The sequence below is a fragment of the Acidisoma sp. 7E03 genome (assembly GCF_054665075.1).
This window is the reverse complement of the sequence record NZ_BAAFHE010000003.1, coordinates 168,586-225,324: the sequence shown is the minus strand read 5'-3', so window position 1 is coordinate 225,324 and position 56,739 is coordinate 168,586. Positions and strand designations below refer to the sequence as shown.

The window sequence follows — 56,739 nt, the reverse complement described above, 5'->3', positions numbered from 1 at the left end:
AGGTTCCACTGCGGTGCATGCCGAGGATCAGGACGACCCGGTCCTTCCTGCCCGCCATCCCGAGGCTCCCTTCCGTTGCGAATTCGATCTTAAGGCGGTTGCGGCGGCCCGGTCACCTGCTTTGCGGCGCAAGATCGTCTCCGTCTGAGGGCAAGCCAGCGCAGCAATGGTGCCATAAGGCCGTCGTGGAGGCGCGCATTCTTGCCAATCGCATCCAAGCGGCATCCGCCCCTGGCCAGCGTTCGCGCGCTTGGCCACTATCGCGGGCGCTAGTCAGGAGTGAGCCGCATGTCCGCTGGTCCCATCACCGCCGTCGACGAGGCCCGCTATCGCCGTGGCGCAGCCGTTCTGCTGGAGGTTTTGCGCAGCGAAGGGGTGGAATACATCTTCGGCAATCCCGGCACGACGGAGTTGCCCTTGATGGACGCGCTCACCGGCTCGCCGGACATTCAATATGTCTGGGCGCTGCAGGAGGCGAGTGCGGTCGCCATGGCGGATGGCTATGCGCAAGCCGCGCGCCGCCCGGGCTTCCTCAACCTGCATACGGCCGGCGGCCTGGGCAATGGCATGGGCAATCTGCTCAATGCCCAGGTATCGCAGACGCCGCTGGTGGTGACTGCCGGTCAGCAGGATTCGCGCCACACCATCACCGACCCGCTGCTCCTCGGCGATCTCATCCAGATCGCGCGGCCCGCGGTGAAATGGGCGCAGGAGGTGGCGCATGCGGACCAACTGCCCGTGCTCGTGCGGCGCGCCTTTCATGATGCCAATGCGGCACCGGCCGGGCCGGTTTTCCTCTCGCTGCCGATGGACGTGATGGAGGAGATGAGCGCGGTCGAGATCACGGAACCCTCCATGATCGATCGCCATACGGTGGCGGGTTCCCTCGACGATTTGGCGCGGCGGCTTGCTGCCGTCACGCCGGGGCGGCTCCTTGTCATCGCCGGCGACGAGGTCTATTTCAGCGAAGCGGCCGCGGAAGTGGCGAAGATGGCCGAGACGCTAGGCGCCGAAGTCTATGGTTCCTCATGGCCGTCACGTCTGCCCTTCCCCACGGCGCATCCCCTCTGGGCCGGCAACATGCCGAACAAGGGGCGGGAGATCTACGAAAAGCTCACCCAGTATGACGCGATCTTCGCCCTGGGAGGAAAGTCGCTGATCACGATTCTCTATTCCGCAGGGCCGATCATTCCGAAGGGTTGCGCGGTCTACCAGATGTCGACCGACGTGCGTGATCTCGGCCGCACCTATTCGACGGAACTCTCCGTGGTGGGGGACGTGCGGGCCTCGCTCCGTGCGATGCAGCCGCTGCTGGAGGCGGCGACGGCGCCACGCCGCGCGGCCTATGATGCGCTGGTCGCAAAAGCGGCCGAGCATCGCGCAGCACATCGCGCGTCGCTTGCCGCCCGCGCGGCCGCCGAATGGAATGCGCCGAAGATCACGCCGCTGGTTGCAGCCCAGGAAGCCGCGCGCGCCATCGGCCCCGGGATTCACATCGTGGACGAAGCGATCGCCACGGCGCTGCATTTGCGTGGATTCCTCAACAGCCAGAGCCCGAACCAGTATTCCTTTCTGCGCGGCGGCGCGCTGGGCTGGGGCATGCCCGCGGCCGTCGGCTGTTCGCTCGGGCTCGGGCGTGAACCCGTGGTCTCGCTGGTCGGAGACGGCGCGGCCCTCTACAGCCCGCAGGCGATTTGGACGGCGGCGCATGAAAAGCTGCCCGTCACCTTCGTCGTCATGAACAATCGCGAATACAACATCCTGAAGAATTTCATGAAGGGGCAGAAGGATTATCTCTCCACCCGCAACAACCGCTTCATCGCCATGGATATTGCGGAGCCTGCAGTGGATTACTTGGCGCTCGCCGCCTCCTTCGGGCTACCGGCACGGCGGGTCGAACGGCCTGAGGACGTCGCCCCCGCCATCGAGGCGGGCATCGCCTCAGGCACCGCGAACCTCGTGGAGATCATGATCGGGATCGAGTGACGAGGGGCCGGACGGGCGGTCATTGGCTGCGGCCCCGGCCTCGGCGCCCTGCCGCATCTTGCGCCTGCTGCTTCCACTCGCGGCCACAATGGTCGCTGGCTTCGCCATCCAGCAGCGCAGCACCGCCGTTGCCTGATCACGCTCTGCCGGCGAGAAGGGCCGCTTTCCCCCCTGCGCCGGGTTGTGGAGATATCCTTTACGGGGTCTCCAGCCGCGCTTCGCCCGAGACGGTGGCCGAAACCGTCTGCTCTTCCGCTTGCGCGCTTGGCAAGGTCTTCGCTTCGGGTGCCGCCGCCGTCATCATGCGCATCATCGGGCGCGGGCCGGGCGGCGCGCCGTCGTCGCCCACCGTCACGCTGCTGAAGCCATGCGCCTGCAGATGCATGAGCGTCGCGACGACTCCCGCCTGAGCCGTCAGCTTGTCGATCGCTTTCGCCATGGCTTGCTCGTAGCTCTTCTCGGCGAGCGCCGGGGAGAGCTGCCAGGAGAGGTCGCCGACTGCGAGACCCGCCTCCTGCAATTGCCCGACGAGCGCCAGCAGGCCTGCCCCGTCATGCGCGCGCAGCGCGATGCCCTGAGACGCATGCCAGAGATCCTTCGGGTCCGTCTGGTGCCAGACCGAGTAGGCCGTGGTGCTGGCCGTGACACCGGGTAGCCCCTTGGCCGTCGCGAGCGCCTTGGCCACCATGTCGTTCACCTGGGCTTGGGCGGCGCCGGCCGAAGACGCGTCCGCCTGAGCCGTCAGCTGCGCCACCAATTCGTCTGGCATGACCGTGACGCTCGCCGTCACCGTGAGCTTCAGCCGGGTGTCTGCCCAGGCGGCGCTGCCGTACGAAAAAAGCCCTGCAAGGAGCAGGGCCGTTCCGAAAAGAGCGCTTCTGGTCTTGGATGCGGTCATCCGTCCCTCCTGATGTCACCCTCGGGACAACAAGCCCGAGGGTGACATCATGGGAGCGGAAGGGCATGGCGCTTTTGTGGCTCAGCCCCTCAGCACCTCGTTTGCCGGGTCGAAGGGGCTGTCGGCGATGACGGTCGCCGTGTGGCGCTGGCCGAGGATGGAAATCTCCACCTCCTGGCCGAGCGTCGCGAGATCGGGCCGCAGCATGCCGAGTGCCAGCGATTTGCCGACGCGCCAGCCATAGCCGCCCGAGGTGGTGCGGCCCACGAGTTCGTCCCCGATATAGATCGGCTCGGAGCCGCGCGCATCCGCATCCGTCACGCCATGCACTTCCATCGTCACGAAGGCGTTCTTCAAGCCCGCTTCCTTCCAGGCGAGCAGCGCATCCCGCCCGTGGAAATCCCCCTTCTTGAGCGAGACGAACCGGTCGAGCCCGGATTCGTAAGCCGAATACTCGATCGACATCTCGCGGGGGATGAGCTTGTAGCTCTTTTCCAGGCGCAGGCTGTCCATCGCCTTGATGCCGAAGGGCTTCAAATCGAACTCCGCGCCGGCTTCGAAGAGCTTGTCGAAGATGTAGTTCTGCATCTCGATCGGGTGATGCAACTCCCAGCCGAGTTCGCCGACATAGTTGACGCGGATGGCGAGGGTGGACGCAGCCCCCACCGAGATCATCTTGCCCGTCAGCCAGGGGAAGGCGGCGTTGGAGAGATCGGTATCGGTCAGCTTCTGCAAGAGTGCGCGGGAGCGGGGGCCTGCCAGCACCAGCACGCCATATTGCGTCGTCACCCGGGCGAGCTTCACGCTGCCGTCGGTGGGTGCCAGCTTCTCCAGATAGTCGTGGTCGTGCCGCTCTAGCGCACCGGCCGAGACGAGGTAGAACTGACTCGGGCCCATCGAGAAGATGGTGAATTCCGAGCGCACGCCGCCGCGCTTGGTGAGCAGGTAGGAGAGCTGAACGCGCCCGACCTTCGGCACCTTGGTGGTCAGAATGCTTTCCAGCCACTGGGCCGCACCCGGACCCGTCACCTCCATCTTGGCGAAGGCCGACATGTCGAGCAGCCCGACTTTCTCATGCACGTGGCGGGCTTCCTGGCCCACGAATGCGAAGGCGTTGGAGCGGCGGAAGCTCCACTTTTCGCGGATGACACCGTTCTTGTCGGCATCCGCGTGATTCTCGTTGAGGAGGACATCCGCCTTGTTGAGGTCGGTCTCGCTCAGGGCGTAGCCTTCCGGCGCGAACCAGCCCGGCCGCTCCCAGCCGTAGACGGTGCCGAAGACGGCACCCTTCGCCGCCATGCGGTCATAACAGGGGCTGCGCTTCAGGCCGCGTGCCGCGCCGCGCTCTTCTTCCGGGTAATGCACCGTGAAGACCTTGGCGTACGCCTCCTCGGTCTTTTCCCGCAGATAGCCGCGGCCGGCATAGGGGCCGAAGCGGCGCGGATCGACGCCCATCATATCGACGGAGGGTTCGCCCTCAACGATCCATTCCGCCAGCTGCCACCCGGCGCCACCGCAGGCGGTGATGCCGAAGCTGTGGCCTTCGTTGAGCCAGAAGTTCTTGAGGTGCCAGGCCGGTCCGACGATGGGGCTGCCGTCCGGCGTATAGGCGATCGCGCCGTTATAGACCTTCTTCACACCCACTTCGCCGAAGGCCGGCACGCGCTCGATGGCGGTTTCGATATAGGGGGCCAGCCGGTCCAGATCCTCCTGGAACAGCTCGTATTCGGATTGGTCGGACGGCCCGTCGACATAGCAGCAGGGGGCGCCGATTTCATAGGGGCCGAGCAGCAGGCCGCCGGCTTCCTCCCGCATGTACCAGGAGCTGTCGCTTTCGCGCAGCACGCCCATCTCAGGCAGGCCTTTCGCGCGGCGCTCCTGCACCAGCGGGTGCGGCTCCGTCACGATATACTGGTGCTCCACGGGGATGACGGGCACGTCGAGGCCCACCATCTCGCCCGTCTTGCGCGCGAAATTGCCGGTGGCCGAGACCACGTGTTCGCAGGTGATGTCGCCCTTGTCGGTGGAGACCACCCATTCGCCGTTCGGCTTTTGGGTGATTCCGGTCACCGTGGTGTAGCGGTAGATCTCGGCGCCGAGGTTGCGCGCGCCGCGCGCCAGCGCCTGGGTCAGGTCAGCCGGCTGCACGTAGCCATCTTCCTTGTGCTGGATGGCGCCGATGATGCCGTGCGTCTCCATCAACGGCCAGATTTCCTTGACCTGCTCGGGCGTCAGAAAATCGACGTTCACGCCGATGGTGCGCGCGATGCCGGCATAATAGCGGTACTCGTCCATCCGGTCCTGCGTGCGGGCCAGGCGGATGTTGGAGACCGTGGAGAGGCCGACGTTGAGACCCGTTTCGGCTTCCAGGCTCTTGTAAAGATTGACGGAATACTTGTGGAGCTGCCCGACGGAATAGCTGAGGTTGAAGAGCGGCAGAAGGCCCGCCGCGTGCCAGGTGGAGCCCGAGGTCAGCTCTCGCCGCTCGATGAGAACGACGTCGCTCCAGCCTTTCCGGGCCAAGTGGTAGAGCGTGCTGACGCCAACGGCGCCCCCTCCGATGACGACAACGCGCGCTTGGGTCTTCATGTGGTACCCTAACTCAAATGAAGAAAAATCGGCCCGAGGATAGGGAGCCGGCCGGCCCTGGCTACAGAAGTTTCTCGCCGCCGGATTTGAAGGATCACGACGGCCCGGGCGCGCTGGGCCGCTCGGGCGCCGCTTCCAGGAAATCCTTGCGTCCCGGCGGCCGAAAGGCCCACCTTCCGTGCAATGATCAACATCCCCACCAACCTATTGCGCGCGCTGATCATGGTCATCGATCTGAAGGGGGTGACCAAGGCCAGCGAAGGGCTCGGCCGGACGCAGCCGACGATCAGCCTGCAAATCAAGAAGCTGCAGGAGATGATCGGGGTGACGCTGCTGGAACGGGAGACGGGGGTCGCACAGCTCACCGAGGCGGGGGAAGTCTGTGTGGACTATGCGCGCCGCATTCTCGCTCTGCATGACGAGATGATGAGCAGATTAGCCACGCATGGCGCCGGCAACCGGCTGCGCATCGGCGTTCCCAATGACTATGCCGATCATTTCCTGCCGAAATTCCTCACGCTCGTCGATGCGGACGGGTTGGACGTGCGATTCGAGGTGGTGTCGGACATCTCCCAAAACCTGTTGCGGGACATGCGGAACGGAACGCTCGACATCGTGGTGGCCATGACCGACCAATTGCTGAACGGCGCCGTGATCTCCTGGCCCGAAAGCCTGAGCTGGGTCGGCGCGCCTGGCCGCGTGCCCCCGGCAGGGGGCGATGCCGGGCGACCCTTTCCCCTGGTCGCCGCACCGGAAGGCTGCCTCTACCGCCGCCTCATGCTTTCGGTTCTGCAGCACGAAGGGCAGTCCGCCGACGTCGTCTATACGACCGCGAGTTTGACCGGGATCGAAGCGGCAGTGCGCAGCGGCTTCGGCGTCACCGCGATGGCGACGCGCCTTGTGCCGCCCAGCCTTGTTCCCGTGACGGACCTCCCGCCATTGCCCAGCGTGCAGGTGGGCGTCTATCTGACCCCCCGGGCGCAAGGCCGCCCGGTACGCCGCCTCGCAGCCCTGCTCGGCCAGGTCATGGCCGAGGTTGAGGGCTGAGCCCGCCCAGGCAGGGGCCTAGAGCACGCGATACATTAGCAAAGCCTATGGGGCATTTGACGTTCCTATTGGTGGTCGTCTCGCTCTTTGAGGCAACTGGACGCTCCAACTCAGCCTGGGAGCGCGCGTCCGATGCCAGAAGACCTGAACACCATTGAGTCCCTCCCCCGTCTCAAGCAGATCGAGAACGGCGCCAAGGTAAAAAGGACCTTCTCGCGCGACGAGATGAAGCGTCGTCTGCAGGCGCTGCGCGCCCACATGGCGCAGAACGACGTGGCGGCGGCGATTTTCACGTCCTACCACAACATCAACTACTTCGAAGACTTTCTCTATTGCTACTTCGGGCGGTCCTATGCCCTGGTCGTGACGCAAGATCGGGAAATCACCATTTCTGCCAATATCGACGGCGGCCAGCCCTGGCGCCGAATCGATGGCGAAAACATCGTCTATACCGACTGGCGGCGCGACAACTATGCCCATGCCTTGAGCACGGCTTTGGAACGTGCGGGCGTCACCCAAGGTCGGCTGGGTCTCGAATTCGATCACCTCAGTCTCGACCGTGCCGCGGAAATCGCGGCGGCTCTTCCTGCCTTTCAACAGGTCGACATCGCACGGCCTGCGATGCGCCTGCGGATGATCAAGTCCGCTGAGGAAATCGCGCTCATTCGCGAGGGCGCTCGGATCGCCGATATCGGGGGAGGCGCCTGCGTCGAAGCCCTGCACGAAGGCGTGCCGGAATACGAGGTCGCGCTGCATGCGACGGGCCGCATGGTGCGCGAAATCGCCGCGACATTTCCCCATGTGGAACTCATGGACAGTTGGACCTGGTTCCAGTCGGGCATCAACACCGACGGCGCCCACAATCCAGTCACCTCGCGGAAGGTCGAGCGCGGAGACATCCTGTCGCTCAACTGCTTTCCGATGATCGCCGGCTACTATACCGCACTTGAGCGGACGCTGTTCCTCGATCACGCGAGTGACGAGCAGCTGAAAATCTGGCAAGTCAACTGCGATGTTCACAAACATGGCCTGACACTCATCCGCCCGGGAAATCGTTGCGGTGACATCGCGCGCGAACTCAACGAGATCTACCGCTCGCACGGGCTGCTCGACTATCGCACCTTCGGCTATGGCCATAGCTTCGGCGTGCTGAGCCATTACTACGGTCGTGAAGCGGGGCTCGAACTGCGCGAGGATGTTCAGACCGTGCTGGAGCCCGGCATGGTCGTCTCCATGGAACCGATGCTGATGCTGCCGGAGGGAATGCCCGGCGCCGGAGGCTATCGCGAGCATGACATTCTCGTTTTGACCGAGGATGGGGCGGAGAACATCACGCGTTTTCCCTTCGGACCCGAACACAACATCATCAGTGCTACCTGAAGGACAGGCGAGCGGCGAGGGCCGCACACGAGCTTGGTGCCAACAGGAAAGGCAGCATTGATGACCAGAACGGTGATGATCGGCGAACTCGCTTGGCCGGAGTACGCGCGACAGGTGCAGGAGCAGCGACGGCCTATCCTGATACCGCTGGGCGCGCTCGAGCAACACGGCCCGCATCTCTCGATGAATCCGGATGTTCTCATCCCAACCGCGATTGCCAAGGCTGTCGCCGGGGAGGTGGGTGCGCTTGTCGCACCCCCTCTCGCCTATGGCTACAAATCCCAGCAACGCAGTGGCGGCGGCAACCATCTCATCGGAACCACCAGCCTGGACGGCGCCACCTTGTCGTCCACCGTCAAGGACATCCTGAAGGAGTTCGCGCGGCACGGCGTACGAAACTTCTGCATGATCAACGGCCATTTCGAGAATTCGATATTCGTCACGGAAGGCATCGACCTGGCGTTGCGCGAGTTGCGCTGGGAAGGGCAGACGGACGTGAAAGTCATCCTGCTGTCCTATTGGGATTTCGTCGGTCCCGAGACCCTCGACACCATCTATCCCGATGGATTTCCCGGCTGGGCGGTCGAGCATGGTGGCGTCCTGGAGACATCCATCATGCTGCATCTGCATCCCGATCTGGTTGATATGAGCAGGGCCCCGTCGCATCCACCGGCTTCCATGCCGGCATACGACCATTTTCCCCCGCATCCGGCGTGGACGTGCGCATCAGGCTGCTTGTCCTCCCCCGAGGACGCGACTGCCGCCAAAGGCGCGCTGCTGTTCGATGTCTGCGTGCGCGAGATATCGAAGTCACTGTCCGCAGTCGATGGATTTCATGCTGAATAATCAAACATTCTGAAAGAAATGAGATGGAATCGGATGTTTTGTCGAACCACGACCGCTTGATTGAGGCCGATCGGGTCGGCCGTATCGAGACCCATGGGGTCGATCCCATTCCCTTGGCGGATCGGCATGGAACGCCGTGGGAGTTGTTCCGAATGTGGATCGGTGCGAACGTCAACTACATCGTTGTCGTCACGGGCGCGCTGGTCCTCGCGGAAGGCCTCTCCTTTTGGCAGGCGATCACCGCCGTCATGGTCGGCAATCTCCTCGGCTGCACCGTGCTGGGATTGGCCACCATCATGGGGCCGCGCACGGGAACATCCGGCATCATGACGTCGCGGAGCTGCTTCGGACAGCTCGGGTCATTCATGCCGAAGGCGGTGAGCCTCATCTCCGCGCTCAGCTGGTTTTCCATCAATTCCCTCGTCGCGACGGACGCGCTGACGGCGCTTCTGAAGATGGTCGGCGCTCACGGTGACGCGCTGCCGTGGATATCGCTCGTCATCATCCTGGCAGGAGAAGTGGCTCTCGCCGCCTATGGACATGCGACGATCATCGTATCCGAGAAATGGATGGCCGTCGTCCTTGCCGTCCTCTTTGCCGGATTGGCATATTTCGTGCTGTCAAAATCCCATCTCGCCTCCATCACGTCGTTCAACAGCGCAGGGGGTAACGTCAGCGAGTGGCTGATCGGCATGGGGATCGCCTTTGCCTATCCGCTCGGCTGGGCCAATTTTGCCTCGGACTACAGCCGCTATCTGCCACCCGACACCAGCTGGAAGCGGATCGCATTCGCGGCAGGTGGTGGGCAGTTCTTGGCGCTCGTCCTGTGCGAAATCATCGGTATCCTCTTCGCAGCGGCTCTGGGCGGCAATCTCGGCTACGATCCGGTCAGTCAATTGTCCCATTTTCTTCCCGCATGGTTCATTGTTCCCCTTCTTCTGGCCGTGATCCTCGGCGGCATCGGCGCGAACGTGCCGAACGGCTACACGGCGAGCCTGGGGCTGATCGCGATGCGGCTACCGATCAACCGGCTGACCTCCCTGGCGGTGATCACGCTCTTCACCGTGGCCGTGCGTGTCGTCACGGTCTTGAACGGCCAGTTCTATGATCTTTACGAGCTCTTCCTGGGATACATGGTCTATTGGACGGCGCCCTGGGCGGCGATCGTCATCGTGGATTACTTCATGCGCGATGGCCGCTACGACAGTGCCGATTGGATGCCGTGGAAGGAGAGCGCCTACTGGTATACGGGTGGCGTGTTCCTGCCCGGGGTTATCGCCTTCGTCGTCGGCACCGCCGCATCCCTGGCCTTTTCCAACTCGCCGACCTTTGCCAGCCCATTGATGAAGACGTATCTCGGCTGGGGCGATCTCAGCTTCGAGGTCGGGCTCGTCTCGGCAGGTCTGATCTACTTCTTCCTCGCGCGCGGTGCATTGTCTCGACAGAGTGCGAGCCCGCGTCACGTGGGCGAGGCGCCGGGGGCTCGCCTGCCAGCGGCCTAGGGCCGTTGAGCTGGCGCGGCGCCCCACCCGAGGGGCGCCGAAGCTATCCCATCGCCGGCCGGCGCTCCGGCCAGCGAGTGGCCCGGTCATAGGCTTGGGCCAGTTGCAGGCAGGACAGTTCCTGGGCGTAGGGGGCCAGAACCTGCATCCCCATGGGCAGACCTGCCTCGTTGAACCCCACGGGCAAGTTGATCGCCGGGCATTGCGCATTGGTCGCCAGGATCACGACCTCCATCCAACGATGATAGGTGTCCATACTGCGGCCCGCGATCTCGCGCGGCCAAGTCCAGTCGGCCGGGAAGGGGAAGACCTGCGCCGTCGGCAGCACCAGATGGTCGTAGCGCGCGAAGAGCGTTTGCATGTGCAGGTAGAAGCGGCTGCGCACCGCTTGGGCACGGGCGATCTCGGTGCCGGTGACGGCGAGGCCGCGCGCGACTTCCCATTGCGCTTCCGGCTTGAGCAGGTCGCGCTTCGCGGGGTCGGCATAGGCCTCGCCGAGCGCGGTCGCTGCTCCCCAGCTCCGCAGCAGCGTCCAAGCCTCCCACAACGCCTCCATGGGAAAGCCAAGGGTGACCGGTTCCACCGCGCAGCCGAGCTCTTCCAGGACCCCAAGCCCCGCTTCGCAGAGCGGCAGGATGCCTGGCTCCATGGCCAGATAGCCGCCGAGGTCGCCGAGCCAGCCGATGCGGCGGCCGGCAATCGAGACGTTCAGAGGGGCGGTCACCGCGGCGGCACTTTCGCGAATGGCAAGCGGGGCCGCGGGGTGCGGGCCGGCCTGGACGGAGAGCAAGAGGGCGAGGTCCTCGACGCTCCGCGCCATCGGCCCGACCACACCCAAGGTTGCCGCGAAGACATCCGCCGCCTCGTCCGGAATGCGGCCGAAGCTCGGGCGGAAGCCATAGACGTTGTTGAAGGCCGCCGGATTGCGCAGCGAGCCCGCGTGATCCGAGCCATCCGCCAGCGGCACCATGCGCGTGGCGAGTGCCACGGCCGCACCGCCGGAGCTGCCGCCGGCACTGCGGCGTTGGTCGTACGCGTTGAGCGTCGTGCCAAAGACGGGGTTGTAGGTATGCGAGCCGAAGCCGAATTCCGGCACGTTGGTCTTGCCGATGAAGATGGCGCCGGCCGCGCGCATGCGGCCGACCATGATCGAATCGGCCTCCACCACCGTTTCCTTGAACAGGGGGGAGCCCTGGGTGTTCGGCAGGCCCCGCACATCCTCCAGATCCTTCACGCCGAGGGGCAGACCGTGCAGCGCGCCCATCGGGCCATGGGCCGCCAGGTGCCGGTCCTTCTCGGCGGCCTCCGCCAGCAGTGCCGTACGGGGAACGCGCGAGACGATGGCGTTGACGGTGGGATTGATCGCGTCGATGCGGTCGAGGAAGGCCGTCATCACCTCGACGGCAGAAAGCTTCCGATCGGCGATGGCGCGGGCAAGGCCGGTCGCGGAAAGCTCGGTCGGTGTCACGAGGCGGCGGGCTCCTGGTTGTGATGGAAGACGCAGGCAAGCTTGTTGCCGTCCGGGTCGCGCACATAGGCGACGTAGAAGCTCGGCTCGTAATAGGGCCGGGTGCCGGGCGCACCTTCATCGCTGCCGCCATGGGCGAGAGCCGCAGCATGGAAGGCTTGCACTTCGGCTTCGCTATGGGCGCGCAGCGCGACCATCGTGCCATTGCCGGCGGTCGGCGGCTGACCGTCGAAGGGGCGGCAGATCCAGAAGCTCACGCCACCGTCGTAATCCGGACCCCAATGGAGAAAGTCTTCGGAGGAGTCCGGATGGCGGCCGATGCCGAGGGTCGCGAAAACCGCATCATAGAAGGCGGCACTGCGCGCCAGATCGCTCACGCCCAGGGTCGTGTAGAGGATGAGCGTCACCTGCAGTCTCCCCAATGGCGATAGGGATGAGCCTGCCACGAACAGGCGGGACTGTCATCCGCGTGCCATGTAGGGTGGACCGAAGCCCGTCCTATCCTTTGGCGAGAATATCGAAGGCCTTGAGGCGGGTGAGGACGGCGGGCATCTCGGCGAGCGGGATCATGTTCGGCCCATCGGAGGGCGCATGATCCGGATCAGGATGGGTTTCCATGAAGACGGAGGCGCAGCCGACGGCCAGCGCGGCCCGCGCCAGCACCGGGGCATACTCCCGCTGACCGCCGGAGGAGCCGCCCTGGCCACCCGGCTGCTGCACGGAATGCGTCGCGTCGAAGACCACCGGATAGCCGGTGCGCGCCATCTCGGGCAGGCCGCGGAAATCCGTCACCAGGGTGTTGTAGCCGAAGCTGGTGCCGCGATCGGTGAGCAGGATGCGCGTATTGCCGGTGCTCGCGATCTTGGCGGCGACGTTCTTCATGTCCCAAGGCGCGAGGAACTGACCCTTCTTGACGTTGATGGCAGCCCCCGTCTCGCCGGCGGCGATCAGCAGATCGGTCTGGCGGCAGAGGAAGGCCGGGATCTGGATGACGTCGACGGCCTCGGCCACCGGCTTGCACTGGCCCGCGTCATGCACGTCCGTCAGCACCGGGACGCCGAAGGTTTCACGGATTTCGGCGAGAATTTCGAGACCCTTGTCGAGCCCCACGCCGCGCTGGGCCGAGCCCGAGGTACGGTTCGCCTTGTCGTAGCTCGACTTGTAGATGAGCGGGATGTCGAGGTTGCGGCAGATGGCGACCAATTCGCTCGCCACCTCCCGCGCATGGTCCCGGCTTTCGATCTGGCAGGGGCCGCCGATCAGCACGAAGGGCAGATCATTCCCGACAGTGACGGAGCCGATGGCGACATGGGTCATCAGACGAGTCTCGCCTGCTGAACGCAGGCGCCAATGAAGCCCTTGAACAGCGGATGCGGGTCGAAGGGCTTGGATTTCAGCTCGGGGTGATACTGCACGCCGATGAACCAGGGGTGGTCGGGGTATTCGACGATCTCGGGCAGCACGCCGTCCGGCGACAGGCCGGAGAAGCGCAGCCCCGCCTTTTCCAGCTGCTCGCGATAATGGATGTTCACCTCGTAGCGGTGACGATGGCGCTCCTCGATCGAGGCCGCACCGTCATAGACCTCGCGCACCAGGGATCCGGGGGCGAGGACCGCTGGATAGGCGCCGAGGCGCATGGTGCCGCCGAGATCACCGCTCGCTTCGCGCCGGACGCGCTCGTTGCCCTGGGCCCACTCCGTCATCAGCCCGACGACGGGCGTGTCGCAGGGGCCGAATTCAGTAGAGGAGGCGTCCGTCATGCCGGCGAGATTGCGCGCCGCCTCGATGCAGGCCATCTGCATGCCAAAGCAGATCCCGAGGAAGGGCACCTTGTGCTCGCGCGCGAAGCGCACGGCTTCGATCTTGCCTTCCGAGCCACGCTCGCCGAAGCCGCCCGGCACCAGGATGCCATGCACCCCTTCCAGGCGGGCAACGGAATTGGGCTCTTCGAAGACCTGACTATCGACCCATTCCAGCTTGACGCGCATGCGATGGGCGATGCCGCCATGGAACAGGGCTTCGGCGAGCGACTTATAGCTGTCGAGCAGCGTCGTATATTTGCCGACGACCGCGATGCGCACCTCGCCCTCGGGGGAGCGCACGGCCTCCATGATGGCGTTCCAGCGCGACATGTCGGGCTCGGCATCGGTGGGCAGGCCGAAATGGCGCAGCACCTCGCGGTCCATGCCCTCGGCATGGTAGCGCGCCGGCACGGCATAGATGCTGTCGACGTCGAGCGCCGGAATGACGGCCTCGGGGCGCACGTTGCAGAAGAGCGCGATCTTGCGCCGCTCGTTTTCGGGAATCGGGCGGTCGCAGCGGCACAGCAGCATCTGCGGCTGGATGCCGACGTTGAGCAGTTCCTTCACCGAATGCTGCGTCGGCTTGGTTTTCAGCTCACCGGCCGAGGGGATGTAGGGCACCAGCGTGAGATGCACGAACATCGACCGCTCCGGCCCAAGCTCGTTGCCGAGCTGCCGGATCGCTTCCAGGAAGGGCAGGCTTTCGATGTCGCCGACGGTGCCGCCGATTTCGATGATGACGAAGTCAAGCTCGTCGGTCTTGTTGAGGACCGTCTCCTTGATCGCGTCGGTGATGTGCGGAATCACCTGCACGGTTCCGCCGAGGTAGTCACCCCGACGTTCGCGCGCGATCACCTCTGAATAGATTCGCCCCGTCGTCGCATTGTCGGCCTTGGTCGCATGCACGCCGGTGAAACGCTCATAATGGCCGAGGTCGAGGTCGGTCTCGGCCCCGTCATCAGTCACGAAGACTTCCCCGTGCTGGTAGGGGCTCATCGTGCCGGGATCGACGTTGAGATAAGGGTCCAGCTTGCGGAGGCGGACCGAATAGCCCCTGGCCTGAAGCAGGGCACCCAAGGCGGCGGCGGCGATGCCTTTGCCGAGAGAAGACACAACGCCGCCCGTCACGAAGATGAATCGCGTCATGGGCTTTCCTCATACAGGTTCAGGCCCGGCTGAGGGAACCCCAGCCGGGCGATTAGGCTCAATGCGAAAAGCTCAAGGCGCCGCGGGGGCGGACGGCTTGGCCGGCTGGGCCGGAGCAGGCGTGGGGGCAGCAGGGGTGGCCGGCATGGTCTTGGCCGGGCTGCCGGCAGGCGCATTGAAGATAGCGCTGACGCCGCTCGTGCTGCTGCGCGTCATCAGCGCGAGAACGAGCGAGAGCGCCAGGAAGATAGTGGCCAGAATGGCGGTCGTGCGGGTCAGCAGATTGGCCGTGCCGCGCCCGGTCATGAAGCTACCCATGCCCTGGCCACCGCCGATGCCAAGGCCGCCGCCCTCGCTGCGCTGGATCAGCACGACGCCGATGAGCGCGAGGGTGACGAAAACATGGATGACGAGCAGGACGGTGAACATGCGAAGCCTTTCGGGGGAGGACCCGCGCGCCTTCTAGCGAAGCTTCGCCGGGATGCAAAGCGCGGCAGCCTTGCGTTTGGGAAACGGCCGCCCCGGCCCCAGAAAGCGGCGGGCGGTGCGGCCGTCGTCCCGGTCGTTCAGTCGTCGCGGTGGACGCGTTCCATGCGCTCGTGGCGCTCCTGCGCCTCGATCGAGAGGGTGGCGATGGGCCTGGCTTCCAGACGCTTCAGCCCGATCGGCTCACCGGTATCCTCGCAATAGCCGTAGGTGCCATTTTCGATTCGCAGCAGAGCCTGTTCGATCTTCGAGATGAGCTTGCGGGCCCGGTCACGGGTGCGGAGCTCGAGGGCACGGTCGGTCTCGACGCTGGCCCGATCCGTGATGTCGGCCTCCATGATGCCGCCTTCGGAAAGACTGGCCAGGGTGCCGTTGGCTTCCTTGAGGAGATCCTCCTGCCAGCGGAGCAGTTTCCGCCTGAAATACTCGACTTGCATCGGATTCATGAACTCTTCGTCCTCACTCGGACGATAGTCTTCTGGTAGCGTAATCATCATGCGGCGAAGTCTCCGCTAGCGCTGTCGGAACCCGAGACGGATCTGATCCGGCTGTTGGCGCGGCTTATAGCGGGCTGCCCCGGGGACGCCAAGCAGATTGCAACAAGTTCAAACTTCTGCAACGCGCCCGCCGATTGACATTTCCGCCCCCGGTCTAAAGCCCGCGCTCCGCCATGAAGGCATCCAGTGCGGCGCGGCTGGGCATCGCGTCCATGCCGCCGGGTGCGGTCGCGGTGATCGCCCCGGCGGCGCAGGCGAAGCGGCCGATGCGGCTCAGGCTCTCGGCGCCGAGGTCGAAGTCCGATTCGATCAGCCCGGCCAGGAAGGCTGCCATGAAGCTGTCGCCGCAGCCCGTCGTATCCACCACCTTCACGGGCACCCCCGGCACCGTCACGCGCTCCTCACGGGTCAGGATGCGGGCGCCGCGCGCGCCGGCGGTGACGGCGACGACCCGCAGGTCCTCATGCCACAGCGATTCGAGCGCCCGGTCGGGGTCGTCGATGCCGGCGATGATGGCCAGTTCGTCCTCGCCGATCTTGAGGATGTTGGCGACGGCGATGACCTCGCGCGCTGCAGCCACCATGGCGTCCGTGCTTTCCCACAGGAGGGGACGCAGATTCGGGTCCACCGAGATGAGGATGCCGGCCTTCTGAGCGAGGCTGACGGCATGGCGCTGAGCCCGGGCGGAGACGGGGGCGGAGAGCACCAAGCTGTTGACGTGCAGGATTTCCGCATCCTCGATCACATCGGCCGGCACGTCCTCCGCCGCGTAATTCGCGTCTGCGCAGTCATGTCGGTAGAACAGGAAGTTCCGCTCGCCCTGGGCGTCGAGGGTCACCACGGCGACGCCGGTGAGATGCCGGTCAGAGACGGCGATGTGCCCGACGGCCGCTCCGGAGGCGGCAATGGTGCCGGTCAGCAGCCGGCCGAAGGCATCGTTGCCCACCTTGCTCAGCATGGCGACGGAGCGGCCGAGCTTGGCGAGCCCGACGGCCGAATTCCCCGGCGCGCCGCCCGGCTTGGCGGCGAAATTCAGCGCGCCGGCCTCGGCCGGCAGCGGCACCATGTCGATTAGCAATTCACCCAGAGACGCGACTTCATAGCCCATGAGGTTCTTCCCTTCGCTCCAGGGCTTATTGTCATGACTTGAGGGCGGTTGCCATTCCCCTTACGGCTTTGCGGCTACTGTGTGAGGCGGCCGATGCCCAGAACCGTCGCTTTCGGGGTCAAGAAGGATCTGCAGCCCTATATCGAGGCCGCGGTTGACCGCGCCGCTTTTGAAATCGCGTTCCTCGACTTCGAGACAGCGCGCCTGGACGGAGCCGAGATCGTGGTGCCGCTCACCCTGCGGGACATCCGAATGCTCCACCGCCACCATGCCGCAGCGCGCCATCGCTATCTGGCGCCGGGCCCCGCCGTCATGGCGCTGTGTCACGACAAGAAGGCTTTGAACGAGCGGCTGTTGGACAGCCCCTTCGCCACTCTCATTCCCCCTTTGCAGGCGCCGGGGCAGCGGCATCTGCCCTACGTGCTCAAGAAGCGCGAAGCGGCCTCGGGCGAACAGAGCTTCATCCTGCGCACCACGGAAGACGAGGGGCGGCATGCCGACCACCTCGGCTCCGACCAGTATTTCTGCCAGGGCTATGTCGAAAGCCCCATCGAATACGCGAGCCATATGCTCTTCGCAGACGGCCGCCTCGTCTATCATGCGACCAACCAGTATTGGATGCGGCCGCATGCCGTGAAGGGCACCGGCACTCCGCCGGTGCGGGAGATCACCGGGATTGCGATGGACGAGGCTGTGATCGCCGCATTGGCGGAGGTCGTCCGCTGGCTCGGCTTCGAGGGGCTGTGCTGCGTCGACTACAAGATCCAGGAGGGGCGGGTCTGGTTGCTCGAGATCAATCCGCGCTTCGGCTTCTCGCTGTTTCGGGACATCAATCGCATGCTGGCCGCCTATGCCGCGGCCCTGGACGATCGCGCGGCACCGGGGTCACCTTAAGCTTTGGGCCCAGGCCTTCCCGAGAATGGCCAGGCGTTGCGGCCGGGCACGGCCGGTCAAACCACCCCAGAGGAGGGGGAGGGCCTTCCGCGCTTCTCCCCGTCGCAGCATCTCGCGCCCGACCGTCCAAAGCAGTTCCCGTCTTGCCCGATGAAGCAGACGGCCGAGGCGCGACGGCCCCAGCCGTGCCGCGAGCGCTGTATTGCTGCCAATGGCGGTTAGCGCTGGCTCATAGGCGGCAAGGCGCGTCGCAGCCTCGTCCATCATGCTGCCGCGACGGCGGCGGACGAAGAGCACGGGCGTGCCACCCAAGGCGAGCAGCAGTCCACAGAGGGCGAGACGCGGCCAGAACTCCCAATCTTCGGCAAAGCGGATGTCTGCGCGGAAGCCGCCCGTTTGCCGCCATGCATCGGCGCGGATCAGCACATGGCCGCCATTGGCGAAGAGGTTGCCGAGCACGAGCCGGGGCAGCAATCGGCCGCCCGCGACGGCGCGCCGGTCCAGCGTGCCTGGTGCTTCCGGCCGTGCGGATTCGGCGACATAGGCGAAGGGTGCGTGGACGGCAGCGGCGCCGGGGGCCGCGGCGAGAGCGGCGGCCAGCCGACCCAAGGCGTCGGGGGCCAGCCAGTCGTCGCCGTCGAGGAAGAGCAGGGCATCGGCGGCTTGCGCTGCGGGATGGGCAGCACCGATATTCCGAGCGACCGCCACACCTTGGCCAGCCTGGCGCAAGACCTGTAGGCGGGGATCGGAGAGGAGGGGGTTCGCGGCGTCAGCCGTTCCATCCTCCGATCCGTCGTCGACCAGGATCAGGGCAAGATCGGTGTAGCTCTGCTCCAGCACGGAGCGCAGCGCGTCGGGGAGGAAGGCCGCGATGTTGCGGGCCGCGATGATGACCGCGACCCGCATCGGAGGAGATGCCTCAGGCGGCGACCGAGTGGGGAATGCCGTGTTCGCCGAGCAGGGCGGAGAGTTCGCCCGTCTGATACATCTCGGTCACGATGTCACAGCCGCCGATGAACTCACCCTTCACATAAAGCTGGGGAATGGTCGGCCAGTTGGAGAACTGCTTGATGCCGTCGCGCAGCTCCGGGTCTTCCAGGACGTTGGCGGTGGCGAAGGGTACGTTCATGTGGCTGAGGATCTGCACCACCCGGGCGGAAAACCCGCACTGCGGGAACATCGCTGTCCCCTTCATGTAGAGCATCACCGGATTGTCGGTGATGTCCTTGCGGATGCGATCGGCCACGGCGTCTTGAGACATGGAAAGCTCCTTACTCGGGCGCTGATGTTTGCAGGGCGAGGGCATGCAGCTCTCCGCCCATCCGGCCCTGAAGCGCCGCGTAGATCATCTGATGCTGTTTGAGGCGCGACAGACCACGAAACTGCTCGCTTACCACTGTAGCAGCATAGTGGTCGCCGTCACCGGCCAAATCCTCGACGGTCACCCGCGCGTCAGGAATGGCGGCACGGATCAGGCTCTCGATCGCACTGGCGGACATCGCCATGCCGTCTCTCCTTAAAGGACGGCATGGCCGAGGCCGCCGTCAGCTCATCCAGGTCTTGAAGAAGCGCTCATGCGCTTCCCGCAACTGGGCCAAGGATACCGATGAACCACCCGGGAATGTCAATTCCTTCCCACCGGTGCGCCCGAGCAACAAGGCGGGAATACCGGCGCTCCGCGCCTCTTCGATGAGACCGCTCGCGTCCTCGGCGGCAACGACGTAGCGGCCCTGGTCTTCGCCGAAGAAGAAGGCCTGTGGGGTGAGGCCGAGCGGAATGTCATCGAGCGCCAGGCCACAGTCACCGGCCAGCGCCATCTCGGCCAGCGCCACCAGCAAGCCGCCATCCGAGACGTCGTGGCAGGCGGCGACCGCATTCTTCAGGATCTGATGGCGTACGAAATCGCCGTTGCGGCGTTCGGCGACGAGGTTCACGGGCGGCGGCGCACCCTCTTCGCGGCCGGCGATTTCGCGCAGGAAAAGGGACTGGCCAAGCCAGCCGGTGGTCTCGCCGATCAGCACCAGATCGAGATGCGGCGTGATGGCGATGCCGCGGGCCTGATGGGCATCTTCGATGACCCCGAGGCCGCCGATCGCGGGCGTCGGCAGAATGCCCTTTCCTTCGGTCTCGTTGTACAGGCTGACATTGCCGGAGACGACCGGGAAGTCGAGCGCCCGGCAGGCTTCCGCCATGCCTTGGATGGCGGCGGCGAACTGGCCCATGATCTCCGGCTTCTCCGGATTGCCGAAATTCATGTTGTCGGTCACCGCCAGGGGACGCGCGCCGGTCGCCGTGATGTTGCGCCAAGCCTCCGCCACCGCCTGGGCGCCGCCCGTTTTCGGGTCCGCCTGGCAGTAGCGCGGCGTGCAATCGGTGGTGATGGCAAGCGCCCGGTCGGAGCCTTCGATCTTGACGATCGCGGCATCGGCCTGGCCCGGCTTCTTCACCGTCTGGCCACCGACCGCCGGATCGTATTGGCTGGCGATCCAGGCGCGGGAGCAGAGATCCGGGCTCGCGATGAGCTGCAGCAGGACCTGATCCATCGGCTTGTTGCAGCCGATGGCGCCGTGGTCCAGCGCGGGGGTGGGAACCGGCCATTCGATGGCGCGGCGGTAGAGCGGTGCCTGTTCGGCCAGCGGGTCGAGCGGGATGTCGGCCTCGACCACGCCCTTGTGGCGCACCACGATGCGGCCGGTATCGGTGATCCGGCCAATCACGGCGAAGTCGAGGTCCCATTTGCGGAAGATCTCTTCCGCCACGTGCTCGCGCCCCGGCTGCAGCACCATGAGCATGCGCTCCTGGCTCTCCGACAGCATCATCTCATAGGCCGTCATGCCGGTCTCGCGCTGCGGCACGGCGTCGAGGTCGAGTTCGATGCCGACCCCGCCCTTGCCCGCCATCTCCACGGAGGAGGAGGTGAGGCCGGCGGCGCCCATGTCCTGGATGGCGACGATGACGTCCGTGCCCATCAGCTCCAGGCAGGCCTCGATGAGCAGCTTCTCGGTGAAGGGGTCACCCACCTGCACGGTCGGGCGCTTTTCCTCGGAATTCGCGTCGAATTCGGCCGAGGCCATGGTGGCGCCATGGATGCCGTCGCGACCCGTCTTGGAGCCGACATAGACCACGGGGTTGCCGATCCCGGCGGCGGCCGAGAGGAAGATCCGGTCCTTCGGCGCGATGCCGACCGTCATGGCGTTGACCAGCGGATTGCCATCATAGGCGGCGTGGAAATTGACCTCGCCGCCCACCGTCGGCACACCGACGCAATTGCCATAGCCGCCGATGCCGCGCACCACGCCGTCCACCACGCGCTTCGTGCGTGGATTCTCAGGTCTGCCAAAGCGCAGTGCATTGAGGTTGGCGACAGGCCGTGCGCCCATCGTGAAGACGTCGCGCAGAATGCCGCCGACGCCCGTAGCCGCACCCTGATAGGGCTCGATGAAGCTCGGATGGTTGTGGCTTTCCATCTTGAAGATGGCGGTCAGCCCGTCACCGATATCGACCACGCCGGCATTCTCGCCCGGACCATGCACGACCCAATCGGCCTTGGTCGGCAGTTCCTTCAGCCAGACGCGGGAGGATTTGTAGGAGCAGTGCTCGGACCACATGACCGAGAAAATGCCGAGTTCGGTGAAGCTCGGCGTGCGGCCCATGATGGTCTGCACGCGGCCCCATTCCTCGGCATTGAGGCCGAATTCGCGGGCGAGTTTTTCGTCGACAGGGCGTGCGCTCATGCCGCGAGCCCTTCCACGATGCTGGTGAACATGGGCAATCCGTCCACCCCGCCCATCAGCGGGTCAACATAGTCTTCGGGATGGGGCATCAGCCCCAGCACGCGGCGGTTTTCGGAGAGGATGCCGGCGATGTTGCGCTGGCTGCCGTTCGGGTTCGTCTCCGCCGCGACCGTGCCGTCGGCCCCGCAATAGCGGAACGCGATGCGGCCTTCGCCTTCCAGCCGGTCGAGGGTCGCGTCATCGGCAAAATAGTTGCCGTCGCCATGGGCGAGCACGACGCGGATGACCTGATCCTGGCTGTAATGGCGGGTGTAGAGGCTGTCGGTCTGCACGACCTTCAGATGATGGTCCTGGCCGAGGAAGCGCAGGCCTCCGTTGCGCAGCAGGGCGCCAGGCAGCAGGCCGGCCTCGGTGAGGATCTGGAAGCCGTTGCAAACGCCAAGGACATGGCCACCCGCTTCGGCAAAACGCTTGATCTCGCGCATGACCGGGGACTGCGCGGCCATGGCGCCGCAGCGCAGATAGTCGCCATGGCTGAAACCGCCCGGCAGCACCACGAGGTCGAGCGGCGGCAGGTTCGTCTCCTTGTGCCAGATCATGACGGGCTCGCGGCCGCCCGAAACGCGCGCGAGGGCAATCGCCATGTCGCGCTCGCGGTTGGTGCCCGGAAAGAGAACGACGCCAGCCCGCAGACTCATGTCAGACCACCTCGACCCGGTAGCTTTCGATCACCGTATTGGCGAGCAGCTTGTCGGCCATCGCCTCTGCCGCGGCTTTGGCGCGGGCCGCGTCCGTCTCGGCCAGCTCCAGTTCGATGATCTTGCCTGCGCGGACGTCGCCCACGCCTTCAAAGCCCAGTGTTTCCAGCGCATGGCCGATGGCGCGGCCCTGCGGATCCAGCACGCCGGGCTTCAGCATGACGGTGACGATCGCTTTCACTGCATGGTCTCCGGGCCCTTCATGTCGCGCGTGCCGGCTTCGGGCAGAATGCCGAGGCGCTTGGCCACTTCCTGATAGGCTTCCTCGACCTTGCCGAGGTCGCGGCGAAAGCGGTCCTTGTCCATCTTCTCGTTGGTCTTGGCGTCCCACAGACGGCAGTTGTCCGGGCTGATCTCGTCCGCCAGCACGATGCGCATCTCGTCCTCTTCCCAGAGGCGGCCGAATTCCAGTTTGAAATCGACGAGGGTGATGCCGACGCCAAGGAAGAGGCCGGAGAGGAAATCGTTCACCCGCAGGGTGAGGGAAACGATGTCGTCCATGTCGGGCGGGGTCGCCCAGCCGAAGGCGGTGATGTGCTCTTCCGCCACCATCGGGTCGTTCAGCCCATCGTTTTTATAATAGTATTCGATGATCGAGCGCGGCAGGCGGGTGCCTTCCGGAATGCCGAGGCGGGTCGAGAGGCTGCCGGCCGCGACGTTCCGCACCACCACTTCGAGCGGGATGATCTCGACCTCGCGGATGAGTTGCTCCCGCATGTTGAGCCGGCGGACGAAATGCGTCGGCACGCCGATCTCGGCCAGGCGTAGCATGAGAAATTCGCTGATCCGGTTGTTCAGGACGCCCTTGCCCGTGATCACGCCCTTCTTCTGGGCGTTGAAGGCGGTCGCGTCGTCCTTGAAATACTGCACGAGGGTGCCGGGCTCGGGACCTTCGAAGAGGATCTTCGCTTTTCCCTCGTAAAGCTGTCTGCGGCGGGCCATGGCGTGATCCTTGGGGCTTCGTCCTGGGAGGGCCGCGCCCTAGGCGGGCCATCCTCAGGATGGGGAATGACTTTGCGCAGCGCTATAGCAGCGCGATTCCCCAAGAGGTAGGGCGGATGTGCGTAGCATCATCCGCCGGAACGAAGGGCTCGACCCAGCGCGAGCCTCAGGCGGCGGCGATGATCGCCAGAAAATCCGCGGCCTGGAGGCTGGCACCGCCGACCAGGGCACCGCCCACCTCGGGCAGATGCAGGATCTCGGTGGCATTCCCCGGCTTCACCGAGCCGCCATAGAGGATGCGCGCTCCGGCGGCGGAGGGCCGCAGGCGCGTCAGCGTCTCGCGGATGAAACGGTGCATGGCGATGATGTCGGCCGGCGTCGCGACCAGCCCGGTGCCGATCGCCCAGACCGGCTCATAGGCTATGACGCCGTAGAAGCCCTCGGGCAGGCTGCCGGCGAGCTGACGACCGACGACCTCTTCCTGCAGGCCGAGCTCGCGGTCTTTCGCCGTCTCGCCGACGCAGACGATGGGAATGAGGCCGGCTTCGAGCGCCGCCCGCACCTTGTGGGCGATCAGCTCGTCCGATTCGCCCTGGTCGGCGCGCCGTTCGGAATGGCCGAGAATGACGTGGCTCGCCCCTGCGTCGCGCAGCATGAGGGCGGAAATTTCACCCGTATGGGCGCCGAACTTGGCGGCGTGGCAATCCTGCCCGCCGGTTGCGATGCCGCTGCCGGCGAGCAGGCCAGAGAGGGCGGCGAGCTGTGTCGCGGGCGGGCAGACCAGAACTTCCGCCCCGGACCCTTCCTGGTGCCCGGCCCGAATGGCCTGCGCGAGCGCCGCGCTATCGGCCGTGAGGCCGTTCATCTTCCAGTTTCCCGCGATCAGTGGCCGCATTCTCATCCTCCGAAGGTGCCGTAGGGCTGGGGCGCTGTTATAGCCAGAGCCGGGAACTGGCAAAGTCGCGACGCTCTGCCTATGGTGCGCCCCCTTCCATGTGAGGTCCCGTAGGTTCCGATGCTCGCCGTTTTCCGCCGCTCGCTCAATACCTGGCCCGTCCGCATCCTTTTCGTTCTGCTGATCGCGGCCTTTGGGGTCTGGGGGGTGGGCGACGTGCTGCGCAACCTCGGGAATGACGGCTCCGCGGCGAAGGTCGACGGCCAGGCCATCAGCCCGCAAGAGGTGGCCGGCGCCTATCGTGAGCAGTTGCAGCAGGCGACGCAGCAGATGGGCGGGCCGGACAAGGTGAGCCCTGAGATGCGGATGATGCTGGCCGAGCAGGCGACGGCGCGCCTCGTCGCTCAGACCGCGATCGACCACATGGCCAAGGGCATGGGGCTTGCCGCCCCGGATTCGACCGTCCAGCAGGCGGCCTTCTCCATGGATGCCTTCAAGGGCCCGGACGGCAAGTTCGACAAGAGCCGTTTCGACCAGGTGCTGCAGGCCAACGGCTTGAGCGAGACGGAGTTTCTGCGCCTCATGCAGGGGCAGATCATCCGTAATCAGTTACTGAACTCGATCCGTGCTGCGGTGACGGCGCCGCCCGTCATGGTCAAGGCGGCCTATGCCTTCCAGAACCAGACGCGTACGGCCGCGCTCGTGACGCTGCCCTTCGCCGCGGCACCGGCGCCGGCCGCGCCCTCTGATGCCGAGTTGCAGCGCTGGTACAAGAACCACCCGAACGAATTCAGCGCGCCGGAATACCGCCGCATCACCCTCGTGATCCTCAGCCCGGATTGGCTGGCCCGCCAGGTCAAGGTCCCGGATGCTGACGTCCAAGCGGCGTATAAGCGGATGGTCGCGGAAGCGCCCCCGAAAGCCGAGACTCGCACGGTAGACGTCGTTCTGGCTCAGGACCAGAAGGCGGCGCAGGCGATCGCCACGCAGTGGCAAAGCGGCGCCGACTGGACGGCGATCCAGGCGGCCGCCAAGACGGCGGGGGCGACAGCCCTCGACCTGCCCAATATCACGCGAGATCAGGTGCCGAGCCAGGCGCTGGCCGATGCCGCCTTCAAGGCGCCGGCCAATGCCGTCACCGGCCCGGTGAAGACGGGGGATGATGCCTGGGCCGTCTTCAGGGTCTCCGACATCAAGGCGGGCGGTCCGGCGCAGACCTATGATCAGGCAGCGCCGGCGTTGCGTCAGCAGATCGCCCGGCAGCGCGCCGTCGGGCTGGTCAACGACCGGGTCAATGCCTTGCAGGATGCGCTTGCGGGCCGCACGCCCCTCGAAGACCTGCCGGGTGATCTCGGCCTCGCCGCCCTGCAGGGCTCGATCGACAGCAGCGGCCTGACCGAACAGGGCACGCCGGCCCCCATCCCCGGCAGCCCCGCGCTGCGCCAGGCGATCGTGGACGAAGCCTTCAAGCAGAAGGTCCACGAGGCCGCGACCCTGGTGAACGGGCCCGACAACAGCTATTTCGCCTTGACCGTGGACGGCATTACGCCTGCCACCACCAAGCCCTATGACCAGGTGAAGGACCAGGTCCTGCAATCCTGGACCGACGCGCAGCGCCGGCGGGAGCAGAACCTGGCCGCCACCGCAATGCTGCAGGCCATGAAGGGTGGGCGCACGCTGCAAGGCGTTGCCGATGCCAAGGGTCTCACTGTCACCACCACGCCGCCGATCACCCGCCAGGGCCAGGTGCCGGATGGCGTGCCGCAGAACCTCGTCGCGCCGCTCTTCTCGCTGAAGCAGGGCGACAGCACGATGATCGAAACGCCCGACGGCTTCGTCGTCGCCCAGCTGCAGAGCATCACGACACCCGATCCGAAGGCCGATCCTGTGGGCTACGACCAGCTGCGCGCCTCCCTCTCCGGCGCGCTGGCCGACGACATGCAGGCCGTCTTCGCCGGGGTGGTGACGGCGCGGGCCAATCCGCGCATCAATCAGGCCGTGATCCAGCAGATCGCCCAGCCCTGACCACCATCTGAACCTCCTGAAAGACAAAGAAAGACATCACGATGACCGCCTTCGGATCAGCCCAAGCCTTCCGCGCCGCCTATGAGGCAGGGAAGGGCGCGCTGGTCTGGCGGGAGAGCCCGGCGGATCTGGAGACGCCCGTCGGCGCCTTCCTCAAGATCGCCCATGGCAAGCCCTTCTCCTTCCTTCTGGAAAGCGTCGAAGGTGGCGCTTCGCGCGGGCGCTATTCGGTCATCGCCATGGAGCCGGATCTCATCTGGCGCTGTGAGAAGGGCGTCGCCGCCGTGAACCGTGCGGCGCTGGAACAGCCGGGGGCCTTCGTGCCGGAGACGGCGCCGGCGCTCGACAGTCTGCGGTCGCTGCTTGCCGAGAGCCGGTTGGACCAGCCGGCCGGTATGCCGCCCATGGCCGGCGGCCTGTTCGGTTATCTCGGCTACGACATGGTGCGGCTGATGGAGCGGCTGCCGGAGAAGAACGAGGACGTGCTCGGCATCCCCGAGGCGATCCTGACCCGGCCGACCGTCTTCGTCATCTTCGACAACGTGCGGGACGTGATGACCCTGGTCGCGCCGGCCTATCCGCGTGTGGGGGTGACCGCCGAGGCCGCCCAGGCCGAGGCCGAGGCGCGGCTGGACCGGGTCGAAGCCGGGCTGCTGCAGCCGGTGCCCGTGGCGGCTGCCCCGGTCGCGCCCTTCAGTCTCGGCGAGCCGCAGTCGAACATGACCCGCGCCTATTTCGAGGACATGGTCGTCAAGATGAAGGACTACATCGCCGCCGGCGATGCCTTCCAAGTGGTACCCAGCCAGCGCTTGTCGGTGGCGTTTCCGCTGCCGCCCTTCGCCCTCTATCGCGCGCTGCGGCGCATCAACCCGGCGCCCTTCCTCTTTTTCCTCGATTTCGGGGACTTCTCCGTCGCGGGATCGAGCCCGGAAATCCTCGTGCGCCTGCGCGATGGCCTCGTCACCATCCGGCCGCTGGCGGGCACGCGGCCGCGCGGTGCCGATCCCGTCGAGGACAAGCGCCTCGAAGAGGAACTGCTCGCCGATCCGAAGGAGCGGGCCGAGCATCTGATGCTGCTCGATCTCGGGCGGAACGACGTCGGCCGCGTCGCCGAGCTTGGCTCGGTCAAAGTCGTGGAGAGCTTCGTGATCGAGCGCTTCAGCCACGTCATGCACATCTCATCCATGGTGCAGGGGCGGCTGCGGCCTGATCTCGACGCGCTGGACGCGCTGATGGCCGGCTTCCCGGCGGGCACCCTGTCCGGCGCGCCGAAGGTCCGTGCCATGGAAATCATCGAGGAGTTGGAGCCCGTGCGGCGCGGCATCTATGGCGGCTGCATCGGCTATTTTGCGCCGGACGGGACCATGGACACCTGCATCGGCCTGCGCACGGCGGTGATCAAGGACGGCGTGATGCATGTCCAGGCGGGGGGCGGCGTGGTGGCCGACAGCGTTCCGGCGCTCGAATATGAAGAGAGCCGGCACAAGGCCCGGGCTCTTTTCCGCGCGGCCGAAGAGGCCGTGCGCTTCGCCACCGCGCCTAAAAATTCAGCATAAGCCCCTCTCGATAGCGAGATTAGCCGAAAGGGGCGCCGTTCTGGCGCCCCTTTTTGCATTCTGCCGTCTTTGTCATCGCGATTCCCGCCGGCTGGTGCTTCAACGGAACGCGATGCGCCCCATCTCTCCAGCTGGAGAAACAACCGTCAGAGACAGCGAGCGCATGCTCATCCGCATCGGCTACGACATCGGCTTCACCCTGCCCCAGCCGACGCCCATGATCCTGATGCTCAACGTGCGGCCGGAGCGGGCAGGGGACCTGCTGCGGCCGGACGTGATCCGCACCACACCCTCCTTTCCCATCACGGCCTATTACGATCTCTTCGGCAACCGCTGCAGCCGCGTGGTGGCCCCGCCGGGCGAGGTTCGCTTCTCGGCGGATACCGTCATTCGCGACAGCGGTGAGCCGGATCTGTGGCAGCCCGGCGTGGACCAGGTGCCGGTGGAACATCTTCCGTCCGAGACGCTGCTCTATCTCCTCGGTAGCCGATACTGCGAGACCGAAAAGCTGATCGACACCGCCTGGGCGGAGTTCGGCGGCCTGCAGAATGGATGGGACCGGGTGATGGCCATCCTCCACTACACCCACAATCGCATCCGTTTCGGTTATGAGAATGCGCGGGCAACCCGCACGGCCTATGAGGCCTGGACCGAAGGAGTGGGCGTCTGCCGGGATTTCGCCCATCTCGCCCTCACGCTCTGCCGCTGCATGAATATCCCGGCCCGCTACTGCACCGGCTATCTGGGCGACATCGGGGTTCCGCCCAATCCGGCGCCGATGGATTTCAGCGGCTGGTTCCAGGCCTATCTCGACGGCCGCTGGTTTACCTTCGACGCCCGGCATGTCGAGCCGCGGATCGGCCGCGTCCTCATCGGCATTGGCCGGGATGCCGCCGACGTCGCGATTTCCACCGTCTTCGGCCCGAATAGCCTGCAGGGGTTCAGCGTCATGACGGAGGAGGCGCGGGCGGCAGCCTGATCCTGCGCGATCAAAGACGCTTCTCAACCCCTGTCGCCGCCGTCGCTTCCCGCTTCGCGAAACCGTCTTCAAGCAGTAATGTGCAAGGATGGTGGCAAATCTCTACCGGGGCAGGCTGACGGAAGACGGCAAGACGGCGGGCTTGCGTGCGCGGCCGCCCCTGTCCGTCGGCTTCATCCTGGCCGACAACTTTACCCTCTCGGCCTTTTCCCTCTTCGTCGATTTCCTGCGCCTCGCGGCCGATGAGGGCGACCGCAGCCGACGCATCCTCTGCCGCTGGACGGTCATGTCTTCGAAGCAGACGCCGGCACGGGCCAGTTGCGGCGTTCAGGTCAGCCGGGACAGCGGCTTTCTCGACCCACGCAATTTCGACTACATCGTGGTGGTCGGCGGCCTGCTGCACAGCGGCCCGCAGATCGATGATGAGACCAACGCCTATCTCGCCGCCGCTGCGAAGGAGGGCGTCACCTTGGTCGGCCTCTGCACCGGCGGCTTCATTCTGTGCCGGGCGGGGCTGATGAAGGGCCGCCGGGTCTGCGTCAGCTGGTATTGCTACCAGGACTTCCTATCCGAATTCCCCGACCATCGGGTGATCGCCGACCGCATGTTCTTCGTCGACGGCAATCGCATCACCTGTTCCGGCGGCGCCGGCACCGCGGATCTCGCGAGCTTCCTCATCGAGCGCCACCTTGGCCGGGCCATTGCACAGAAGGCCCGGCACATCCTGCTCCTCGACCGTGTCCGTGCCGGCAGCGAGGCGCAGCCGCACCCTCCGGCGGCGGACGAGGTGGTGGGCGACGAGCGGGTGCGGCGCGCCCTGCTGCTCATGGAGCAGCATGTCGCGGACCCGCTGCCCATCGCCGAGCTTGCCTCACGCCTCTCGATTTCCCCGCGCCAGCTCGAGCGTCTGTTCCAGAGCGTCATGGGCGTGCGCCCCGCGACGCATTACCGCCTGCTGCGCCTGCGCTATGCGCGCTGGCTGCTCGACCACACCGATCTGTCGATCACCGAGATCGCGCTCGATTCCGGTTTCGCCGATTGCGCGCATTTTTCCCGCAAGTTCAAGGCGCTGCATGGATTTACGCCGACGGATGCGCGCGCCCGGGAAAAATCCTCTCCGACCGAGGATGCGCCCGTAGCGCCCAGCCTGCCGCCCCCCAATGCGCACTTGGCGGCCATGCGCATCTTCGAGTAGCGGCGGCCGCGCGGATTTGGGCAAAGCGCGTGTCGCATCGGCGCAAACAGAGCCGGGCCGGGGCGGACAGGATGAGCCGTTATTCTAGTTGGAGGGATCGGGGTCATGACCCTGGGACAGAGTGGCTTGAGCGCTGAGACCGTCGCCGCCCTACGGTCGTTGATCGCGCGTCGCCAGCCGGGCTACAGCCTGGAGGCGCCCTTCTATACCAGCCCCGAGATCTTCGAGGCCGACATGGCCCTGATCTTCGGCCAGACCTGGATCTATGTCGCGGTCGAGCCCGAGCTGCCCGAACCGGGCGACTACGTGACGGTGAAGCTCGGACGCAACAACGTCGTCATCCTGCGGGACGACGACATGGGGCTGCGCGCTTTCTACAACGTCTGCCGCCATCGCGGGGCGACGCTGGTGCAGAACGAGAGTGGTGCCGTCGGCAACATCGTCTGCCCCTATCACCAATGGACCTACGATCTTACCGGCAAGCTCATCTATGCCGAGCATATGGGCGAGGAATTTGACAAATCCTGCTTCGGCCTGAAGCCCGTCCACGTCCGGTCGGTCGAAGGTCTGATCTTCATCTGCCTGGCCAAGGAGCCGCCCGACGACATCGACGAGATGGCGCGCGTGATGGTCCCCTATCTGGCGCCGCACGACATCCGCAATACCAAGGTCGCGGCCTCCGTCGATCTCGTGGAGAAGGGCAACTGGAAGCTCACGCTCGAGAACAACCGCGAATGTTACCATTGCGCGGGCAATCATCCGGAGCTGACCATTCCGCTCTTCGCCTATGGCTTCGGCTTCGCGCCCGGCCAGATGGACGAGACGGAGCTGGCGCAGGCCGCGCGCTACGACGAGTTGGTCATCGCCTCCCACGCGCGCTGGGAAAGCTGCGGCATCGCCTCCGCCGAGGTCGACCATCTCGATGACCGCATCACCGGCTTCCGCACCCAGCGCCTGCCGATCGACCAGAGCGGCGAAAGCCAGACCCTGGATACCCGTGTCGCCAGCCGCAAGCTCCTGGGCAATCTCACCGACACGGCGCTCGGCGGCCTGTCCTTCTGGACGCAGCCCAATTCCTGGCACCATTTCATGAGCGACCATATCGTCACCTTCACGACGATCCCGCTCGACGCCGAGAACACGCTGGTGCGCACCAAATGGCTGGTCCACAAGGATGCGCGCGAGGGTATCGACTATGACGTGGACAATCTGACGAGCGTCTGGAACGCCACCAACGCACAGGATGCGGCTCTGGTGGAATTCGCGCAGGCGGGGGCCCGCACGCCGGCCTACGAGCCTGGGCCTTATTCGCCCTATACCGAGATGCTGGTCGAGAAGTTCTGTAAGTGGTACCTCGACCGGCTGAAGGCCGGCATCGGCTGATGTCCGCTTCGACCGACCGGGGCGGCGCGGCCGTCTTTGCCGCGCACCGGCTCTTCGTCTCCCCCGAGCAGGGGGTGGTGCCGGAGTGGAACGCGGAAGAGGACGACGTGCTGGTGTGCCGCGCGGTGCGGGCTGAGACGCACGACGTGAAGACCTTCATCTTCTCCGCTCGCGCGCCGCGTCTCTTCCGCTACAAGCCCGGCCAGTTCCTGACCCTCGACCTCACGATCGACGGCCGACAGGTAAACCGCTGCTACACGATTTCGTCCTCGCCCACGCGGCCGAATCTCATCGCCGTCACCACCAAACGCTTCGCGGGCGGCGTCGTCAGCCCCTGGATGCACGATCATCTGAAGCCTGGCATGGAGATCCGCGCGCTCGGCCCGATGGGAGAGTTCAACTGCGTCGATCATGCGTCGCCCAATGGCAAATATCTCCTGCTGTCGGCGGGGAGTGGCATCACGCCGCTGATGTCGATGGCGCGCAGCTTCCACGATTTGGCGCTCGAAACCGATACGGTCTTCCTCCATTCCGCGCGCAGCCCCGCCGACATCATCTTCCGCGAGGAACAGGCGATGCTGTCCCGGGGTGCTGGCTTCCGCGCACTCGCGATCTGCGAGCATGACAGCCCGGGCGAGCCCTGGGGCGGCTATCGCGGCCGCCTGTCTCTCGCCATGCTCGAAGTGGCCGTGCCTGATTTTCGTGAGCGTGAGGTCTTCGTCTGTGGTCCCGCGCCCTATATGGCCGGTGCGCGCGCCCTGCTGCAGCAGGGCGGCTTCGACATGAACCGCTATCATCAGGAAAGCTTCAACTTCGAGGAGTTGGCGGCGGAGGATGCGGCGCTCGCGCCCCCGGCAAACACCGATGATGCGGTGAAGACCTTCAAGGTGGAGTTCACCAAGAGCCGCCGCACGGTGGAGGTCTCGGCCGATCAGAACGTGCTGGCGGCGGCCCGCGCCGCCGGGATGCGGCTGCCCTCCTCCTGTACGCGCGGGCTCTGCGGCACGTGCAAAAGCAAGCTCGTCTCGGGTGAGGTCTCCATGCAGCACCAGGGCGGCATCCGCCAGCGCGAGATCGACCAGGGGCTGGTGCTGATCTGCTGCGCGAAGCCGTTGAGCGACCTCGTCATCGAGCGCTGAGGGGTCAAAATTCCCCCGGCCGGGCGGGCAGGGTGGCCGGTCGGGGGTTCAAGTCGCGGGATCGTCCGGCTATGCAGGGACCTGCATGCTGAGCCCCTTCTTCATCGTCCTGCCGATCTTCGCACTCATCTTCGTCGGTCTCTTTTGCCGCAGGATGAACGTGCTCGGGCCACAGGCCACGCGCGAGCTCAACCGTTTCGTCGTCTACCTGGCCCTGCCCGCGCTGCTCTTCGACATCATGGCGCATGCCAGCTGGAAGGCGCTGGACCAGCCGGGCTTCATCGGGGCCTTCACGCTCAGCTGCTTCATCGTCTTCGCGGTGACGATCGCGCTACGCCTGCGCGGCGGGCGGCATCTCGCCGATGTCGGCATCGATGGGTTGAACGCCGCCTACGCCAATACCGGCTTCATCGGCTTTCCACTCTCGCTCCTCGTCTGGGGGCACAGCAGCCTGACCTTGACGACGATTGCCGCGATCATCACCGTCTGCGTGCTCTTCGCGGTCGCCATCGTCATCATCGAGATCGGGCTGCAGACGGAAAGCCATCCGCTGCATCTGGCGCGCAAGGTGGCGCTGTCTTTGGTCAAGAATCCGCTGCTGGTCTCCCCGGTGTTGGGCGCCCTCTGGGCCGCGAGCGGCGTGCCGCTGCCCGGCAGTGCCGAGACCTTCTTCAAGCTGCTGGGCGAAGCGGCTTCCCCCTGCGCTCTGGTGGCGCTCGGCCTGTTTCTCGGCGAGCGGCGTGTCACGGCGACGGTGCCCGCGGCACGGCCGAGCGATCTGCGGGGCAGCCTGCTGCTCGTCGGACTCAAGCTGCTGCTGCATCCCCTGGTGGCCTGGGTACTCGCCGTCTGGGTCTTCCGCCTGCCCCCCGCGGTGACGCAGCTGACGGTCGTGATGGCGGCGCTGCCCACCGGCACCGGGCCCTTCATGCTGGCCGAGTTCTACGGCCGGGAAGCGCGGGTGACGGCGAATGCGATCCTGCTCTCCACCATCCTCTCCCTCGTCACCGTGTCGCTCTATCTCGCCTGGGGCGGATGAGTGGCCGCCCGCGCTCTTTCGTGACCGCGGATTTTCCGTTTCGGGTATAGTCTCTCCTGCAAGGGCCCCACCGCCCTGAGGCGGCGCATTCGAGGGCCCGGCGACAGGAGGGGGGATGTCCATGTCCAGAACCGTCGTCAGCCTTCTGCTCCTCTGTCTCGGAGCAGGCCCGGCCTTCGCCCAGGCCGCGCCGATGAGCGCGGGGCCGCCCGGCACCCCCATTACGCCTGCCCAGATCGGCCATTGGATCTTCCCGGCGGGGCTGAGCCGGGAGGAAGCGGTGAGCGATGCCGGCCTGCAGGGCTACGGAGCGGCGCATGCGCTGCATGAGGACCGCTATGGTGACTGGATCGGCCAGAGCCACCGCGGTGCCTTCATCGTCTTCCCCGACGGCCGCGTCTTTCCTTTCTGAAAGGAAACGGTCTGGTTCCGCTTGCCGTTCCGTCGTAGCCTATGGTCCTGTGACTCCGCTTTCACTGAGCGATGGGTTCCATGACGACGGTGGCGGTTTCCGGCTTTCACCTCGCTCTGATCAAACCCTCCCACTACGACGATGACGGCTACGTCATCCAGTGGTTCCGCTCCTCCATGCCCTCCAACAGCCTCGCGGCTGTCTATGGCTTGGCGATGGACTGTGCCGAGCGTCGCGTGCTGGGCCCAGACGTGCGCATGGCCGTCTCGGTCTATGACGAGACCAATACCCGCATTCGTCCCGAGCGGATTGCGGCGGATATCCGGGCGGCGGGCGGCGGGCTGGTGGGTTTCGTCGGCGTGCAGTCCAACCAATATCCGCGGGCCATGGATCTTGCCCGGCGGTTCCGCGCCCAAGGCATTGCGGTCGCCATCGGCGGCTTCCATGTCTCGGGCAGCCTCTCCATGCTGCCCGGCATTGCGACCGAGCTGCAGGAGGCCATGGATCTCGGGATCACCCTCTATGCGGGAGAGGCTGAGGACGGGCTGGAGGAACTGCTGCGGGACGCCCATGCGGGCCAGTTGCGCCCGCTCTACAACCATATGGCCAACCTGCCCAATATTCAGGGCGTGCCCATTCCTTGCCTGCCGAAAGACCGTGTGGCGCGCACCGCAGGCCATATGACGACCTTCGACGCCGGCCGCGGCTGCCCCTTCCAGTGCAGTTTCTGCACTATCATCAACGTGCAGGGCCGGGTCTCCCGCAGGCGTAGCCCGGAGGATGTCGAGCGCATCATTCGCCACAACCTTGCCCAAGGCATCACGAGCTTCTTCGTGACCGATGACAATTTCGCTCGCAACAAGGATTGGGAACCGATCCTCGACCGACTGATCGCGCTGCGCGAGACGGAGGGGGCGCGCATCAAGCTCACCATTCAGGTCGATACGCTCTGCCATCGCATTCCGCGCTTCATCGAGAAATGCGGACGCGCCGGCGTGGTACGCGTCTTCATCGGTCTCGAATCGATCAACCCCGAGAGTCTTGCGGCCGCCAAGAAGAAACAGAACCGCATCGCCGAATACAGGGACATGCTGCTGGCCTGGAAAGGCATCCGCGCGGTGATCTGGGCCGGCTACATCATCGGCTTTCCCGCGGATACGCGCGAGACGGTGCTGCGCGACATCGGCATCATCCAGCGCGAACTCGCGATCGACTTCCTGGAATTCTTCATCCTGACGCCCCTGCCAGGTTCGGAGGATCACCAGACGCTCGCCGCCCGGGGCATTCCAATGGATGCCGATCTCAACCGCTACGACACCTTCCATGCGGTGACGGATCATCCGGCCATGACGCGGGCGGAGTGGGAGGCGGTCTATTGGGAGGCCTGGAGCCGCTACTATACCTTCGACCATATGGTGACGCTGATGCGTCGCGCGGCGGCGACGCGCATTTCGCTCGGCAAGATGTTGAACATGCTGGTGGCCTTCTGGAGTCTTGCGCTTGTCGAGCGGACGCACCCGCTCGAAGGCGGCTATTTCCGCAGGCGCAGCCGGACGGACCGGCGGCCGGGCTTACCCATCGTGCCGGCCTGGCGCTTCTGGCCAAGGGAAGGCGTGACGTTTCTTGGGCGCCATGTGCGCATCCTGCGCATGGTGCTTCGTCTCATGATGGTCCGCCGCCGCCTGAAAGCCGATCCGCAGGCGAAAGACTGGCGGGACCTGGCGCTCACACCAGTCGCGGAGGAGGAGGCGCATCTTGCTCTGCTGACGGTGACAGACGCGGCCCGCGCCGCCGCCGGGCGGCGGATGCGGCCGCTCGCGGCCGCGCGCTGAGTGATAAGCAGCGAAGGGGGCATGTCCGCGGCGGGATTCGAACCCACGGCCCCAGGATTCGTACCACTTCGGCTTTCGCCGCCCGTCCCCGAAGCGCCTGGGGTCGGTTCGTGGTCTGGACTGTCCCTTCGCCCTAGGCCCGAAAGCCCTTAGGCGCTGCCCATCCAGTCTCTACACCTTCCGGCCGCGACCCGCGGCGGGCTTGGCTCGGGATTGGCACGGGGCCGCGTGTGGCACCCAAGCTTTCCCCGACTTTGAGCAGATCCGCCGCGTGGTTTCCCGGCGCGGCGCCCAGTTTCAAACAAGGAATCCTGTGCTCTATCCTGCTGAGCTACGCGGACATCAAGCCGTCTGTTTAATCAAGCGGCGTGCATGCGGCAAGCTCTCCCCGGAGACTGCGGCCATCGGCTAAGTTTCCCCCGTAGTGATCGAGATGAGGTTCCGCCCGATGTGCCTGAAATGCGATTTCACCATCCATGCCGCCCAGCATCACTTTGGCTGGGACAACAGTTTCGCGCCGGTGCTTCGGGCCGAGCCCGGGGCCACGATCGCCTTCGAATGCAATGATGCCTCGGCCGGCCAGCTCACCCCGGCGAGCACCGTCGAAAATGTCAGGACGCTGGATTTCGGCCTCATCAATCCCGTCACCGGGCCCGTCTATGTGGAAGGGGCGGAACCGGGCGACATCCTGAAGGTCACGATCCATGAGTTCACGCCCTCCGGCTTCGGCTGGACGGCCAATATCCCGGGCTTCGGCCTGCTCGCCGACCAGTTTCGCGATCCCGCCCTGAAGATCTGGTCCTACGACAAGGAGAGCCTGTCGCCCGCGCTCTTTTCGGAGAGCGCGCGGGTGCCGCTCAAGCCCTTCGCCGGCACCATCGGCGTCGCCCTGGCCGAGCCCGGCCTCCACTCCATCGTCCCGCCGCGGCGGGTCGGCGGCAACATGGACATTCGGGACCTTGCGGCTGGCACCGAACTCTATCTGCCGGTGGAAGTGGCCGGCGCGCTCTTCTCGATCGGCGACACCCATGCCGCGCAGGGGGATGGCGAAGTCTGCGGCACGGCGATCGAAAGCCCCATGAACCTGACGCTGACGCTCGACCTTATCAAGCAGACGCCGCTCGAGACACCGCGCTTCACGACGCCGGGCCCTGTAACCCGCCACCTGGACGGCGCGGGTTACGAGGTGACGACCGGCATCGGCCCTGACCTGATGACCGGGGCGCGGGAGGCCGTCGCGCGCATGATCGATCTCTTGGGGCGTCAGCAGGGCCTGTCGGCCATGGACGCCTATATGCTGTGCTCGGTCGCAGGGGATCTGCGGATCAGCTGCATCGTCGACCAGCCGAACTGGCTGGTCTCTTTCTACTTTCCCCGCATCGTTTTCAATTGAGGAAAGCCGGCGAGGGGCGCGAGCGTCCCTCGTGACCGGTAGTATCAGGCGTGGGTCAGGGCTTCGGCCTGAAGCTTGCGCAACGCGTCCACCGCTTCCCGTGGCTCCAAGCGCTCGAAATAAACCGGGGAGACATGCGCCATGTGGATGATGCCGTCCCGGCCGACAAGAAATTCGGCGGCGCGGGGTAGCGCCCACACGTCGCTGCTGTTTTCTTCCGGCAGGCTGCAGCCCACTTTGGCGAGGATTGGGCGGATCGCGGGCTTCACCTGAGTGCTCACGCCGAAGGCCAGGGCAGTCTTGTTGCCGCAATCCGCCAGAATCGGGAAACTCACGCCATTGCTTTCGCGCGCGACGGCGATGCGCTGCGGCTTCTGGGGCGAAAGCGCGAGGATACGGCCGCCTGCCCGACGAATCTCACCCGCCCGGTCTTCCCAGGCACGCAGCGTCAGGCTGCTGTACGGGCACCAGCTGCCCTTGAAGAATATCACGAAAACAGGGCCTTGTGAGACATAGCTCGCAAGGCTATGGAGCGACCCCTCAGAGTCTTTGAGGGTGAAATCCGGCGCCCGGTCGCCGACCTTGAGACCAACGCCTCCGGCGACTTCGGCGCGTGACTCCGCCTCCAACTGCCGCAGAGCCTCGGCGGTTTCCGCATCCGCTCGTTCAAAGACGGAGGATTTGAAAGCAAGCAGTTGGGCGTTCAATGACTTCATGGCCGTTATCCGGAAGCTCTCGTTCCAATGCGTTTATTGCAGGGCTGTCGTCGAATTGTCCATGTCTGATTCAATACATGGTTCATGCTTACCTCACGTGAAATCCTCTTGTCTCTGATATCATTCATGCAGTCGGGTATGATTAATGGATCTTTTGGCTGCTTTCCGCTGCTTCGTCCGCGTCGCTGAAACGGGATCTTTCTCGGCGGTCGCGCGCGAAGTCGGCTCCACCCAGCCAGCGATCTCCAGGCAGATCGCGGCGCTCGAAGCGCATTTCGACGTCCGGCTGATCCAGCGTACCACCCGCAGTCTAACCTTTACCCAGGACGGGCAGGATCTGCTGGCCCACGCGCGCCGCGTCTTGGATACGGTGGACGAGACCGAGGAAATTCTCGGCAAGCGGCGTGCGTCACCGCACGGCACCATCCGTATCGCGTCATCGACGTCCATGGCGCGGCTGCACATCATCCCCCGCCTTCCTCGTCTGCTGCAGCGCTATCCGCAGCTCGAAGTTGAGGTCAGCATATCCGAGCAGACCCAGGATCTGGTGGCGGAAAATCTGGACCTTGCGATACGCGCGGGACAGATCGCGGACAGTTCTCTCGTCGCGCGCCATCTCGGTTCGACCAGCCGTGGCGTCCTAGCTTCCGCCGACTATCTGGAGGAGCATGGGGAACCGCAGACGCCAAGCGATCTCGCGGCCCATTCCTGCCTGATCTATACGGGCGGAACCGGGCGTGCCTCGGCTCATCAGTGGGAGTTCGAGGGGCGAGAGGGCTCGACCACCGTGGAGGTCGGCGGCCGTTTTCGCTGCGACAGCGTCGAGGGCATTTCGGAGGGGATCCGTACCGGCCTCGGCATCAGCCGCTTGCCCATCTGGATGTTCAACGAAGACATCGCGGCCGGGCGTGTCCGTGCCATCCTCAAGGACTGGCAGCCGCCCCGCATTCCGATCCACGCTGTCTACCCGTCGCGGCGCCATCTCGCACCCCGCGTCCGCGCCGTGATCGACTTTTTCGTCAATGAGTTCCGGCTCGATCCGATGGTCTCGGACTATACGGCGATCTGATCAAGGCGCGCTCTGCGGTTCATGCGGCTTTCGTGCTATGATGCGGTAGCCGCGGAAGACGGCGGAAAGAAAAAGGATAACCGGGCCGCCACCATGAACATGCTGGCCTTCTCACGCGCGCCGGTGGCGATCGAGATCGTGTATGATCTTGTCTGCCCCTGGTGCTTCATCGGCACACGGCGGCTGATGCGCGCGCTGCGCCGGCGCCCGGAGCTCGGCGTCAACCTGCAGTGGCGCCCGTTTCTCCTCAATCCCGACATGCCGCGCTCCGGCATGACGCGGCTCGATTATCTCCTGCGCAAATTCGGCACCGAGGACCGGGCGCGCCGGCTATTTGCCTCCATCGCCGAGCTGGGGCGGGGGGAGGGCATCGCTTTTCGCTTCGATCTCATCCGCTCGACGCCGAGCAGTGTCGATGGGCATCGCCTGGTCCGCCTGGCGGGCGAGTACGGCCGTGCCGAAGCCATGGCGGATGCGCTCTTCCTCGCCCATTTTACGGAAGGACGCGACATCGGCGCGAGAGTTGAACTGCTGTCCCTTGCGCGCCAGGTGGGGCTGCCCGTGGCCGAGGCTCGGACCATGCTGGAGGGCGATGCCGGCATCGACCTCGTCCATGGCGACAACCTCCGTGCCCATCGTCTCGGCATCAACGGCGCGCCTTGTTTCATCATGGGACGCCGCCATGCGATCGCCGGGGCACAGGAGCCCGAAGTGCTGGAATGTCTTCTGAACGTCGCCGCCCTCGACATGGGTGACGACTGAGCCTCAGTCCGTCGGGCGCAGGCGGCTGGTCAGCAGATCGCCCGAGTTCTCGAGCACCGGATAGGCGGCCGCAGCCACGAGATGGGCATTGACGCGCTTGAGGTCGCGCAGCGCGTCGAGATGCAGCGAGCTCGTCTCGGCAGTGTCGATCCGTCCTGCGCGCAGGCGGGCGAAATGAGCGGCGGTCGCCTGAGCCTCGATGTCGCGGAAGGCCTCTTTCTCGGCCGCCAGCAGCCGGGCCGCGCGCTCGTCCGCCGTCATGAAGAGCGACGCGGCCGCCTGGGCATTGACGATGAGCCGGTCGATGATGGCGGTGAGTTCGGCTTCCCCCTCGCGCGAGAAGGCCAGGCCGCGCCGCAGCCGCTTGTTGGCGATGCCGAGCAGGCTCTTTTCCACGAGGTCGCCCGCCTGCTCCATATGCGTCGCGAAGGCGAGCACCTCCATCGCCCGCGCGTGGTCCGCGGCAGTCAGCGCCTCGGGGTCCAGGCCGGTCAGGTAGGTCTTGATCGCCGTATTGAGCCGGTCCAGCACATCGTCGAGCCGCTTGGTCTCGGCGATCTGGCGCCGGTCGCCGCGCGCGAAGGCGTCCCGCAGGCCCTGCAACATGGTCTCCAGCACATCGGCGAGCCGCAGGGCCTCCCGCGCCGCGGCACCGATGGCGATGACGGGTGCCTCCCGCGCGGCCTCGGTCAGATAAACCGGACGGCCCGGATCGGCGGGGTCCACCCGCGCGGGCAGCAGACGGCGCAGCAGCGCGGCATAGGCGCCAAGGAAAGGAAAGAAGGCGACGGCCAGCACGAGGTTGAACAGGGTGTGGAAATCGGCAACCGCGCGGGCCGCGTCCGGTTCCACGGCGACGATCCAGGTGCCGAGCCAGGGCAGCAGTGCGAGAGCCAGGATCGTGCCGAGCACACGGTTGAGCAGATTGCCCAGCGGCACCCGACGCCCGGCCGGGTCGTGACCGCCGCCGCCTTCCAGCACAGGATTGATGGCGGAGCCGAGATTGGCGCCCAGGACGAGGGCGAAGGCCGCATCGGGTGGCACGACCTGGCTGCCGGCGAAGGACATGATGAGGATGACGACGGCCACCGAGGAATGCGCGGCCCAGGTGAGGCCTGCCGCCAGCACCACGTCCACCAGCGGCTGGTTGGCGACGGCGCCGAGGAACAGCTTCAGGCTCGGCACGTCCTCATACGGCGTCACCAGGTCCACGAATTGGCCGAGCGCCATGAGCACGAGGCCGAGCCCGATGAAGACCCGGCCAAAGTCGCGCGTCGCCGCCGTGGCGCGCCGGAACATGAGCACGCCGATCAGGATCAGGGCGGGGGCGATGTCCTGGATATTGAAGGAGAGGGCCTGGACGATCAGCGTGGTGCCGACATTGGCACCCAGCATGACGGCGAGCGCGGGGACGAGGTCGACCAGGCCGCCGGCGGCGAAGCCGGTAACCATCAACCCGGTGGCCGTGCTGCTCTGCAGAATGGCGGTGACGCCGATGCCGGCGAGGAAGGCCTTGAACCGGTTGCGCAGCGCCGTGCCGAGGAAGCTGCGCAGTCTTGCCCCGAAGGCTCTCTGCACGCCCGTCTGCACCATGTGGATGCCCCAGAGGAGCAGTGCGACATAACCCGCGAGTTGCAGCAGCGTCAGCGAAAGGGTCAATCCGGTCTCCTCGGGCGGTCAGGTTCGACGCGTGGCGCGATCCTTATCTGGTGGACAGCCCGAAGAGTTGGTTCCCTATTTTGTCGAGACCATTGTCGAAACCGGTCCTCTGGCTTGTCGCGAGACGACGGGGGCCCGGTCTCACGGGATATCGGCTTTAGGACTTGGCCTTGAGCGGCTTGTGGGCCCGGTCCAACAGGCGGGTGAAGAAGCCGGGGGGCTTCGGCGGGGCAGGGGGCTGCTTGGCTGTCAGCGCCGCCTTCTTCTCCTGGTCCTTGGCGGCGAGCCACTTGTCCAGGCTCATGCCGGCCTTGGCGGCGCGCTTGGCTTCGTAAGCGCGCTGCTGTTCGGTCATCTTACGGTCCGTCATAGGGGGCCTCCTCGTCTTCGCGCTCATCTGGCAGGGGATGCGGCGCGAGTCGAGTGGCTGTTTGAGGAGAAGACGATGGAAGCACGGGTCAAGGCACAGCTCTGGGTGCAGATGGCGCTCCGCCTGGGGGATCGGGACGGCCGGCCGGGCATGGTATTACGCCGGGGCGATGCCGATGCCGGGGGCATTCTGGTCGTGCTGCGGGATCGCGCGGGTGCCGTCGTCGTCTTGTCGCAAACGCGCACGGAGGGCGGGGAACTCGCCTGGATGCGCGGGACGGGGCCCGAGCCGGTCGACCAGGCGCGGGCCGATGCCTATGTCGACCGGCAGCTCAAATTCGACCCTGATCTCTGGGTGATCGAGTTCGAGGCGCCGGACCTTCTACCCCCTTTCGAGGGCAAGATTCTCTAGCTCGTTTTTTCCAGGCGGGCCGCGGTCTCCATCTGGATCGTCGCGTCCACGGAGTAGCGGCCGGGTCCGGCGACGTAGAGCGCGATCAGCCCGCCCATGAGCGAGATGTTCTTGAAGAAGTTCAGCTCGGCGTCATAGGCGGCGGCTCCCGACATGTCCCAAAAGGGATGGCCGATGATGGCGGTCGCGAGCGTGTAGGCGGCTAGCACGAGGGCAAGCAGCCGCGTCAGGAGGCCGACGAGAAGGCCAAGGCCGATGAAGAGTTCGATGCCGATGGCGAAGACGGTCGCGACCGGTGGATCGGGCACGCCCGTCTGGGTCATGAAACCGATGGTGTCGCCAAACTGGGTCAGCTTGTCCCAGCCGAAACGGACGAACAGCAGCATCAGGAGAATGCGGGCGGCGAGGAGCGCCGGGTCCTTCACCTTGTCTGCACCTAATTCCAGCATTGCCGTAACTCCTTCTGGTGGGAGTAATGGAGGCCGCGTGATCAGGACGTCTTGACGGTGAAGTTTGGGCGCCTGTGCCTTCTATTTGTCAACAACTTACTGCGTGACGCTGCTACGGCCAGCGCACTTCCGGCGGCATGCTCATCAAGATGGCCTCGGTATTGCCGCCGGTCTTGAGGCCGAAGAGCGTGCCGCGGTCATAGAGCAGATTGAACTCGACGTAGCGCCCGCGGCGGATGAGCTGGTGCTCACGCTCCTCCGGCGTCCAGCGCGCGGCCATCCGGCGCCGCACGATACGGGGATAGACGTCGAGAAAGGCCATGCCCACGTCGCGGGTGAAGGCGAAGTCGGCCTCCACGTCGCCGGTGCGGTGCTGGTCGTAGAAGATGCCGCCCAGGCCGCGCGGCTCGCCCCGATGCGGCAGGTAGAAATACTCGTCGCACCATTGCTTGAAGCGTGCATAGAAATCCGCCCCGTGCGCGTTGCACGCGGCCTTGAGCGCCGCATGGAAATCCGCCCCATCCTCGCGCGCTTCCGCCGTGTCCGGCCGCATCGGCGTGAGATCGGCGCCGCCCGCGAACCAGCCGTGGCGGGTGATGATCATGCGCGTATTCATGTGCACGGCCGGGACGAGGGGGCTCTGCATATGGGCGACGAGACTGATGCCAGAGGCCCAGAAGCGTGGGTCTTCTGATGCGCCGGGGATGGCCGCGCGGAACTCCGGGCTGAATTCACCGAAGACGGTGGAGCAGTTGACACCGACTTTTTCGAAGACGCGGCCACGCATCACGCTCATCACGCCGCCACCACCGCCCTCGCGCGTCCAGGTGCTCCGCTCGAAACGTCCGGCGGCCCGGTCGGCGAGCGGTCCGGTCTGCTCGTCCTCGATGCTTTCGAAGGCGGCGCAGAGACTGTCCCGCAGTTCGTGGAACCAGGCCTCGGCGGCGCTGCGCAGGTTCATGTGGCCAAGGGCCGGATCCACGGTGTCGCTCATCTGTCAGTTCTCTCCGACCGGTGACGAGATGGCAAGGAAGGCCGCATGGCCCATGTCGCGCCTTGCCACCGACCGCCGCCTGTTGTTGAAGCCCTTCATCCAATGATCTGTGCTGCCTCGGCGGCGGAAGGCAAGAAGGGGTGTGCCATGGCTGATGGTGTGACGGATACCGTGGAGCCGCTCGTCGGCATCCTCGGTGGCTCCGGCCTCTATGACATCGACGGGCTGGAGGACAAGGAGTGGCGGACGGTCGAGACCCCCTGGGGCATGCCGTCCGACCAGCTGCTCTTCGGCCGGCTGCATGGGCTGCGCTGCGTCTTCCTGCCGCGCCACGGCCGCGGCCACAAAGTCTCGCCCTCCGAGCTCAACTACCGCGCCAATATCGACGCGCTGAAGCGCGTCGGCTGCACCGACGTTCTGTCTCTCTCCGCGGTCGGCAGCCTGAAAGAGGAGCTGCCGCCCGGCCACTTCGTGATCGTCGACCAGTTCATCGACCGCACCTTCGCCCGGCCGAAGACCTTCTTTGGCTCGGGCTGCGTCGCCCATGTCTCGATGGCGCATCCCGTGTGCGGCCGTCTTGGCGAGGCGCTGGAGGCGGCGGCCCGCGAGATCGGCCTGCCGGTGACGCGCGGCGGCACCTATCTGACGATGGAAGGGCCGCAATTCTCCACCTATGCCGAAAGCGTGCTCTACCGCTCCTGGGGCTGCTCGGTCATCGGCATGACCAACATGCCGGAGGCAAAGCTCGCCCGCGAAGCCGAGCTTTGCTACGCGACGGTCGCGATGGTCACCGATTACGACTGCTGGCACGAGGATCATGATGCGGTGACGGTGGACCAGGTGGTGCGCGTCCTGCTCGGCAATGCCGATAATGCCCGCGCCCTCGTCAAGAAAGTGCTCCCGGTGGTGGGTCAGAGCCGCGGCCTCTGCTCCTCCGGCTGCGATCGGGCGCTGGAATACAGCCTCATCACCGCGCCCGCCGCGCGGGACCCGCAGATGGTGGCAAAACTCGATGCCGTGGCCGGCCGCCTTCTGAAGGCCGGCTGAGCCGAGCGCTGCCTTGAACGGGGAAGGCCGGGCGGCGATGCCCGGCTGCCTCCCACTGGAACTGCGGTCGCGCCTGCGGCCCGCAGGTGGAACCCGGACCCCATGCATCTGACGACGATCATCCTCGTTCTGCTCTTCGTCACCGCCCTTTCCAATCTTTTGGTGCGGGTCGTCCGGGTCCCACTGCCGCTGTTGCAGATCGCGATCGGCGCGGCCTGCGACATGGCAGGCTTCCATGTCTCCTTCGACCCTGACCTGTTCCTGCTGCTCTTCATCCCGCCGCTGCTCTTCTCGGACGCCTACCGGATACCAAAGCGGGAGTTGACGGAAGCCGGTGCGCCGGTTTTCGCGCTGGCCGTCGGGCTCGTGCTCTTCACGACCGTCACCGTCGGCTATTTCGTCCACGGCATTCTGCCTTTCGTGCCGCTGGCGGCGGCCTTTGCGCTGGCGGCGGTGCTCTCGCCGACGGATGCGGTGGCGCTTGCCGGCATCCTCAACGGGCGCGCTCTGCCGCGGCGCGTGATGCACATCCTGCGAGGGGAGGCGCTGCTGAACGACGCGTCGGGCCTCGTCTGCTTCCGGGTCGCGGTCGCTGCCGTCCTCGCCGGCAGTTTCTCCCTCGGCGATGCGGCGCTCAATTTCGTCGTCGTCGCGGCCGGCGGTCTCGGCGTCGGTGCCGTGCTGGGCTGGCTTTTCTTCCAGCTCGATCAGAGGTTTCTGAGCAAGCAGACCCAGGAAGCCTCGATCTATGTCGTGCTGGTCCTGCTACTGCCCTTCGCAGCTTACCTGCTTGCCGAGCATCTCGAGGTCTCGGGTATCCTGGCCGCCGTCGGCGCCGGGCTCACGCTCAACTATTGCGATCCCTTCGGCGGCAGCCACACCAATACCCGGCGGCACACCTTCGCTTTCTGGAACGTGCTGGAGTTCGCTTTCAACGGGCTGATCTTCCTGCTGCTCGGCTTGCAGTTGCCCGGCATCCTCGGCGATGGCGTGAAGCGAACCATCCAGGCGGGCTATTCGCCCTGGTCGCTGCTTGCGGTGATGATCATGATCACCGCTGCGCTCTTTGCTTTCCGCTTCCTCTGGGTGTTGCTCACCTCGCTGCTCCGTACCGTCATCAACAAGGCCCGCGGGCGGCGGCAGGGGCTCGGTTTCCCCGGTATCGTACCGCTGCTGGTAGCAACCGTCGCCGGGGTCAGAGGTGCCGTGACCCTGGCCGGCATCCTATCGCTCCCTTTCTACATCCCGACCGGCGAGACCTTCCCGATGCGCGGCCTGCTCATCTGTCTCGCGAGCGGCGTGATCGTCCTGTCCCTTGCCGTTGCCGTCATTGGCCTGCCGCTGCTGCTGCCGCTGCTGCGTCTGCCCGAGGTCGATCCGGTCGAGGCGGAGCTCGCGGTCGCGCGGCGATTGATGGCCGAACGCGCCATCCTCGACCTGGAAGAGCGGATCGAGGCGGGGCTGCGCCGCCGCCAAGGTGCGCTGGAACGCAACGCCTATGAGGAGATTTCTGGACGGGTTCTGGCCGATTACCGGCTCAAGCTCGAGGGGCGGGACGACGAGAACGAGAACCATGAAAAGGCGCAGGAAGACCGGCGGGCCGAGGTTGCGCTGCGGTTGCGCGCCATTAGGGCCGAGCGGGCGGAGATGCAGCGTCTGCGCCAGCGCCACGCCATCAATGACGAGGCCGTGCAGACGCTGATTGAGGAGCTGGACGTCGAAGAGGAAGCCCTGTCCCGCATGGCCGCCGCTTTGCCCGATCCGGCGCGGTGATCCCGCTTCCCGGGCATGGGACGGTTGCGCACCTCCCGGTTGCGGGGGGCGGCAGATGCGGGCAGGGTCGCGGCATCATGACGATGCTGGACATCATGCAGAGCGCTTCGGCGCTTCTTGGGCGACTTAGCACCGCGGCACTCTGAACGAGTCCGTGACCTTCCGCCGTGCCCGCGGGCACGCATCTGCCCCGTCCGCCGTCTGATCGAGTTTCCCATGATCCGTAGTCTGACTGCACCTCGCATCGCTACTGCCCCGCTTCGGCTCAGGGCGCGACTTCGCTGCGGTCGCGGGCTTCCGGCCATGCCGCGACCGTAATCGGCCGATCTTCTGATCCTCACGACATTTTCCTGACCGAAACGAGCGCCCGCGATGATGCTGAGCAACCCCGCCACCAAATACCGCCCCTATGCCCATGTCGACCTGCCGGACCGGCAATGGCCGAACAAGCGGATCACCCAGGCGCCGCGCTGGTGTTCCGTCGATCTGCGTGACGGCAACCAGTCGCTGATTGACCCGATGGACGGCGAGCGCAAGCGCCGCTTTTTCGACCTGCTGATCAAGACCGGCTTCAAGGAAATCGAGGTCGCTTTCCCCTCCGCCTCCGAGACCGACTACAACTTCGTGCGCAGCCTGATCGAGGGCAATCTGATCCCCGAGGACGTGGCGATCCAGGTGCTGACGCAGAGCCGCGAAGAGCTGATCCGACGCACCATCGAAAGCCTGTCCGGCGCGCATCGGGCCATCGTCCATCTCTATAATGCGACCTCCGAAGTCTTCCGCCGCCTGGTCTTCAACCAGGACAAGGAAGGCACCATTGCGCTCGCCGTCTCGGGGACGAAGCTGATCAAGCAGCTGACCGACGAGCATCCCGAGACGATTTGGACCTATCAGTATTCGCCGGAAACCTTCTCCTTCACCGAGCCCGAATTCGCCCTCGAAGTCTGTGAGCGGGTGATGGACGTCTGGCAGCCGACGCCCGAGCGGCCGATGATCCTCAATCTGCCGGCGACTGTGGAAGTGGCGACGCCGAACGTTCATGCCGACCAGATCGAGTGGTTCTGCCGCCATCTGTCTCGTCGCTCCAGCGCGATCATTTCCCTGCATCCGCACAATGACCGGGGCACGGGTATCGCCGCCGCGGAGCTGGGGCTGATGGCGGGCGCGGACCGTGTGGAAGGCTGCCTCTTCGGTAATGGCGAGCGCACCGGCAACGTCGATATCGTGACGATGGCGCTGAACCTGTACACCCAGGGCGTCGATCCCAAGCTGGATTTCTCGGACATCCGGCGCGTCGTCAGCACCGTCACCTACTGCAACCAGATCGACGTGCATCCGCGCCATCCTTATGCGGGCGAGCTGGTCTTCACCGCCTTCTCCGGCTCGCACCAGGATGCGATCAAGAAGGGCTTCGCCGCCCGCAAGACGCAGAACGACGACATTTGGGAAGTGCCGTACCTGCCGATCGATCCACAGGATATCGGCTGCTCCTATGAGGCGGTGATCCGCGTCAACAGCCAGTCCGGCAAGGGCGGCGTCGCCTGGGTGCTGGAGCAGGACCAGGGCCTGCGCCTGCCGCGCCGGCTGCAGATTGCCTTCAGCCGCGTTGTCCAGGAAATCGCCGACCGCACGGGGCGCGAGACGACGACGGCGAACATCGTGCAGGCCTTCCGCGAGACCTATGGGCTGGACGGTTCCGGCCGCGTATCGCTGGTCGATTATGCGGTGTCGGGCAACGACAAGTCCGGCGGGCCGCGCCGTTTCACCGGCCGCATCGAGGTCGACGGCGAGACGCGGGCGATCGCGGGTGAGGGCAATGGCCCGCTCTCCAGCTTCGTCGATGCTCTGAACAAGGCGCTCGGTATTTCCATCGACATCGTGAACTACGATGAGCATGCGATTGGTGGCGGGTCGGGCACGCAGGCGGTCGCCTATGTCGAATGCGCCGTGCCGGGCGGCAAATCGGTCTTCGGCGTCGGCATCGACGTCGACAGCGGAGAGGCGGCCATGCGCGCGGTCTTGAGTGCGGCAAACAACGCCATGGCGGGCGTAGGAGTGGCGAAATGAACGGCATCAGCCAGGCGGAGAACGTCGAGAATCAGTTCGGTCCCCGGGCGGAGTCCTATCTGACCAGCGCCGTGCATGCGGAAGGCGAGGATCTGGCGCATTTCGCGGCCATGCTGGCCGAGGATGGCGCCGGCGCCCGGGTGCTCGACATGGGCTGCGGCGGTGGCCACATGTCCTTCGCCGCGGCACCCTTCGTGCGCGAGGTCGTAGCCTATGACCTGTCACCCGAGATGCTGATGGTGGTCGCTGGTGCGGCGGGCGAACGTGGCCTGCACAACGTGCTGACCGAACAGGGCGAAGCGGAAGATCTGCCGTTCGACGCAGAAAGCTTCGACTGGGTGGTGTCGCGATTCAGCGCCCATCATTGGTCCGATTGGCGCGCCGGGCTGCGGGAGGCTCACCGGGTGATGCGGCCGGGCGGCCGCGGCCTCTTCATCGATGTCGTGTCTCCGGCCCTGGGTGCTCTGGATACCTATCTGCAGACCGTCGAGGTGCTGCGCGACACCTCCCATGTGCGGGATTATACGGCGGCGGAGTGGGAGGCAGCGCTGGCGGCCAGTGGCTTCGTGGTGCAGGCCACCCGCCGGCACCGCCTGCGTATGGAATTCGCGTCCTGGATCGCGCGGATGCGCACGCCCGAGGTGATGGCGAATGCCATCCGCGCGCTGCAAGGCGCGGTCGCCGAGCCCGTGCGCCGGCATTTCGCCATCGAATCCGAAGGCAGCTTCATGATTGACGTCGCGACCTTCGAGGTCGTCCGCAGCTTCTGACCTTCGCCTGACATGCCCGCGTCTGCGGGCATGTCAGGGTCGGATCATGGGGCCCGTGTCGCCGAGGGTACAAGGGTCTCTTCCTTCAGATCCGCAATCGGTGGCAGGGAGGCGTCACGGGGCTGAGATCCCGGGCGAGGGCGGAGGATCGCCCGGAGACGGACGCAGCCGGGATGGTCTGTCTTGAATTGCGCCAGCCCGGGTGGATTTTCGATGCCATCCGGCACGAAGACGAAAGGAACCCGAAGATGGCGGGAGGACGGGGGCGGCTGTGCGACGGGCATGGCATCCTGACCACAAAACGTCAGTAAATCTAACAAAATTCAGAGCGAAATCGCAACTATAATTCCACTGGCAGCTATATGGCCTTTTTTGGTGACGCCCGGACGGTCACCGTTTCGACCTTGCGAGCCTGATCGGCCTGCCGGTAGGAGGCTGGGCGGTTCAACGAGAAGAAGGCTTCGTGATGCGCGGTGGTGGCGGCGATGGCGTGCTTCTGACCCTGATCCGGCGGATCTTCCCGTCCGACGCGCAGGCGCCGCCCCGGTTCCGTTGGCCGCGCTATGTGGCAACTCTCTATCTGCTGGTGGTCGTGGTCCGCAGCGGCATCCACCTCTTCAAGAGCGACGGGGGCGCGCATTCCATCGCCACCATCGACATCGCCGTCCCCGGAGGAGCGGATATCGTCGCGATGTTCGGCCAGTGGGGCGCGGTGCAGCTTCAGCTTGCCGTCCTGCTGCTGATTCTGCTCTGGCGCTGGCGAGGGCTGACGCCGCTCGTCCTGTTGACGCTGCTGGAGGAGCCGTTCCTCCGCGCTCTCGCCGGCCACCTCAAACCGCTGACGGCGGTGGGCACGCCGCCGGGTAAGGAGTTGAATTGGCTCGTCGTTCCGATCCTGGGGGTGGCCTTCATCGGTGCGATCTGGCCCCGCGAGCAAGACTTGCGAAGGCAGGGCGCGTGTACGGGCAATAACTGATCGAAGTGCGCCGCCTCCGGGTAATCGAACGGCGGTCAGCCCGCGGTTCGTTCTGGTCAGTCAGTCACTTAACCACTCTATGGTTAACGTCTCTTATTGCATTGCAACATCACGCTTTTTTCCGCATTGGCTTGTCGATCCGGCGCGAAATGGCTAGGTGTCGGCGACGAGTTTCGAGGACGTGGCCCTCCGCAGGCCCGCGAGACGGAGAATGGCATGGCCCAGACAGCGGCACCCCGTAAACGGACCAAAACTCCCGAGGTATCAATGGCCAAGGACGACCTTCTGCGCTTCTACCACGACATGCTGCTGATCCGGCGGTTCGAGGAGAAGGCGGGGCAACTGTACGGCATGGGCCTCATCGGCGGCTTCTGCCACCTCTACATCGGCCAGGAGGCCGTGGTGGTCGGCATCCAGGCGGCGCTGAAGCCGGGCGACCAGGTCATCACCAGCTATCGCGACCACGGCCATATGCTGGCGACCGGCATGGAAGCGCGCGGCGTGATGGCCGAACTGACCGGCCGTGCCACGGGCTATTCCCGCGGCAAGGGCGGCTCCATGCACATGTTCAGCAAGGCCAAGGGCTTCTACGGCGGCCACGGCATCGTCGGCGCCCAGGTCTCCATCGGCGCGGGCCTCGGCTTCGCCAACTGGTACCGCGGCAATGACAACGTCGCCGTCACCTATTTCGGCGAAGGCGCCTCCAACCAGGGCCAGGTCTACGAGAGCTTCAATCTTGCCGCCCTGCTCAAGCTGCCGGTGGTCTTCGTGATCGAAAACAACCGCTACGGCATGGGCACCAGCGTGGAGCGCGCTTCCGCCTCCAAGGATCTCTCCAAGAACGGCAGCCCCTGGGGCATTCCAGGCCTTCAGGTGGACGGCATGAACGTCGTCGCCGTGAAGGAAGCGGCCGAGAAAGCGATCGCCCATTGCCGCGCCGGCAACGGCCCCTTCCTGCTGGAGATGAAGACCTACCGCTATCGCGGCCACTCCATGTCCGACCCCGCGAAATACCGCACGCGTGAGGAAGTGCAGAAGATGCGCAGCGAGCGGGATTGCATCGAGGCCGTGCATCACAGCCTGACCGAGCTCGGCGTGGACGAGGCCGAGATCAAGAAGATCGACGACGCGGTGAAGGCCGTGGTGCAGGACGCGGCGGACTTCGCCCAGTCCAGCCCAGAGCCCGATCCGAAAGAACTCTGGACTGACGTGTTGGTGGAGGCCTGATCCCGATGGCGACCCAGATTCTGATGCCGGCCCTCTCGCCGACCATGACCGAGGGCAAGCTCGCCCGCTGGCTGAAGGCGGTGGGGGACGAGATCAAGGCCGGTGACGTGATCGCCGAGATCGAGACCGACAAGGCGACGATGGAAGTGGAAGCGGTGGACGAGGGCACGCTCTCCTCCATCCTCGTGCCGGAGGGTACCGAAGGCGTCGCCGTCAACACGCCGATCGCCGAGATCGGCGGTGGCAGCGAGACCAGCGTCGCGCCCGGCACGCCAGCCTCTCCGGCGCCCGCCGAAGTTGCCCCCAACCCGCAGCCGGCCGCCATCGCACCGCAGCCGATCGCGGCCTCCGCCGCGACGCCGGAGCCGGAAAAGGACTGGGGCCCGACCAAGCCGATCACCGTGCGCGAGGCGCTGCGTGACGCGATGGCCGCCGAAATGCGGGCCGATCCGGACGTCTTCCTGATGGGCGAGGAAGTCGCCCAGTATCAGGGCGCCTACAAGATCAGCCAGGGTCTGCTGGATGAGTTCGGTCCGCGCCGCGTCATCGATACGCCGATCACCGAGCACGGCTTCACGGGCATGGCCGTGGGTGCGGCGATGAACGGGCTGAAGCCCATCGTCGAGTTCATGACCTTCAACTTCGCCATGCAGGCGATGGACCAGATCATCAATTCGGCGGCCAAGACCCTCTACATGTCGGGCGGGCAGATGGGCACGCCGATCGTCTTCCGTGGCCCGAACGGCGCGGCCTCCCGCGTCGCCGCCCAGCACAGCCAGTGCTACGCCTCCTGGTACGCGCATTGCCCGGGCCTCAAGGTCGTCGCCCCCTGGTCCGCGGCCGATGCCAAGGGCCTGCTGCGCGCCGCGATCCGCGACCCTAACCCGGTCATCGTGCTCGAGAACGAGATCCTCTACGGCCACACCTTCGAATGCCCGACGGACGAGGATTTCATCCTGCCGATCGGCAAGGCAAAGGTGGAGCGCAAGGGCGAACACGTCACCATCGTCGCCTTCTCCATCATGGTCGACGTCGCTCTGCGGGCGGCGGAAGCCCTCGCCGAACAGGGCATCAGCGCCGAGGTCATCAACCTGCGCAGCCTGCGCCCGCTCGACACCGCGACGATCGTTGAGAGCGTGAAGAAGACCAGCCGCCTGGTGACGGTGGAGGAAGGCTGGCCCTTCGCCGGTATCGGGGCCGAAGTCGCCATGCAGATCATGGAAAACTGCTTCGACTGGCTGGATGCGCCGCCCGTGCGCGTGCATGGCGCGGACGTGCCGCTGCCTTATGCCGCAAACCTCGAAAAGCTCGCCCTTCCGCAGCCCCAATGGGTTGTGGACGCCGTCCGCAAGATCGTCTGAGGGAGCAAGCCGATGGCCATCAACATCCTCATGCCCGCGCTCTCCCCCACGATGACGGAGGGCACGCTCGCCCGCTGGCTGAAGAAGGAAGGCGAGGCGGTGAAGGCCGGCGACGTCATCGCCGAGATCGAGACCGACAAGGCCACCATGGAAGTGGAAGCCGTCGACGAGGGCATTCTCGGCAAGATCCTGGTCGCCGATGGGACGGAGGCCGTGAAGGTCAACGCGCCGATCGCGATCCTGGTGCAGGAAGGCGAGGCGGTGCCGAGCGATGCCGCTCCGGCCGCGGCACCGGCGGCCGCTCCGGCTGCGCCCGAAGCGTCGAAGGCCGAGGCCGCACCTGCCGCGCAGCCGGCGGCGCCTGCCCATGAGACCGGCAACCGCATCTTCGCCTCGCCGCTCGCCCGCCGCATCGCCAAGGAAAAGGGCGTCGACCTCGCCGGCGTGAAGGGTTCCGGCCCCAACGGACGTATCGTGCGGGCCGACGTCGAGGGTGCAAAGACCGCGCCTGCCGCCACTCCGGCGGCGCCCACGCCCGCGACGGCCGCTGCCATGGCGCCCGCCGCCGCACCGGCGCCGGCGGCCCCGAAGCCCGCCGCGATCACCGCGCCGCATCAGCTCGTGCCGCATACCTCGATGCGGAAGGTCATCGCCAAGCGCCTGACCGAGAGCAAGCAGAGCGTTCCGCATTTCTATCTGACGATGGATATCGAGCTGGATGCGCTGCTCAAGCTGCGGGCGGAGCTGAACGCCCGCTCGGCGAAGGACGGTGCCGCTTCGTTCAAGCTTTCCGTCAACGACATGATCATCAAGGCGGCCGCCATCGCGCTGCGCCGCGTGCCGAAGGTCAATGCGAGCTTCACCGAGGACGGCATCGCCTTCTACGACGACGTGGACATCTCCGTCGCCGTCGCGATCCCCGACGGCCTGATCACGCCGATCGTCCGCCGCGCCGACCAGAAGGGCCTGGCCACCATCTCCAACGAGATGAAGGATCTCGGGCTTCGCGCCCGTGCCGGCAAGCTGAAGCCCGAGGAGTTCCAGGGCGGCGGCTTCTCCATCTCCAACCTCGGCATGTTCGGGGTGAAGGACTTCCAGGCCATCATCAACCCGCCCCAGGCGGCGATCCTTGCGGTCGGCGCCGGTGAACAGCGGCCGGTGGTGAAGGATGGGCAGCTGGCCGTCGCGACGGTCATGTCTGCGACCCTCTCTGTCGACCATCGGGTTGTAGATGGCGCGCTCGGCGCCGAATGGCTGCAGGCCTTCAAGGCGATCATCCAGGAACCGCTCAACCTCATGCTGTGAGCAGGCAGGGGCCGGGTTCATGACGGAGGTGACGCTGCGGCTCGCGCGGCTGGAGGATGTGCCGACCATCCTCCATTTCATCCAGGCGCTGGCCCGCTATGAGCGGCTGGAGCATGAGGTGACGGCCACGGAGGAGGATCTGCGCGCCTCCCTCTTCGGCCACCCGGCGCGGGCAGAAGCGCTCCTCGCGGAGCAGGAGGGCCGGGCGGTCGGCTTCGCCCTCTGGTTTTACAATTTCAGCACTTTCCGCGGACGCCACGGGCTTTATGTCGAGGACGTCTTCGTGGACCCCGCCTGCCGCGGGGCTGGCATCGGCCGCCTGATCTTCCGCTTCCTGGCTGGCCACGCCATCTCACAGGGCTGTGCGCGGATGGACTGGGATGTGCTGGACTGGAACGAGCCCGCCATCCGCTTCTATCGCGCGCTCGGCGCGCAACCGCTTGACGACTGGACGAGGCAGAGGCTGACCGGCCCGGCCCTCGAAGCCCTCGCTCAGTCCTGACGTCTCACTCTTTCTTCAGGCGCCGGCTCGTAAGCAGAGGAATAGACCGATGGCCGAACAATCCTTTGATGTCGTGGTCGTGGGCGGTGGCCCGGGCGGCTATGTGGCGGCGATCCGTGCGGCCCAGCTGGGCTTGAAGACCGCGGTGGTGGAGCGCGAGCATCTGGGCGGCATCTGCCTCAACTGGGGCTGCATTCCCACCAAGGCCCTGCTGCGCAGCGCCGAGATTTCGCATCTTCTCGCCCATCTCGACGAGTTCGGCTTCTCGGCTGACAACATCAAGTTCGACCTCGAGAAAGTGGTGAAGCGCTCGCGCGGCGTCGCCAAGCAGCTGGCGACCGGCGTCGGCTTCCTTCTCAAGAAGAACAAGGTCACGGTGATCGACGGCCAGGCCAGGCTGGCCGGCAAGAACACCCTCTCGGTCGAGAAGGACGGCAAGCCGGTGGCGACGCTCAAGGCACCGCACATCATTCTGGCGACCGGTGCCCGCGCGCGCGACCTGCCGGGCATGGAAGCCGATGGCAAGCTCGTCTGGAACTACAAGACGGCCATGGTGCCGACCATGATGCCGAAATCCCTGCTCGTCATCGGCTCGGGCGCGATCGGCATCGAATTCGCGAGCTTCTACCTCAACATGGGCGCCAAGGTGACGGTCGTCGAAGTGATGGACCGCATCCTGCCCGTGGAAGACGAGGAGATTTCGGCCTTCGCCCGCAAGCAGCTCGAGAAGCAGGGCATGGTCATTCATACCGGTGTCGCGGTGAAGGGCCTGAAGAAGGGGACGGAGAACGTCACCGTCACCATCGAGGTCGCGGGCAAGCCGCAGGAGATCACGGTCGATCGTGTCATCTCGGCCGTCGGCATCGTCGGCAATGTCGAGAATCTCGGCCTGGAAGAGGCCGGCGTGAAGGTCGAGCGCACGCATGTCGTGGTGGATGGCTACGGCCGCACGAACGTCGAAGGCATCTACGCCATCGGCGATCTCGCCGGCGCACCGTGGCTGGCCCATAAGGCGAGCCATGAGGGCGTGATCTGTGCCGAGATAATTGCCGGCAAGAAGCCGCATCCGCTGAACACGGCCAATATCCCGGGCTGCACCTATTGCCGGCCGCAGGTCGCCTCCGTGGGCCTCACCGAAGCCAAGGCGAAGGCCGCCGGTTACGAAGTGAAGGTCGGCCGCTTCCCCTTCATCGGCAACGGCAAGGCCATTGCCATGGGCGAGCCGGAAGGCCTCGTGAAGACGGTCTTCGACGCGAAGACCGGCGAGCTGCTGGGCGCGCACATGGTTGGCGCGGAGGTGACGGAAATGATCCAGGGCTACGTCATCGGCCGTACGATGGAGACGACGGAAGCGGAGCTGATGGAGACCGTCTTCCCGCATCCGACGGTGAGCGAGACCATGCACGAAGCGGTGCTTGACGCCTTCGGCCGCGCCATACACTTCTAACCCGTCAGGGCTGCGGCCCGGGCCGTTGCCCGGGCCGTCGGTTCTCGTCATGGATAGGGATCATGGCCACTCGTCTGGTTATCGACCATCGCCATCCCGAAAAGGCTCATCGGCCCGATAATCCGGTTGCGCGCAGCAAGCCGGATTGGATACGCGTGCGCGCGCCGCAGCATCCCGTCTACCACGAGACGCGGGAGCTCATGCGCAGCAACAAGCTGGTGACGGTCTGTGAGGAAGCGGCCTGCCCGAATATTGGGGAGTGCTGGTCCCAGCGGCACGCGACCATGATGATCATGGGCGACACCTGCACGCGCGCCTGCTCCTTCTGCAACGTGCGCACGGGCATGCCGGACGCGCTGGACGCAGACGAGCCAAACCGGGTGGCGGATGCCGTCGCCAAGCTCGGCCTGCTCCATGTCGTCATTACCTCGGTGGACCGGGACGATCTGGCCGATGGCGGTGCGCGGCATTTCGCCGCGGTCATCGGCGCCATCCGGGCCGCGGCTCCGAGCACGACGATCGAGGTCCTGACGCCTGATTTCCTGCGCAAGCCCGGTGCGGTCGAGATCGTGGCCGAGGCGGCGCCCGATGTTTTCAACCACAATCTGGAGACCGTGCCGCGGCTCTATCCCACGATCCGGCCGGGCGCGCGCTACTACCAATCCCTTCGCCTGCTCGATCAGGTGAAGATGCTCAACCCCACGATCTTCACGAAATCCGGCCTGATGGTTGGCTTGGGTGAGGCCCGACCCGAAGTAGGCCAGGTCATGGATGACCTGCGCATTGCCGACGTCGATTTCATCACCCTCGGCCAGTATCTACAGCCGACGCCGAAGCACGCGGCGGTGGCGAGCTTCGTGACGCCTGACGAGTTCGCGGATTACGCCTCCATGGCCCGTGCGA

At 65.7% G+C, this 56,739-nt stretch carries 53 protein-coding genes (2 of these 53 cut by a window edge); 30 read left to right on the top strand and 23 right to left on the bottom strand.

Annotated elements, in window-relative coordinates:
* Positions 1-58 carry the 5' end (the start) of a sulfotransferase family protein gene (locus ACYQ6W_RS06475; protein ID WP_459674281.1) on the bottom strand. The gene continues 788 nt to the left of window position 1, outside the view, so only the first 58 of its 846 coding nucleotides appear in the window; its start codon is at positions 56-58; its stop codon lies off the left edge, out of view.
* Positions 59-288: 230 nt separating this feature from the next.
* Between ACYQ6W_RS06475 and ACYQ6W_RS06470 the strand changes: the two genes are divergently transcribed.
* Entirely contained in the window at positions 289-1,986 is a 1,698-nt protein-coding gene (locus ACYQ6W_RS06470; RefSeq protein WP_459674280.1) for a thiamine pyrophosphate-binding protein, read from the top strand.
* A gap of 196 nt (positions 1,987-2,182) precedes the next feature.
* On the opposite strand, the gene ACYQ6W_RS06465 is transcribed toward ACYQ6W_RS06470, so the two are convergent.
* Together ACYQ6W_RS06465 and ACYQ6W_RS06460 are read right to left on the bottom strand one after the other, a co-directional pair.
* Positions 2,183-2,884: an SIMPL domain-containing protein gene (locus ACYQ6W_RS06465; protein WP_459674279.1), complete on the bottom strand. Its 702-nt coding sequence runs from the start codon at positions 2,882-2,884 to the stop codon at positions 2,183-2,185.
* Positions 2,885-2,965: 81 nt separating this feature from the next.
* Positions 2,966-5,473: a GcvT family protein gene (locus ACYQ6W_RS06460; RefSeq protein ID WP_459674278.1), complete on the bottom strand. Its 2,508-nt coding sequence runs from the start codon at positions 5,471-5,473 to the stop codon at positions 2,966-2,968.
* A 183-nt stretch (positions 5,474-5,656) separates the two neighbouring features.
* Here ACYQ6W_RS06460 and ACYQ6W_RS06455 point away from each other — a divergent pair, with 183 nt between their 5' ends.
* The 4 genes from ACYQ6W_RS06455 (at position 5,657) to ACYQ6W_RS06440 (ending at position 10,248) form a co-directional block, all read left to right on the top strand.
* Positions 5,657-6,520 carry a LysR family transcriptional regulator gene (locus tag ACYQ6W_RS06455; RefSeq protein ID WP_459674277.1) on the top strand — a complete coding sequence of 288 codons (864 nt, stop codon included), beginning with the start codon at positions 5,657-5,659 and terminating at the stop codon, positions 6,518-6,520.
* Positions 6,521-6,607: 87 nt separating this feature from the next.
* Entirely contained in the window at positions 6,608-7,900 is a 1,293-nt protein-coding gene (locus tag ACYQ6W_RS06450; protein ID WP_459674276.1) for a M24 family metallopeptidase, read from the top strand.
* A 60-nt stretch (positions 7,901-7,960) separates the two neighbouring features.
* A complete protein-coding gene (locus ACYQ6W_RS06445; RefSeq protein ID WP_459674275.1) occupies positions 7,961-8,746 on the top strand; it encodes a creatininase in 786 nt (261 codons plus the stop codon).
* Positions 8,747-8,769: 23 nt separating this feature from the next.
* Positions 8,770-10,248, top strand: coding sequence for a purine-cytosine permease family protein (locus tag ACYQ6W_RS06440; RefSeq protein WP_459674274.1), 1,479 nt, complete (start codon positions 8,770-8,772; stop codon positions 10,246-10,248).
* Positions 10,249-10,291: 43 nt separating this feature from the next.
* Here the strand turns inward: ACYQ6W_RS06440 and ACYQ6W_RS06435 are convergent, their stop codons facing one another.
* The 7 genes from ACYQ6W_RS06435 to ACYQ6W_RS06405 all read right to left on the bottom strand — a co-directional run bounded on the left by ACYQ6W_RS06435 (position 10,292) and on the right by ACYQ6W_RS06405 (position 16,755).
* Positions 10,292-11,716, bottom strand: a complete 1,425-nt coding sequence (locus ACYQ6W_RS06435; protein WP_459674273.1) for an amidase — start codon at positions 11,714-11,716, stop codon at positions 10,292-10,294.
* Positions 11,713-12,123 (bottom strand): VOC family protein, encoded by a 411-nt coding sequence (locus ACYQ6W_RS06430; protein ID WP_459674272.1) that lies wholly within the window; start codon positions 12,121-12,123, stop codon positions 11,713-11,715. Before ACYQ6W_RS06430 ends, ACYQ6W_RS06435 begins: the two co-directional genes overlap by 4 nt.
* Before the next feature lie 91 nt (positions 12,124-12,214).
* Positions 12,215-13,033: a 3-deoxy-8-phosphooctulonate synthase gene (kdsA, locus tag ACYQ6W_RS06425; protein WP_459674271.1), complete on the bottom strand. Its 819-nt coding sequence runs from the start codon at positions 13,031-13,033 to the stop codon at positions 12,215-12,217.
* Positions 13,033-14,664: a CTP synthase gene (locus ACYQ6W_RS06420; protein ID WP_459674270.1), complete on the bottom strand. Its 1,632-nt coding sequence runs from the start codon at positions 14,662-14,664 to the stop codon at positions 13,033-13,035. Before ACYQ6W_RS06420 ends, kdsA begins: the two co-directional genes overlap by 1 nt.
* A 72-nt stretch (positions 14,665-14,736) precedes the next feature.
* A complete protein-coding gene (gene secG, locus ACYQ6W_RS06415; protein ID WP_459674269.1) occupies positions 14,737-15,093 on the bottom strand; it encodes a preprotein translocase subunit SecG in 357 nt (118 codons plus the stop codon).
* 137 nt (positions 15,094-15,230) lie between these two features.
* Positions 15,231-15,644: an RNA polymerase-binding protein DksA gene (dksA, locus tag ACYQ6W_RS06410; protein ID WP_459674460.1), complete on the bottom strand. Its 414-nt coding sequence runs from the start codon at positions 15,642-15,644 to the stop codon at positions 15,231-15,233.
* 157 nt (positions 15,645-15,801) lie between these two features.
* On the bottom strand, positions 15,802-16,755 hold the full coding sequence (locus tag ACYQ6W_RS06405; RefSeq protein ID WP_459674268.1) for a carbohydrate kinase family protein: 954 nt from the start codon (positions 16,753-16,755) through the stop codon (positions 15,802-15,804).
* 93 nt (positions 16,756-16,848) lie between these two features.
* Between ACYQ6W_RS06405 and ACYQ6W_RS06400 the strand changes: the two genes are divergently transcribed.
* Complete coding sequence (locus ACYQ6W_RS06400) at positions 16,849-17,649, top strand: ATP-grasp domain-containing protein (RefSeq protein ID WP_459674266.1); 801 nt, start codon at positions 16,849-16,851, stop codon at positions 17,647-17,649.
* On the opposite strand, the gene ACYQ6W_RS06395 is transcribed toward ACYQ6W_RS06400, so the two are convergent.
* The 8 genes from ACYQ6W_RS06395 to tpiA form a co-directional block, all read right to left on the bottom strand.
* The gene (locus tag ACYQ6W_RS06395; RefSeq protein WP_459674265.1) at positions 17,641-18,555 is read right to left on the bottom strand and encodes a glycosyltransferase family 2 protein; all 915 of its coding nucleotides are present in this window, start codon (positions 18,553-18,555) and stop codon (positions 17,641-17,643) included. The genes ACYQ6W_RS06400 and ACYQ6W_RS06395 overlap by 9 nt on opposite strands.
* A gap of 13 nt (positions 18,556-18,568) precedes the next feature.
* The gene (grxD, locus tag ACYQ6W_RS06390) at positions 18,569-18,910 is read right to left on the bottom strand and encodes a Grx4 family monothiol glutaredoxin (RefSeq protein ID WP_459674263.1); all 342 of its coding nucleotides are present in this window, start codon (positions 18,908-18,910) and stop codon (positions 18,569-18,571) included.
* A gap of 10 nt (positions 18,911-18,920) precedes the next feature.
* Positions 18,921-19,154 carry a BolA family protein gene (locus tag ACYQ6W_RS06385; protein WP_459674262.1) on the bottom strand — a complete coding sequence of 78 codons (234 nt, stop codon included), beginning with the start codon at positions 19,152-19,154 and terminating at the stop codon, positions 18,921-18,923.
* 39 nt (positions 19,155-19,193) lie between these two features.
* Positions 19,194-21,383, bottom strand: a complete 2,190-nt coding sequence (gene purL, locus ACYQ6W_RS06380) for a phosphoribosylformylglycinamidine synthase subunit PurL (protein WP_459674261.1) — start codon at positions 21,381-21,383, stop codon at positions 19,194-19,196.
* Positions 21,380-22,075 carry a phosphoribosylformylglycinamidine synthase subunit PurQ gene (gene purQ, locus ACYQ6W_RS06375; RefSeq protein ID WP_459674459.1) on the bottom strand — a complete coding sequence of 232 codons (696 nt, stop codon included), beginning with the start codon at positions 22,073-22,075 and terminating at the stop codon, positions 21,380-21,382. The genes purL and purQ overlap by 4 nt, the downstream gene beginning before the upstream one ends.
* 7 nt (positions 22,076-22,082) lie before the next feature.
* Positions 22,083-22,322: a phosphoribosylformylglycinamidine synthase subunit PurS gene (gene purS / locus ACYQ6W_RS06370; protein ID WP_459674260.1), complete on the bottom strand. Its 240-nt coding sequence runs from the start codon at positions 22,320-22,322 to the stop codon at positions 22,083-22,085.
* Positions 22,319-23,083, bottom strand: coding sequence for a phosphoribosylaminoimidazolesuccinocarboxamide synthase (purC, locus tag ACYQ6W_RS06365; protein ID WP_459674259.1), 765 nt, complete (start codon positions 23,081-23,083; stop codon positions 22,319-22,321). The genes purS and purC overlap by 4 nt, the downstream gene beginning before the upstream one ends.
* Before the next feature lie 166 nt (positions 23,084-23,249).
* Positions 23,250-23,978: a triose-phosphate isomerase gene (gene tpiA / locus ACYQ6W_RS06360; RefSeq protein ID WP_459674258.1), complete on the bottom strand. Its 729-nt coding sequence runs from the start codon at positions 23,976-23,978 to the stop codon at positions 23,250-23,252.
* A 120-nt stretch (positions 23,979-24,098) separates the two neighbouring features.
* Between tpiA and ACYQ6W_RS06355 the strand changes: the two genes are divergently transcribed.
* From ACYQ6W_RS06355 to ACYQ6W_RS06310, 10 genes are all read left to right on the top strand, one after another.
* Positions 24,099-26,003, top strand: a complete 1,905-nt coding sequence (locus ACYQ6W_RS06355) for a SurA N-terminal domain-containing protein (protein WP_459674257.1) — start codon at positions 24,099-24,101, stop codon at positions 26,001-26,003.
* Between the two features lie 41 nt (positions 26,004-26,044).
* A complete protein-coding gene (gene trpE / locus ACYQ6W_RS06350) occupies positions 26,045-27,559 on the top strand; it encodes an anthranilate synthase component I (RefSeq protein ID WP_459674256.1) in 1,515 nt (504 codons plus the stop codon).
* Positions 27,560-27,722: 163 nt separating this feature from the next.
* Complete coding sequence (locus ACYQ6W_RS06345; RefSeq protein ID WP_459674255.1) at positions 27,723-28,538, top strand: transglutaminase-like domain-containing protein; 816 nt, start codon at positions 27,723-27,725, stop codon at positions 28,536-28,538.
* A gap of 88 nt (positions 28,539-28,626) precedes the next feature.
* Positions 28,627-29,733, top strand: a complete 1,107-nt coding sequence (locus ACYQ6W_RS06340; RefSeq protein ID WP_459674254.1) for a GlxA family transcriptional regulator — start codon at positions 28,627-28,629, stop codon at positions 29,731-29,733.
* 105 nt (positions 29,734-29,838) lie between these two features.
* Complete coding sequence (locus ACYQ6W_RS06335; RefSeq protein WP_459674253.1) at positions 29,839-31,116, top strand: aromatic ring-hydroxylating oxygenase subunit alpha; 1,278 nt, start codon at positions 29,839-29,841, stop codon at positions 31,114-31,116.
* Positions 31,116-32,255, top strand: a complete 1,140-nt coding sequence (locus tag ACYQ6W_RS06330) for an FAD-binding oxidoreductase (protein ID WP_459674252.1) — start codon at positions 31,116-31,118, stop codon at positions 32,253-32,255. The genes ACYQ6W_RS06335 and ACYQ6W_RS06330 overlap by 1 nt, the downstream gene beginning before the upstream one ends.
* 85 nt (positions 32,256-32,340) lie before the next feature.
* A complete protein-coding gene (locus tag ACYQ6W_RS06325) occupies positions 32,341-33,294 on the top strand; it encodes an AEC family transporter (RefSeq protein WP_459674251.1) in 954 nt (317 codons plus the stop codon).
* 121 nt (positions 33,295-33,415) lie between these two features.
* Entirely contained in the window at positions 33,416-33,706 is a 291-nt protein-coding gene (locus ACYQ6W_RS06320; protein ID WP_459674250.1) for a hypothetical protein, read from the top strand.
* Between the two features lie 80 nt (positions 33,707-33,786).
* Positions 33,787-35,538 carry a B12-binding domain-containing radical SAM protein gene (locus ACYQ6W_RS06315; RefSeq protein WP_459674249.1) on the top strand — a complete coding sequence of 584 codons (1,752 nt, stop codon included), beginning with the start codon at positions 33,787-33,789 and terminating at the stop codon, positions 35,536-35,538.
* A gap of 448 nt (positions 35,539-35,986) precedes the next feature.
* Positions 35,987-36,931 carry an acetamidase/formamidase family protein gene (locus tag ACYQ6W_RS06310; RefSeq protein WP_459674248.1) on the top strand — a complete coding sequence of 315 codons (945 nt, stop codon included), beginning with the start codon at positions 35,987-35,989 and terminating at the stop codon, positions 36,929-36,931.
* 44 nt (positions 36,932-36,975) lie between these two features.
* Here ACYQ6W_RS06310 and ACYQ6W_RS06305 read toward each other — a convergent pair whose 3' ends face one another.
* A complete protein-coding gene (locus tag ACYQ6W_RS06305; RefSeq protein WP_459674247.1) occupies positions 36,976-37,647 on the bottom strand; it encodes a peroxiredoxin-like family protein in 672 nt (223 codons plus the stop codon).
* Between the two features lie 145 nt (positions 37,648-37,792).
* Between ACYQ6W_RS06305 and ACYQ6W_RS06300 the strand changes: the two genes are divergently transcribed.
* Entirely contained in the window at positions 37,793-38,716 is a 924-nt protein-coding gene (locus tag ACYQ6W_RS06300) for a LysR family transcriptional regulator (RefSeq protein ID WP_459674246.1), read from the top strand.
* A 93-nt stretch (positions 38,717-38,809) separates the two neighbouring features.
* Positions 38,810-39,478 (top strand): DsbA family oxidoreductase, encoded by a 669-nt coding sequence (locus ACYQ6W_RS06295; protein WP_459674245.1) that lies wholly within the window; start codon positions 38,810-38,812, stop codon positions 39,476-39,478.
* Between the two features lie 3 nt (positions 39,479-39,481).
* On the opposite strand, the gene ACYQ6W_RS06290 is transcribed toward ACYQ6W_RS06295, so the two are convergent.
* Both ACYQ6W_RS06290 and ACYQ6W_RS06285 read right to left on the bottom strand, forming a co-directional pair.
* Complete coding sequence (locus ACYQ6W_RS06290) at positions 39,482-41,137, bottom strand: Na/Pi cotransporter family protein (RefSeq protein ID WP_459674244.1); 1,656 nt, start codon at positions 41,135-41,137, stop codon at positions 39,482-39,484.
* Positions 41,138-41,294: 157 nt separating this feature from the next.
* Positions 41,295-41,507, bottom strand: a complete 213-nt coding sequence (locus ACYQ6W_RS06285; RefSeq protein ID WP_459674243.1) for a hypothetical protein — start codon at positions 41,505-41,507, stop codon at positions 41,295-41,297.
* 75 nt (positions 41,508-41,582) lie between these two features.
* Here ACYQ6W_RS06285 and ACYQ6W_RS06280 point away from each other — a divergent pair, with 75 nt between their 5' ends.
* Entirely contained in the window at positions 41,583-41,918 is a 336-nt protein-coding gene (locus tag ACYQ6W_RS06280) for a DUF1491 family protein (protein WP_459674242.1), read from the top strand.
* Here the strand turns inward: ACYQ6W_RS06280 and ACYQ6W_RS06275 are convergent.
* Together ACYQ6W_RS06275 and hemF are read right to left on the bottom strand one after the other, a co-directional pair.
* The gene (locus ACYQ6W_RS06275; RefSeq protein WP_459674241.1) at positions 41,915-42,367 is read right to left on the bottom strand and encodes a DoxX family protein; all 453 of its coding nucleotides are present in this window, start codon (positions 42,365-42,367) and stop codon (positions 41,915-41,917) included. The genes ACYQ6W_RS06280 and ACYQ6W_RS06275 overlap by 4 nt on opposite strands.
* Positions 42,368-42,479: 112 nt before the next feature.
* Entirely contained in the window at positions 42,480-43,361 is an 882-nt protein-coding gene (hemF, locus tag ACYQ6W_RS06270) for an oxygen-dependent coproporphyrinogen oxidase (protein ID WP_459674240.1), read from the bottom strand.
* Between the two features lie 147 nt (positions 43,362-43,508).
* On the opposite strand from hemF, the gene ACYQ6W_RS06265 reads away from it, so the two are divergent.
* From ACYQ6W_RS06265 to lipA, 11 genes are all read left to right on the top strand, one after another.
* The gene (locus ACYQ6W_RS06265) at positions 43,509-44,408 is read left to right on the top strand and encodes an S-methyl-5'-thioadenosine phosphorylase (RefSeq protein ID WP_459674239.1); all 900 of its coding nucleotides are present in this window, start codon (positions 43,509-43,511) and stop codon (positions 44,406-44,408) included.
* 102 nt (positions 44,409-44,510) lie between these two features.
* Positions 44,511-46,181, top strand: a complete 1,671-nt coding sequence (locus ACYQ6W_RS06260; protein WP_459674238.1) for a Na+/H+ antiporter — start codon at positions 44,511-44,513, stop codon at positions 46,179-46,181.
* Between the two features lie 372 nt (positions 46,182-46,553).
* Positions 46,554-48,248, top strand: a complete 1,695-nt coding sequence (gene leuA / locus ACYQ6W_RS06255; protein WP_459674237.1) for a 2-isopropylmalate synthase — start codon at positions 46,554-46,556, stop codon at positions 48,246-48,248.
* Positions 48,245-49,018 carry a class I SAM-dependent methyltransferase gene (locus tag ACYQ6W_RS06250; RefSeq protein WP_459674236.1) on the top strand — a complete coding sequence of 258 codons (774 nt, stop codon included), beginning with the start codon at positions 48,245-48,247 and terminating at the stop codon, positions 49,016-49,018. The genes leuA and ACYQ6W_RS06250 overlap by 4 nt, the downstream gene beginning before the upstream one ends.
* 466 nt (positions 49,019-49,484) lie before the next feature.
* On the top strand, positions 49,485-49,994 hold the full coding sequence (locus tag ACYQ6W_RS06245) for a hypothetical protein (RefSeq protein WP_459674235.1): 510 nt from the start codon (positions 49,485-49,487) through the stop codon (positions 49,992-49,994).
* 267 nt (positions 49,995-50,261) lie between these two features.
* Positions 50,262-51,221 carry a pyruvate dehydrogenase (acetyl-transferring) E1 component subunit alpha gene (gene pdhA, locus ACYQ6W_RS06240; RefSeq protein WP_459674234.1) on the top strand — a complete coding sequence of 320 codons (960 nt, stop codon included), beginning with the start codon at positions 50,262-50,264 and terminating at the stop codon, positions 51,219-51,221.
* A 5-nt stretch (positions 51,222-51,226) separates the two neighbouring features.
* Positions 51,227-52,582 (top strand): pyruvate dehydrogenase complex E1 component subunit beta, encoded by a 1,356-nt coding sequence (locus ACYQ6W_RS06235; protein WP_459674233.1) that lies wholly within the window; start codon positions 51,227-51,229, stop codon positions 52,580-52,582.
* Between the two features lie 12 nt (positions 52,583-52,594).
* Complete coding sequence (locus tag ACYQ6W_RS06230) at positions 52,595-53,887, top strand: pyruvate dehydrogenase complex dihydrolipoamide acetyltransferase (protein WP_459674232.1); 1,293 nt, start codon at positions 52,595-52,597, stop codon at positions 53,885-53,887.
* Between the two features lie 19 nt (positions 53,888-53,906).
* Complete coding sequence (locus ACYQ6W_RS06225) at positions 53,907-54,389, top strand: N-acetyltransferase family protein (protein ID WP_459674231.1); 483 nt, start codon at positions 53,907-53,909, stop codon at positions 54,387-54,389.
* A 49-nt stretch (positions 54,390-54,438) separates the two neighbouring features.
* A complete protein-coding gene (gene lpdA / locus ACYQ6W_RS06220) occupies positions 54,439-55,836 on the top strand; it encodes a dihydrolipoyl dehydrogenase (RefSeq protein WP_459674230.1) in 1,398 nt (465 codons plus the stop codon).
* Between the two features lie 62 nt (positions 55,837-55,898).
* Positions 55,899-56,739 carry the 5' portion of a lipoyl synthase gene (gene lipA, locus ACYQ6W_RS06215; protein ID WP_459674229.1) on the top strand. It continues 122 nt past the right edge of the window, so only the first 841 of its 963 coding nucleotides appear in the window; the start codon lies at positions 55,899-55,901; its stop codon lies off the right edge, out of view.

Coding starts and splice junctions, on each gene's coding strand:
- ACYQ6W_RS06275 (WP_459674241.1), bottom strand. CDS start 42,367: ATGCTGGAATTAGGTGCAGACAAGGTGAAGGACCCGGCGCTCCTCGCC.
- purC (WP_459674259.1), bottom strand. CDS start 23,083: ATGGCCCGCCGCAGACAGCTTTACGAGGGAAAAGCGAAGATCCTCTTC.
- lpdA (WP_459674230.1), top strand. CDS start 54,439: ATGGCCGAACAATCCTTTGATGTCGTGGTCGTGGGCGGTGGCCCGGGC.
- ACYQ6W_RS06335 (WP_459674253.1), top strand. CDS start 29,839: ATGACCCTGGGACAGAGTGGCTTGAGCGCTGAGACCGTCGCCGCCCTA.
- ACYQ6W_RS06340 (WP_459674254.1), top strand. CDS start 28,627: ATGGTGGCAAATCTCTACCGGGGCAGGCTGACGGAAGACGGCAAGACG.
- trpE (WP_459674256.1), top strand. CDS start 26,045: ATGACCGCCTTCGGATCAGCCCAAGCCTTCCGCGCCGCCTATGAGGCA.
- secG (WP_459674269.1), bottom strand. CDS start 15,093: ATGTTCACCGTCCTGCTCGTCATCCATGTTTTCGTCACCCTCGCGCTC.
- ACYQ6W_RS06445 (WP_459674275.1), top strand. CDS start 7,961: ATGACCAGAACGGTGATGATCGGCGAACTCGCTTGGCCGGAGTACGCG.
- purL (WP_459674261.1), bottom strand. CDS start 21,383: ATGAGCGCACGCCCTGTCGACGAAAAACTCGCCCGCGAATTCGGCCTC.
- kdsA (WP_459674271.1), bottom strand. CDS start 13,033: ATGACCCATGTCGCCATCGGCTCCGTCACTGTCGGGAATGATCTGCCC.
- ACYQ6W_RS06245 (WP_459674235.1), top strand. CDS start 49,485: ATGCGCGGTGGTGGCGGCGATGGCGTGCTTCTGACCCTGATCCGGCGG.
- ACYQ6W_RS06420 (WP_459674270.1), bottom strand. CDS start 14,664: ATGACGCGATTCATCTTCGTGACGGGCGGCGTTGTGTCTTCTCTCGGC.
- ACYQ6W_RS06305 (WP_459674247.1), bottom strand. CDS start 37,647: ATGAAGTCATTGAACGCCCAACTGCTTGCTTTCAAATCCTCCGTCTTT.
- ACYQ6W_RS06295 (WP_459674245.1), top strand. CDS start 38,810: ATGAACATGCTGGCCTTCTCACGCGCGCCGGTGGCGATCGAGATCGTG.
- ACYQ6W_RS06330 (WP_459674252.1), top strand. CDS start 31,116: ATGTCCGCTTCGACCGACCGGGGCGGCGCGGCCGTCTTTGCCGCGCAC.
- ACYQ6W_RS06345 (WP_459674255.1), top strand. CDS start 27,723: ATGCTCATCCGCATCGGCTACGACATCGGCTTCACCCTGCCCCAGCCG.
- ACYQ6W_RS06235 (WP_459674233.1), top strand. CDS start 51,227: ATGGCGACCCAGATTCTGATGCCGGCCCTCTCGCCGACCATGACCGAG.
- ACYQ6W_RS06315 (WP_459674249.1), top strand. CDS start 33,787: ATGACGACGGTGGCGGTTTCCGGCTTTCACCTCGCTCTGATCAAACCC.
- ACYQ6W_RS06265 (WP_459674239.1), top strand. CDS start 43,509: ATGGCTGATGGTGTGACGGATACCGTGGAGCCGCTCGTCGGCATCCTC.
- ACYQ6W_RS06465 (WP_459674279.1), bottom strand. CDS start 2,884: ATGACCGCATCCAAGACCAGAAGCGCTCTTTTCGGAACGGCCCTGCTC.
- ACYQ6W_RS06455 (WP_459674277.1), top strand. CDS start 5,657: ATGATCAACATCCCCACCAACCTATTGCGCGCGCTGATCATGGTCATC.
- ACYQ6W_RS06460 (WP_459674278.1), bottom strand. CDS start 5,473: ATGAAGACCCAAGCGCGCGTTGTCGTCATCGGAGGGGGCGCCGTTGGC.
- ACYQ6W_RS06225 (WP_459674231.1), top strand. CDS start 53,907: ATGACGGAGGTGACGCTGCGGCTCGCGCGGCTGGAGGATGTGCCGACC.
- leuA (WP_459674237.1), top strand. CDS start 46,554: ATGATGCTGAGCAACCCCGCCACCAAATACCGCCCCTATGCCCATGTC.
- ACYQ6W_RS06230 (WP_459674232.1), top strand. CDS start 52,595: ATGGCCATCAACATCCTCATGCCCGCGCTCTCCCCCACGATGACGGAG.
- ACYQ6W_RS06385 (WP_459674262.1), bottom strand. CDS start 19,154: ATGGCGATGTCCGCCAGTGCGATCGAGAGCCTGATCCGTGCCGCCATT.
- dksA (WP_459674460.1), bottom strand. CDS start 15,644: ATGATTACGCTACCAGAAGACTATCGTCCGAGTGAGGACGAAGAGTTC.
- ACYQ6W_RS06250 (WP_459674236.1), top strand. CDS start 48,245: ATGAACGGCATCAGCCAGGCGGAGAACGTCGAGAATCAGTTCGGTCCC.
- ACYQ6W_RS06440 (WP_459674274.1), top strand. CDS start 8,770: ATGGAATCGGATGTTTTGTCGAACCACGACCGCTTGATTGAGGCCGAT.
- ACYQ6W_RS06325 (WP_459674251.1), top strand. CDS start 32,341: ATGCTGAGCCCCTTCTTCATCGTCCTGCCGATCTTCGCACTCATCTTC.
- ACYQ6W_RS06395 (WP_459674265.1), bottom strand. CDS start 18,555: ATGCGGGTCGCGGTCATCATCGCGGCCCGCAACATCGCGGCCTTCCTC.
- ACYQ6W_RS06470 (WP_459674280.1), top strand. CDS start 289: ATGTCCGCTGGTCCCATCACCGCCGTCGACGAGGCCCGCTATCGCCGT.
- ACYQ6W_RS06310 (WP_459674248.1), top strand. CDS start 35,987: ATGTGCCTGAAATGCGATTTCACCATCCATGCCGCCCAGCATCACTTT.
- ACYQ6W_RS06405 (WP_459674268.1), bottom strand. CDS start 16,755: ATGGGCTATGAAGTCGCGTCTCTGGGTGAATTGCTAATCGACATGGTG.
- ACYQ6W_RS06400 (WP_459674266.1), top strand. CDS start 16,849: ATGCCCAGAACCGTCGCTTTCGGGGTCAAGAAGGATCTGCAGCCCTAT.
- pdhA (WP_459674234.1), top strand. CDS start 50,262: ATGGCCAAGGACGACCTTCTGCGCTTCTACCACGACATGCTGCTGATC.
- ACYQ6W_RS06280 (WP_459674242.1), top strand. CDS start 41,583: ATGGAAGCACGGGTCAAGGCACAGCTCTGGGTGCAGATGGCGCTCCGC.
- ACYQ6W_RS06355 (WP_459674257.1), top strand. CDS start 24,099: ATGCTCGCCGTTTTCCGCCGCTCGCTCAATACCTGGCCCGTCCGCATC.
- grxD (WP_459674263.1), bottom strand. CDS start 18,910: ATGTCTCAAGACGCCGTGGCCGATCGCATCCGCAAGGACATCACCGAC.
- ACYQ6W_RS06300 (WP_459674246.1), top strand. CDS start 37,793: ATGGATCTTTTGGCTGCTTTCCGCTGCTTCGTCCGCGTCGCTGAAACG.
- hemF (WP_459674240.1), bottom strand. CDS start 43,361: ATGAGCGACACCGTGGATCCGGCCCTTGGCCACATGAACCTGCGCAGC.
- tpiA (WP_459674258.1), bottom strand. CDS start 23,978: ATGCGGCCACTGATCGCGGGAAACTGGAAGATGAACGGCCTCACGGCC.
- ACYQ6W_RS06260 (WP_459674238.1), top strand. CDS start 44,511: ATGCATCTGACGACGATCATCCTCGTTCTGCTCTTCGTCACCGCCCTT.
- ACYQ6W_RS06320 (WP_459674250.1), top strand. CDS start 33,416: ATGTCCAGAACCGTCGTCAGCCTTCTGCTCCTCTGTCTCGGAGCAGGC.
- ACYQ6W_RS06285 (WP_459674243.1), bottom strand. CDS start 41,507: ATGACGGACCGTAAGATGACCGAACAGCAGCGCGCTTACGAAGCCAAG.